Annotated in this window: 40 protein-coding genes, 1 tRNA gene and 3 pseudogenes (2 of these 44 cut by a window edge); 34 read left to right on the top strand and 10 right to left on the bottom strand. The window is 46.1% G+C overall.

Annotated elements, in window-relative coordinates; all coding sequences use genetic code 11:
• The 3 genes from V513_RS11915 to disA form a co-directional block, all read left to right on the top strand.
• Positions 1-1,806 carry the 3' portion of an ATP-dependent Clp protease ATP-binding subunit gene (locus V513_RS11915; protein ID WP_099772901.1) on the top strand. Its footprint begins 684 nt before the window's first position, so the window shows 1,806 of its 2,490 coding nt (coding positions 685-2,490); its start codon lies beyond the left edge, outside the window; its stop codon occupies positions 1,804-1,806.
• A gap of 95 nt (positions 1,807-1,901) precedes the next feature.
• Positions 1,902-3,227, top strand: a complete 1,326-nt coding sequence (gene radA / locus V513_RS11910) for a DNA repair protein RadA (protein ID WP_099772900.1) — start codon at positions 1,902-1,904, stop codon at positions 3,225-3,227.
• The gene (gene disA, locus V513_RS11905; protein WP_099772899.1) at positions 3,214-4,293 is read left to right on the top strand and encodes a DNA integrity scanning diadenylate cyclase DisA; all 1,080 of its coding nucleotides are present in this window, start codon (positions 3,214-3,216) and stop codon (positions 4,291-4,293) included. Before radA ends, disA begins: the two co-directional genes overlap by 14 nt.
• On the opposite strand, the gene V513_RS11900 is transcribed toward disA, so the two are convergent.
• The 4 genes from V513_RS11900 to V513_RS11885 all read right to left on the bottom strand — a co-directional run bounded on the left by V513_RS11900 (position 4,274) and on the right by V513_RS11885 (position 7,265).
• Positions 4,274-5,560, bottom strand: a complete 1,287-nt coding sequence (locus V513_RS11900) for an amidohydrolase (protein WP_099772898.1) — start codon at positions 5,558-5,560, stop codon at positions 4,274-4,276. The genes disA and V513_RS11900 overlap by 20 nt on opposite strands.
• Complete coding sequence (locus V513_RS11895; protein WP_099772897.1) at positions 5,557-6,297, bottom strand: WecB/TagA/CpsF family glycosyltransferase; 741 nt, start codon at positions 6,295-6,297, stop codon at positions 5,557-5,559. Before V513_RS11895 ends, V513_RS11900 begins: the two co-directional genes overlap by 4 nt.
• 74 nt (positions 6,298-6,371) lie before the next feature.
• Positions 6,372-6,461: transfer RNA gene (locus V513_RS11890), tRNA-Leu, on the bottom strand.
• Between the two features lie 102 nt (positions 6,462-6,563).
• Positions 6,564-7,265, bottom strand: coding sequence for a DUF3298 and DUF4163 domain-containing protein (locus tag V513_RS11885; protein ID WP_099772896.1), 702 nt, complete (start codon positions 7,263-7,265; stop codon positions 6,564-6,566).
• A 295-nt stretch (positions 7,266-7,560) separates the two neighbouring features.
• On the opposite strand from V513_RS11885, the gene glpX reads away from it, so the two are divergent.
• The 9 genes from glpX to V513_RS11835 all read left to right on the top strand — a co-directional run bounded on the left by glpX (position 7,561) and on the right by V513_RS11835 (position 17,686).
• Positions 7,561-8,574 carry a class II fructose-bisphosphatase gene (gene glpX / locus V513_RS11880; RefSeq protein WP_099772895.1) on the top strand — a complete coding sequence of 338 codons (1,014 nt, stop codon included), beginning with the start codon at positions 7,561-7,563 and terminating at the stop codon, positions 8,572-8,574.
• Between the two features lie 461 nt (positions 8,575-9,035).
• Positions 9,036-9,629 carry a type 1 glutamine amidotransferase gene (locus tag V513_RS11870; protein WP_099772893.1) on the top strand — a complete coding sequence of 198 codons (594 nt, stop codon included), beginning with the start codon at positions 9,036-9,038 and terminating at the stop codon, positions 9,627-9,629.
• Positions 9,630-9,643: 14 nt separating this feature from the next.
• Positions 9,644-10,474, top strand: a complete 831-nt coding sequence (gene proC / locus V513_RS11865) for a pyrroline-5-carboxylate reductase (protein ID WP_180274893.1) — start codon at positions 9,644-9,646, stop codon at positions 10,472-10,474.
• Positions 10,458-11,699, top strand: coding sequence for a glutamate-5-semialdehyde dehydrogenase (locus V513_RS11860; protein ID WP_099772891.1), 1,242 nt, complete (start codon positions 10,458-10,460; stop codon positions 11,697-11,699). The genes proC and V513_RS11860 overlap by 17 nt, the downstream gene beginning before the upstream one ends.
• Positions 11,699-12,760 carry a glutamate 5-kinase gene (gene proB / locus V513_RS11855; protein WP_099772890.1) on the top strand — a complete coding sequence of 354 codons (1,062 nt, stop codon included), beginning with the start codon at positions 11,699-11,701 and terminating at the stop codon, positions 12,758-12,760. The genes V513_RS11860 and proB overlap by 1 nt, the downstream gene beginning before the upstream one ends.
• 229 nt (positions 12,761-12,989) lie before the next feature.
• On the top strand, positions 12,990-14,330 hold the full coding sequence (locus V513_RS11850; RefSeq protein WP_099772889.1) for a TldD/PmbA family protein: 1,341 nt from the start codon (positions 12,990-12,992) through the stop codon (positions 14,328-14,330).
• Positions 14,331-14,342: 12 nt separating this feature from the next.
• Positions 14,343-15,578 carry a metallopeptidase TldD-related protein gene (locus V513_RS11845; RefSeq protein WP_099772888.1) on the top strand — a complete coding sequence of 412 codons (1,236 nt, stop codon included), beginning with the start codon at positions 14,343-14,345 and terminating at the stop codon, positions 15,576-15,578.
• Positions 15,579-15,659: 81 nt separating this feature from the next.
• Positions 15,660-16,241 (top strand): Gfo/Idh/MocA family protein, encoded by a 582-nt coding sequence (locus tag V513_RS11840; protein WP_306556638.1) that lies wholly within the window; start codon positions 15,660-15,662, stop codon positions 16,239-16,241.
• A gap of 1,169 nt (positions 16,242-17,410) precedes the next feature.
• Positions 17,411-17,686 carry a hypothetical protein gene (locus tag V513_RS11835; protein ID WP_099772887.1) on the top strand — a complete coding sequence of 92 codons (276 nt, stop codon included), beginning with the start codon at positions 17,411-17,413 and terminating at the stop codon, positions 17,684-17,686.
• Between the two features lie 532 nt (positions 17,687-18,218).
• On the opposite strand, the gene V513_RS11830 is transcribed toward V513_RS11835, so the two are convergent.
• From V513_RS11830 to V513_RS11820, 3 genes are all read right to left on the bottom strand, one after another.
• Positions 18,219-18,584: a protein-export chaperone SecB gene (locus V513_RS11830; RefSeq protein WP_099772886.1), complete on the bottom strand. Its 366-nt coding sequence runs from the start codon at positions 18,582-18,584 to the stop codon at positions 18,219-18,221.
• Between the two features lie 79 nt (positions 18,585-18,663).
• The gene (locus V513_RS11825; protein ID WP_099772885.1) at positions 18,664-19,095 is read right to left on the bottom strand and encodes a helix-turn-helix transcriptional regulator; all 432 of its coding nucleotides are present in this window, start codon (positions 19,093-19,095) and stop codon (positions 18,664-18,666) included.
• 15 nt (positions 19,096-19,110) lie between these two features.
• Complete coding sequence (locus V513_RS11820; protein ID WP_099772884.1) at positions 19,111-19,536, bottom strand: hypothetical protein; 426 nt, start codon at positions 19,534-19,536, stop codon at positions 19,111-19,113.
• A gap of 166 nt (positions 19,537-19,702) precedes the next feature.
• On the opposite strand from V513_RS11820, the gene V513_RS14280 reads away from it, so the two are divergent.
• Together V513_RS14280 and V513_RS11810 are read left to right on the top strand one after the other, a co-directional pair.
• On the top strand, positions 19,703-19,855 hold the full coding sequence (locus tag V513_RS14280) for a hypothetical protein (protein ID WP_257212103.1): 153 nt from the start codon (positions 19,703-19,705) through the stop codon (positions 19,853-19,855).
• A 247-nt stretch (positions 19,856-20,102) separates the two neighbouring features.
• Entirely contained in the window at positions 20,103-23,702 is a 3,600-nt protein-coding gene (locus V513_RS11810) for an SIR2 family protein (RefSeq protein WP_099772883.1), read from the top strand.
• A gap of 187 nt (positions 23,703-23,889) precedes the next feature.
• Here V513_RS11810 and V513_RS14370 read toward each other — a convergent pair.
• Positions 23,890-24,218: pseudogene (locus V513_RS14370) on the bottom strand (M48 metallopeptidase family protein).
• Between the two features lie 420 nt (positions 24,219-24,638).
• Here V513_RS14370 and V513_RS11795 point away from each other — a divergent pair.
• From V513_RS11795 to V513_RS11755, 8 genes are all read left to right on the top strand, one after another.
• Positions 24,639-26,267, top strand: a complete 1,629-nt coding sequence (locus V513_RS11795; RefSeq protein WP_099772881.1) for a type I restriction-modification system subunit M — start codon at positions 24,639-24,641, stop codon at positions 26,265-26,267.
• Positions 26,257-27,372, top strand: a complete 1,116-nt coding sequence (locus tag V513_RS11790; protein WP_099772880.1) for a PDDEXK nuclease domain-containing protein — start codon at positions 26,257-26,259, stop codon at positions 27,370-27,372. The genes V513_RS11795 and V513_RS11790 overlap by 11 nt, the downstream gene beginning before the upstream one ends.
• Positions 27,373-27,456: 84 nt before the next feature.
• Positions 27,457-28,659, top strand: a complete 1,203-nt coding sequence (locus V513_RS11785; RefSeq protein WP_180274892.1) for a restriction endonuclease subunit S — start codon at positions 27,457-27,459, stop codon at positions 28,657-28,659.
• Positions 28,660-28,732: 73 nt separating this feature from the next.
• Positions 28,733-31,924, top strand: coding sequence for a type I restriction endonuclease subunit R (locus V513_RS11780; RefSeq protein WP_373561619.1), 3,192 nt, complete (start codon positions 28,733-28,735; stop codon positions 31,922-31,924).
• A gap of 119 nt (positions 31,925-32,043) precedes the next feature.
• Positions 32,044-32,433: a hypothetical protein gene (locus V513_RS11775; protein ID WP_099772877.1), complete on the top strand. Its 390-nt coding sequence runs from the start codon at positions 32,044-32,046 to the stop codon at positions 32,431-32,433.
• Complete coding sequence (locus V513_RS11770) at positions 32,427-34,673, top strand: hypothetical protein (protein WP_099772876.1); 2,247 nt, start codon at positions 32,427-32,429, stop codon at positions 34,671-34,673. Before V513_RS11775 ends, V513_RS11770 begins: the two co-directional genes overlap by 7 nt.
• A gap of 1,203 nt (positions 34,674-35,876) precedes the next feature.
• A complete protein-coding gene (locus tag V513_RS11760) occupies positions 35,877-37,292 on the top strand; it encodes a DUF1254 domain-containing protein (protein ID WP_257212102.1) in 1,416 nt (471 codons plus the stop codon).
• Between the two features lie 917 nt (positions 37,293-38,209).
• Positions 38,210-38,431 (top strand): hypothetical protein, encoded by a 222-nt coding sequence (locus tag V513_RS11755; RefSeq protein WP_099772873.1) that lies wholly within the window; start codon positions 38,210-38,212, stop codon positions 38,429-38,431.
• Between the two features lie 1,633 nt (positions 38,432-40,064).
• On the opposite strand, the gene V513_RS11750 is transcribed toward V513_RS11755, so the two are convergent.
• A complete protein-coding gene (locus V513_RS11750; protein WP_099772872.1) occupies positions 40,065-41,432 on the bottom strand; it encodes an ATP-binding protein in 1,368 nt (455 codons plus the stop codon).
• Positions 41,433-42,827: 1,395 nt separating this feature from the next.
• On the opposite strand from V513_RS11750, the gene V513_RS11745 reads away from it, so the two are divergent.
• From V513_RS11745 to feoB, 4 genes are all read left to right on the top strand, one after another.
• The gene (locus V513_RS11745; protein WP_099772871.1) at positions 42,828-43,298 is read left to right on the top strand and encodes a nucleoside recognition domain-containing protein; all 471 of its coding nucleotides are present in this window, start codon (positions 42,828-42,830) and stop codon (positions 43,296-43,298) included.
• Positions 43,299-43,950: 652 nt separating this feature from the next.
• On the top strand, positions 43,951-44,607 hold the full coding sequence (locus V513_RS11740) for a metal-dependent transcriptional regulator (protein WP_099772870.1): 657 nt from the start codon (positions 43,951-43,953) through the stop codon (positions 44,605-44,607).
• Entirely contained in the window at positions 44,588-44,926 is a 339-nt protein-coding gene (locus V513_RS11735; RefSeq protein ID WP_099772869.1) for a FeoA family protein, read from the top strand. Before V513_RS11740 ends, V513_RS11735 begins: the two co-directional genes overlap by 20 nt.
• On the top strand, positions 44,868-46,886 hold the full coding sequence (gene feoB, locus V513_RS11730) for a ferrous iron transport protein B (RefSeq protein WP_257212101.1): 2,019 nt from the start codon (positions 44,868-44,870) through the stop codon (positions 46,884-46,886). Before V513_RS11735 ends, feoB begins: the two co-directional genes overlap by 59 nt.
• Positions 46,887-47,144: 258 nt before the next feature.
• Here the strand turns inward: feoB and V513_RS11725 are convergent, their stop codons facing one another.
• Complete coding sequence (locus V513_RS11725) at positions 47,145-47,501, bottom strand: helix-turn-helix domain-containing protein (protein ID WP_099772867.1); 357 nt, start codon at positions 47,499-47,501, stop codon at positions 47,145-47,147.
• Positions 47,502-48,943: 1,442 nt separating this feature from the next.
• Here V513_RS11725 and V513_RS11720 point away from each other — a divergent pair.
• The 8 genes and pseudogenes from V513_RS11720 to V513_RS11685 all read left to right on the top strand — a co-directional run.
• Positions 48,944-50,356 carry a DUF1254 domain-containing protein gene (locus V513_RS11720; RefSeq protein WP_099772866.1) on the top strand — a complete coding sequence of 471 codons (1,413 nt, stop codon included), beginning with the start codon at positions 48,944-48,946 and terminating at the stop codon, positions 50,354-50,356.
• Positions 50,357-50,569: 213 nt separating this feature from the next.
• On the top strand, positions 50,570-51,742 hold the full coding sequence (locus V513_RS11715; RefSeq protein ID WP_099772865.1) for an MFS transporter: 1,173 nt from the start codon (positions 50,570-50,572) through the stop codon (positions 51,740-51,742).
• 218 nt (positions 51,743-51,960) lie between these two features.
• On the top strand, positions 51,961-52,425 hold the full coding sequence (locus tag V513_RS11710; RefSeq protein WP_218962716.1) for a hypothetical protein: 465 nt from the start codon (positions 51,961-51,963) through the stop codon (positions 52,423-52,425).
• A gap of 121 nt (positions 52,426-52,546) precedes the next feature.
• Positions 52,547-53,114, top strand: a pseudogene (locus V513_RS14365) (DUF4256 domain-containing protein).
• 443 nt (positions 53,115-53,557) lie between these two features.
• Positions 53,558-54,657, top strand: a pseudogene (locus tag V513_RS14360) (MFS transporter).
• Positions 54,658-54,682: 25 nt separating this feature from the next.
• Positions 54,683-55,528: an ADP-ribosylglycohydrolase family protein gene (locus V513_RS11695; protein ID WP_099772864.1), complete on the top strand. Its 846-nt coding sequence runs from the start codon at positions 54,683-54,685 to the stop codon at positions 55,526-55,528.
• A 307-nt stretch (positions 55,529-55,835) separates the two neighbouring features.
• Complete coding sequence (locus V513_RS11690; protein ID WP_099772863.1) at positions 55,836-57,485, top strand: ABC transporter substrate-binding protein; 1,650 nt, start codon at positions 55,836-55,838, stop codon at positions 57,483-57,485.
• Between the two features lie 111 nt (positions 57,486-57,596).
• On the top strand, positions 57,597-57,671 hold the beginning of the coding sequence (locus V513_RS11685; RefSeq protein ID WP_099772862.1) for an ABC transporter permease. It continues 906 nt past the right edge of the window; the window shows 75 of its 981 coding nt (coding positions 1-75); its start codon is at positions 57,597-57,599; its stop codon lies off the right edge, out of view.

Genomic DNA, 57,671 nt, shown 5'->3' with positions numbered 1-57,671 from the left:
GAAGGCCTGGCGCAGATGATCGTAGATGAAGAGGTTCCTGAAACACTTAAGAATAAGGTAATATTCGCGCTTGACGTTGCCTCTCTCATAGCCGGAACTAAGTATAGAGGTGAATTTGAGAAGAGACTGAAGAAACTGATTCACGTGGTCAAGACAAATGGAAACATAATTCTCTTTATCGATGAGGTTCACACGATTGTTGGAGCAGGCTCTGCAGAAGGTGCGGTAGACGCTGCTAATATTCTGAAACCGGCTCTTGCGAGCGGAGAAATAAGGTGCATAGGTTCAACCACTCCCGATGAATACAGAAAGTACATAGAAAAAGATGCCGCACTGGAGAGAAGATTTCAGAAGATATATGTGACGGAACCTACTCCAGAAGAGTCTGTGGAGATTCTGAAAGGGATTAGACATAAATATGAGCTCCACCACAAAGTGCACTATACGGAAAAGGGTTTAGAGGCAGCGGTGACTCTATCGCACAGATATGTGTCTGATAGATTCCTGCCGGACAAGGCCATTGATATCATTGATGAGGCCGGCTCCAGAGCTCGGTTGAAGAAGCTCACTATACCGGATGAGCTTAAGAAAATGCAGGGTGACATTGAGTCTCTCAAAATCAAGAGAGAAACTGCCGCAGCCGATCAGGAGTATGAAAAGGCCGCTCAACTCAAAGAAAAGGAGCGTTTAATACAGCAAAAGTATAGAGATGGGTATAACGATTGGAGGAACAGAGTAGACTCTGAGATCGTCACGCTCGATGATGATGAAGTTGCCGAAATAGTTTCCAACTGGACCGGAATTCCGCTTAGGAAGCTAGAGGAAACTGACAGCGAAAAGCTCCTTACTCTTGAGAACGCTCTTCATCAAAGAATTGTATCTCAAGATGAGGCCATCTCCGCAGTTGCTAAGTCGATAAGGCGTGCAAGAAGCGGGCTAAAGGATCCCCGTAGACCGATTGGTGCCTTTTTGTTCCTCGGACCGATGGGAGTCGGAAAGACCGAGTTGGCGAAGGCCCTCGCGGAATATCTCTTTGGCGATGATAAGGCTCTCGTGAGATTTGATATGTCGGAATACATGGAGAGATTCTCGGTCTCCAGATTAATTGGAGCTCCGCCAGGCTATGTCGGTTACGATGAAGGCGGTACGTTGACTGAGAGAATCAGGAAGAGACCGTTTTCAGTAATCCTGTTCGATGAGATTGAAAAGGCTCATCCTGATATCTTCAACATTTTGCTTCAGATAATGGACGACGGACGGCTCACCGATTCCCAGGGGAGACAGGTAGACTTCAGAAACACCATAGTCATAATGACGAGCAACCTGGGCGGGGAGTTCATAAACAAGACAAAGTCATCGATCGGATTTGTAGAGTCGAGTCACGAAGAAAAAGAATACGAAGCGATGAAAACCTCCGTTCTAGAAGAGGTAAAACGTACTTTCAGGCCGGAATTTCTGAACAGGCTCGATGAAGTTGTGGTTTTCCATCAGCTCACGAAGGATCAAATAAAGACTATCATCGATATTCTTATGAACGACATGAGAAAGAGACTGAATGAGAAGCATCTGAAGTTGGTACTTTCAGAGGCAGCCCAGGAGTTCCTCGTTGAAGAAGGATTCAACCCCGTGTATGGTGCCCGGCCTCTAAAAAGAGCCATACAGAAGTATGTTGAAGACCCTCTTTCCGAAGAACTGCTTAGAGGGAGATTTCAGGACGGTGATCTGATTACGGCCGAAGTTGACAATAGGGTTCTGATCTTCAAGAAGAAAAAAGATGAGAAGACTGAAGTGAAGGCTATCACCTAGATTCATTGATTGGCGAGGTTTCGGGGGGCACTAGTGGCCCCCTTTTTTAAAATACTAACGGAGGTGTATCTCCGTATACTACGGAGTCGTTCTAGATGAAGAAGAAAAGAAGCTATGTCTGCGATGTGTGCGGCTATGAATCGCCCGCTTGGTTTGGTCGTTGCCCTTCATGCCATGAGTGGAACACTGCCATATCGTTTGTTAGCGAAGGAGATAAGGACGAAAACACTTCTGTTGCAGATATAGAAGTAAGACCGCTTTCGCAAATTGACACGACCGAATCATCTAGAGTTGACACGAAAATTGAAGAACTCAATAGATCACTTGGAGGTGGAGTCGTTCCGGGAAGCGCGGTTCTTATCAGCGGAGAACCTGGTATAGGCAAATCGACACTCATGCTCCAGCTCTCGGCGCTGATCGCCGGAGAAAGGCCCGTCCTGTATATATCGGCAGAGGAATCTGCGCGTCAGCTAAGATTGAGAGCGGAGAGGCTCAAAATCCAAAGCAAGGAACAGATAGAAGTAGTATCGGCTACCGAGATAGACTTTCTGGGATCTTTGGCCATTGAAAAGTACGGCATGATTGTCGTCGACTCGCTGCAGACAATAAAGATGTCTTCTGTACCTTCTTTGCCTGGTTCTGTAGTGCAGGTCAGGGAGTGCGCTAACATGTTGGTTTCTCTTGCAAAATCCTCTGACATTCCCGTCCTGATTGTGTCACACATTACAAAGGGAGGTCAAATCGCTGGCCCAAAACTTGTGGAGCATCTTGTAGATACGGTGTTGTACTTCGAATCTAGTAAAACCGGCTTCAGATTCTTGAGAACCATTAAGAACAGATTTGGGCCTTCAGACGAAATTGCTGTTTTCGAAATGACTTCGGAAGGCCTCAAAGAAGTTCCCGACATCAGCAGTCTGTTTGTTGAGGACTACATTAGCGCCCCCGGAAATGTCGTTTCAGCAATCTATGAGGGTTCCCGAGCTATGTTGATAGAGGTACAGGCGCTGGTTTCAAAACCTGTTTATGGTACACCAAGGAGACTCGCCTCGGGGATACCTCTTGAAAGGCTTCTTCTTGTGACCGCGGTGTTGACAAAAAGAGCGGGAATTCCTCTTGACAGCCTAGATCTCTATATGAACGTGGCGGGAGGACTGCAGATAGAAGATACTGGCGTCGATCTGGCGATCGCAGCTGCTTTGATTTCATCTTATACAGATACTTCAATACCCGAAGGTGTAGTTTTCTTCGGTGAGATTGGTCTTGATGGTACCGTGCGCTCGGTTTCTTCTACGGAGAAAAGAATCGAGAGGGCGAAAAAATCATCCTTCATGAGTATAGTTGCACCGGAAGGAAGAAATGGTATAAAAGATGTAAAGCAACTCTTAAAATTCATCGGAGGTATGAAGAGTGGAAAGGAGTGAACTGATAGAAAAAATCAAGAAAATTGCCCCGGGAACGCCCCTCCGTCACGCTCTTGATGATATTCAGGATGCCAACGTCGGCGGATTGCTGTTTTTTGTTGACGACTACAAGAAATACAGTCATTTAATGCAGATAGGATTCCTTCTAAACTGTCAGTTCAATCCGAACAAACTCTATGAACTGGCAAAGATGGACGGGGCCATTGTCGTCGATGACGACCTTACTACAATCGTTGGCGCAAATGTCCAGTTGATACCCGATCACACGATTCCTACAAATCAGACTGGGATGAGACACCGGGCTGCAGAGAGGATGGCTAAAGAAACAGGTAGGATGCTTGTTGCAATTTCGAAGAGAAGAAATACGATGACGATCTTTCTGGGGGACTTCGCCTACACTCTGAACAATGTGGAGACTCTCACTTCTAAGATCACTCAGACGATAAGAACGGCCGAGAAGTACAAAGAGGCATTCATCGAGGCTTTACAGGGTATAGAGTTCATGGAACGGGCCGGGTCTCTTACTCTTTACGACGTTGTGAAGACAATCCAGAAAGGACTCATGGTTGCTCTTATCTGTGAGGAAGCGGAATTCACGATAGCCGAGCTGGGCAACCACGGAAGATTTCCTTCAATGCAGCTTGCGGAGATCCTCGTCAATGTTAATGAGGAGATCGAGAGCCTAATCCTAGACTTCTACGAAGAGTTACTGGATCAAGATAGCCTGGAGGAAATCTTCGACAAGATGAGGAGTCTCGGAGAGAAGGAGATAAGCAGTTTCGGAGTGATATTGAGAAATCTGGGTTACGATATAAATACCGCTTCTCAAGCGGTTGAATACTTCATCCGGTCGAGGGGTATACGTTTTGCCAGACACATTCCCAGAATTCCTTTGCAGGTTGCCATCAATTTGGGCAAGGAGTTTGGCACATTTTCGAATCTCCTTGAAAGCAGCGAAGACGAGCTCAAAGATGTCGACGGAATCGGCGAAAAACGGGCCTCAGCAATAAGACATGCTATAGATGTCTACAAAAAATCGGGAGAAATCACAGTTCCAGGCTTCTAAGCTGCTTCGATATTTCCCTAAGCTCCTTCCTCGAGATCCGTTGAGGCACTCCCTTGTCAAAAATCAACTCTCCGGAATTCCAGACTTTCTCAAACGATGTATCGAAAGAGGACTTGAGAACCAGCTGAAGGGTTATCGGCAAATTCATATCGAACTTCTCTAAATCAAGCGATGATTTCGCCAGAACAAGATCTGCTGAGTAACCCTCTTTGAGTACTCCAGAATGTTTCCCAAAAAACCTCTGAAAGAGTTTGTAATTATTGTCAAATAGCGTCTTCCTTATCTCGTAGTCGATAACTGAATTGCCAAAACCTCTATGGCAACGTTCAGTGAGAATTATCTCTTTTGCTTCCCCAAGGATGTCCGGCCCGAGAAATCCCGTGCCGAGGCAGACCTGCATACCTCGACCTAGCAAATCTGAGATATTCGGCTGAAAGGTCCCGGCATACATTTCCGATCTCAAAGACTTTGTGACGAAGATTCTTCGAGAAGAGATTATGTCCATATCTGTCTCACTGAGGTTTCCACCGTAGACAACACCACATTCGGGGATCAATATTCCATGCTTCATAAGCCTTTCTACGAGGCTTTCTCCCCACCTGAAGAGACAAACTTCATTCTCCCGCTTCATGTCGAAGATGAGCAGATTCAGATTCATCCCCTTCTCATAAAGACCTCGTAGCTTGTGAATAGATTCCTCTCCAAAGGTTGCAAGATTGCTAACATAAAGCATCGGACAGAACGAGGAGTCTCTGGTGACGTTTTCCCAACGACCACCGATCTCGTCCAGCGTGTCTTCAGTCAGAACCGGTCCGACCGCAAGATAGACACCGTACTTCGCAGCAATCTCCCTATATAGCTCCGGATCTACATCGGGATGATCAACAACCGGACCGCTCATGGCAACTGAACCGCTTCTAATTGCCTTCATTACGGCTAACTCAGCCGAAAGTCGAACCAGTTCGGAATTCACCTCTTTCCTTCCCGAATCAAGTAAGCCACCGAAAAAATCGATCTCAGTTCTCTCGCCTTTCAGGACTCTGACTGGGTATGGGGAAATGCTGGAATAGATACTGTAATGAGCATTGAAAAATGAGGGCAACAGAATGCCTTTTTCGCCATCGACTATCTCTTCATCTTCCTGGATGCTGTATTCTCTTCTTGGGCCAACGAAAGTGATTTCCCCGTCCTCAAATCTAACCAAAGCATCATCCACAAGAGGGTTCTTTAGATCATTTGTGAATGCCAAAACGTTAGTTACGATCATCTGGAACCACCTCTTCTTGATTCTAAATAAGATCTGATAACGTAAGTCTCGAAACTAAAGAGCTTGGGAATAATTTTGAGCCGCTTTCCAGGTTCTCGAACCACTCTGTAAAGCCATTCAAGGCCGGCTCGTTGCATCCATAAAGGAGCCCTCTTAAGATTGCCAGAAACGACGTCAAAAGACCCGCCGACACCCATCAATATCTTTGCCTGGAGTCTCTCAGCATTCTCTGCAATCCAAAGTTCCTGTCTTGGAACACCCATGCCGACAAACAAAATATCTGCAGATGAAGCGTTTATTTTCGAAACGATTGTATCATTTTCTTCTTGCGTGAAGAAGCCACTGTGATACCCGACGATGTCAATTAGTGGAAATCTTTGTTTTAGTTTTTCGGTTGTCTTTGTTACAACAGTCTCTTTAGATCCCAGAAGAAATATGCTCAATCCCTTTTCAGCGGAGAGTTCACAGAGCTTAAGCATCAAATCGATGCCCGGAACTCTTTCAAGGTTCCTTTTGGAAATTAGCTTAATTGCTTTCAGTACACCGCTTCCGTCAGGAACGACGTAATTCACTTTGTGTAGAGCCCTGCAATACTCCTCGTTGTGTATGTATTCGTAAGCAATCAAAGCGTTTATAGTAAGGACGTGTGATCTAACTCCCGATTGTGTTCGCTGAATGAGTTCATTTGCTACAGAAACTAGATCCTTCTCTTCCAGTTCGAAATCTAAGAATCTCAAACGAACACCTCCACATTTCATTAAAACACGAAGAGCCACATTTTCAACGAAAAGAGGAAGGCTTAGCCTTCCTCTGGTGCCGAGGGCGGGAATCGAACCCGCACGGGGCTCTCAACCCCAGCGGATTTTGAGTCCGCCGCGTCTGCCAGTTCCACCACCTCGGCCAGCAATAAAACTTTACCATCAAAGGTTATCAGTGTCAACGAGTTTCTTTCGGATATGCCACCAGTCAGAACGGTCGGCTTTACAGCAGCCAGAACGCTTTCCTATTGTTTCAACAATTCGCCCAGCGAGAAACAAAACTCCGGCATTCCTGCTGCCCAAGGACCTATCTCGTATGGCTGGAAGTATACGCATAGTCTTCCTGCCTTCAGGTAGAAACCCTGGTCAGTTGTGACCCCCTTGAAATATTCCGGCCACAGGTCTTCTCGCTTTCCAATCTCTCCTGTTATTAGTTCATTCAGTCTGTCTTCAGCGGCCCCACTGTCCAAAACACTGTGAAGGGCAACAAGGCGGCATCTGTCAACAGAGATGTTATAAGTTCTTCTGGAAGCCCCCGGGTGGGCCCCGCCTGTGTACTCGCTGAAGATCATGTCGATGCTAAGAATGCCATCGCTGAGATAAGCCTCATATAAGACATATATGCTGAATTTTCGGAATGGCCATTCGGAAGTTTTCGATTCTTCGTAAGCGGCCTGGGCCATTTCTTCGATCTGAGTTCTATAATCCGTAATCTCAGACTCAATAGTTGCGTTAAGATAGTCTTCAAAAGGCTTGTCTTTCAAACCGCTTATTGAAGGAATCTGAATATTTATTTCGCACATTTCAGAGTCTTCGACAATGTTTTTCCCAAGAACGGATATCATGTTTCCATTGGAAAGAAAGATCTGTTCAGGAAGATCCTCGGTATAAGAAAACGCAACGGCAAGAGCGAACACCAAGTAGACTGCAATCAACAATCTTCGCATAGAAACCCCTCCTTTTAACGTTCATTCATATTGTAAATACTACAAAGGACAGAATAAGCATCTTCATAGAAGAATAATACCACCGAGCTGCCGCTGGGTGAGCCAAAAAAGATTGTGCAATTCTTTCTCTGATACTAATCACATCATTTTACTCAAAATGAATCAAGTAAATGGGTCTTGTGCGATTCTGTCATTGATTTCAGAGGTTCGCCATTTTCAGAGCGACTGGGTTGTTTGGAGAAGTAAGGCAGAAAAACGGTATGCCGGTGATATGATTTGTCAGGGGGTGATAGATTTGATTCCAGAGATAACCCTGGACATGGTTAGGGTAACCGAAGCGGCGGCCCTGTTTTCGAGTGTCTTCCTGGGGCGAGGTAACAAAGAAGCTGTGGATCAAAGAGCCGTTGATGCCATGAGAGGAATTCTTGATCTGCTGGACATGAAGGGTACAGTCGTTATCGGAGAGGGAGAAAAGGATCAGGCTCCGATGTTGGCTGCGGGAGAGCACGTGGGTAAGTGGAACGAAGATGATCCCGAGGTTCTTATCGCTGTCGATCCAGTCGATGGGACCAGACTAGTTGCAAATGGCCGATCGAACGCGTTGAGCGTTATTGCTGCGACTGAAGACGGAAAGATCGCTCCTCTCCCAACTTACTACGTAGACAAACTGGCCGTCGGGAAAGAACTTGCAGGGAATCTGGATATTGAAGCTACCCCGCGGGAAAACCTTCGTATTGCAGCCGCCATTCTTGGTGTTAATGTATCGGAGCTCACAGTAACGATACTAGACCGAGAGAGAAACCATCCGCTCGTGGAAGCAGTTAGAACGGTTGGTGCCAGAATCAGGCTTATAAACGACGGGGATATTGCTGCCGCTATCGCTACCGCTCTTCCGGATGGAGGAACAGAAATCTACATGGGAATAGGAGGATCGCCTGAAGCAGTTCTTGCAGCCGCCGCACTTCAGTGCATGGGAGGCGAAATTCAGGTGAAGTGCTGGCCAAGAGACAAAGACGAAATTGAAAAAGTAGAAAAATCCTCTTTTGAACTCCACAGAGTTTACGGGACAAAGGATCTCATAGATGGCGAAGAAGTAGTTTTCAGTGCGACCGGGATCACTGATGGCTCTTTCCTGAAGGGAGTCCGGTTCACTCACAGTCAAGCAATTACTGATTCAATAGCAATGAGATCGAGCACGAGAACAGTAAGAAGGATAAGGGCTTATCATGAGATAGCCTACAAAACCATAACGACGAAGTCTGGGGGAGAGGTCTCCATATTTAACAGCCTGCTTGGGAAGAGAGCATGAAAGGCTGACAAATAAAACCCTTGATGATTTGGGATTTTTGACTAATAGATCCCACAGCGCTTTGAAAGCTCTAGATTCATTGCTGTCACTGGAAGTGCCTGATTAAGAAAGCCACGCCGTTTATTCCGGGGCGTTATCAGGCTAAGAAAATGTGCGGCAGGAGAAGCATGGAGTTCCAACTTTTCATCAATTAAGTGTCTTTCAGCGTATCGAAATTGAATCATGCACGTTTCCACCCAAAAATCTTACCGGAAACTGCAAAGAGCGGATATCGGATCCCGAAAAGTGAGCGAGAGGTTCTTATCCATATATTTGAATAGTCAATCCTAAAAAACCTGATCTTTTAGAGCTTCCAATAAAAGTCATAATTGAAGATCTTTTGCCACAAATGTTGTTGCTCTTCCGATAAGGTCTACTGCTTTTCAGGTGCTATAATAAGCCAAAACAACGGAGGCATTTCTGTGATCTGCATTCTGCAAAACGACAGTGATTTTTACAAAGAAATCTCCCCTGTTGAAAAGGCCCTGGATAACACGGGGTATGAGTCTTCGACATGGAGAACCTTTCTTGACGGGTTTCCTGAAGACGAGTTGAGCTGTGACGGATTGGTAATAACTGGTGGTTTCTCTATGAGCAACTACTTCGAAGGAAAAACTCTATCTCCTGGAGGAAACTTCGTTCATAGGTTTGGGGGGCCAATTCTGGGTATTTGCCTGGGAATGCAGATTCTGGCCAGGATCGGTGGTGAGTCACTGGTCGTATCTAAAGAGCTGGGAGTTTCAAAGATAAGACTGGACGCTTCACATGAACTTTTTTCGGGAATTGAAAGTGAAGTTAGCACCTATCAGAGACACAATTATGGTCTGCCTTATGTACCTTATGGCTACAGGCAGATTGCATGGGGAGATGAAACTTTCATTCAAGGAATATCTTCTACAGATGGTTTGAGATTCGGTATACAGTTTCATCCAGAGGAAATTGAGCTTGGTTCTGACGAGCAGCTGCAAAGAATCTTTGCCAATTTTTGCCGGATCGTCAGCTTTCACAAGCGATGACTCAGGAGGGGAATATGAGAGTAGGGATTATCGGTGTAGGAAACATAGGTGGAATCTTCGCCGACAGGCTTCTCGGAGAGCTTGAGGGTCTCGAGAAGCTGTACTTGATGGACAGAAATCAGGAAAGGCTTTCAAATTATTCTGGCGAAACTGAGAGAGTGGTTATCGCGAAGACTCCCGGTGAAGTCCTGGAGAATTGCACCCACGTAATAATTTCGGTGAAACCTCAGGACTGTATGGAGTTATTTGCGGAAGTCATAAACGGTAAGAACTCCTCTCCAGTCATTATCAGCACAATTACTGGAATTGAGATAGCTTTGATTTCGAGGAAGACGGGCTTGGAAAAGATTGCCCGAATTATGCCAAACGTTCCAAGCGCAATAGGACGGGGCGTCACGGGATTCGTTTGCTCAAGTTCACTTACAGGAAGTGAGAAAAAAGAAGTCGAGAGAATCCTTCGCACAATGGGTGAGATTGTGGAAGTCAGGGAGAAAGACCTCTCTGCTGTTACCGCTCTAAGTGGTAGTGGCCCGGCCTTCGTGTTTGTGATTGTTGAGTCATTGATTGATGTGGGCCTAAAAATGGGTCTCTCTTATGACGTTGCCAGAGAGCTTATTCTCGGCACTCTTGGAGGTTCGGTCGAGTTGCTTAAGGTGAAGGGAAATCACCCTGGCGAGTTCCGTCATCTCGTAACCTCACCCGGAGGCACGACTATCGAAGGAATCTATTCTTTGGAGAGAGAAGGATTGAGAGGCACGATAATGAAGGCTCTCTTTGACACCTATTTGAGAGCTGAAGAGATCAACTCCGAGCTGGAGGTGACACATAATGGATCTTCTGAATAAGGGAGAGAGAGTTAAGACCGCTTCGAGAAAGCTCAGGTTGCTGAGCACCAATGAGAAGAATGAAGCGATCATGTTGATCTCCGGAGAACTCGAAGCTCAGAAAGGAGAGATCCTTCGGGCCAATTCCATTGACGTTGAAAACTCGAGAAAGAAGGGAATGAAGGAGTCTCTCATTGACAGACTAGCTCTTTCCGAAGAACGAATTGCTATGATGGTTAAATCATGCGAGAATGTTGCCTCTCTGCCTGATCCGGTTGGCGAAATAGAAAGCGCTTGGATTCAGAAAGACGGGCTGCTTATTTCCAAAGAGAGAGTTCCGATTGGGGCAATCGGTATGATATATGAGTCGAGGCCGAATGTCACCGTCGACGCTTCCATACTCGCCATAAAATCCGGCAATTCGGTCCTTCTAAAAGGAGGGAGCGACGCTATTAACTCCAACAAGGCAATAGTTTCCGCAATTAAGACTGCCCTAGCTTTGGCCGGTCTTCCCGATAGTTCGGTGGAACTCGTTGAAGATACTTCTCATGAAGCTGTGCAAGAGATGCTGAAAATGAATCAATATCTATCTTTGATAATACCCAGGGGCGGCGCGGGACTGATAAAGTTCGTGGTCAACAATTCAAGAATACCCGTAATAGAGACTGGAACTGGTAACTGCCACATCTTCGTGGACTACAATGCAGATCTTAATAAAGCGGTGGAAATAGTTGACAATGCGAAGACACAGAGACCAGGAACGTGCAACGCCGTTGAAACATTGCTTGTTCACAGGGACATAGCTGCAGAGTTCATTCCAAGAGTCTCCGAAGTTCTCTCTAAAAAAGGAGTGGAGCTGAGGGGCTGTGATGAATCAACCAAATACTGGAAGATGATTTCTGCCACCGATGAGGATTTCGCCACTGAGTTTCTTGATCTGGTGCTTGCCATAAAGGTAGTTAAAGACGTGGATGAAGCGATTATGCATATTGAGAAATACTCATCGGGGCACTCCGAAGCAATCTTGACCAATGACTACGCTAATTCCAGAAAATTCTTGAAAGACGTGGATTCCGCAGCCGTTTACGTTAACGCTTCAACAAGGTTTACCGATGGCGGAGAATTTGGTTTTGGCAGTGAAATAGGCATAAGCACACAGAAGCTGCACGCAAGAGGACCTTTTGGTCTTAAGGAGCTAACAAGTTACAAGTATACGATACTTGGGAATAATCAGGTGAGAAAGTGATGTCTAGAGTGGTCCTGAAAGCTGGTTCCAACTTGCTTGTAAAGAGTAACGGAGAAATCGATAAGAAATATGTGACTGAGCTTGCGAGAGAGATCTCTTTGCTGAAATCGTCAGGCAGCCAGGTTGTCTTAGTGTCTTCGGGAGCCAGAGCGGCTGGCTTTGGTTATCTGGAGGGAAAAAAGTCGAATGGCGATCTTTACATGAAGCAAGCCCTTTGCGCCGCAGGGCAGGTCCAGCTGATGAAGCTGTATGAGACGGTTTTCGATCTCTTTGGAGAGAGAATCGCACAGATTCTAGTTAACAGAGACGATTTTGGAGACAGAAAGAGATTTCTCAATCTCAGAAATACTCTTATAGGGCTTCTTGAACTCGGTCTTGTTCCTATAGTGAACGAAAACGACACAACCTCCACCGAAGAGATCATGTTCGGGGACAACGACATTCTCGCTTCAATGTTTGCTATCGGATGGCAGGCTAACCTGTTGATACTCATGTCAACTATAGATGGAATCGTCGATGAGGAAGGAAAAGTGATTCGGGAATTTGACCCATCGAAGAGACTCAAGAACATAGAGAATAATTCCTGGGGTACAGGCGGAATAGATACAAAGATAAGGGCTGCACGCGCCGCGTCTGCAAGTGGCATTAGAAGTTGTATTTGTAATGGAAGGGATTTCCGAAAGATAGAGGAATTTGTTCAGGGAAAGGATGTCGGAACAATCTTCTCCCCAATAGAATCTCCCGGCGCCCGCAAGACGTGGATTGGCTTTCTTTCAACTCCGAGAGGAAAGATCACAGTAAATCGAGGAGCCGAAGGGGCTATTGCTCGAGGGAAAAGTCTTTTGGCGGTAGGCGTAGAAGATGTTTCTGGAGAGTTCTCTGAAGGTGATGTAGTAAGTATTTGCTCAGTCGAGGGAAAGGAAGTCGCGAGGGGAATCTCTAATTTCAGTGCTTCAGAAGTCCAGAAAATCAAGGGAGTGAGGAGCGATAGGATTTCCTCTGTCCTGGGCCATGATTGTGCAAAGGTAGTGGTTCACATCGATAATTCCTATCGTATTTAACACGTTAATAAAAGACCTCGCTTCGTAAGATGTCGAATCGTCAAATACTACATGAAATTTGTGGAATTGCGAACGCAGCCACAATTTAGCAGAGACTATGGATAAGAACCAGGTCAAACGAGATCTGAATTGTGTCTTCCTTAGTTAAAGCCTACCACGGTAATCTCCGCCCTGATGTCTAAAGATCTCGTAGTATACTTTTCGAAGGAGGACACGTTGGAGGTGAAATATGTATAGTTTCCCGGACCTTTTGTACTCGGATGTCAGAATCGAGGATGTTTCGAAAAGCGATATTGTGGTGACACTTGGAAGAACAGACAATATGAAAGAGCAGAGGTACTCGGCGGCTTTCATCAGGGTGTTTGATGGAGAGAGATGGTACTTCAGCGCGACGACAGATCTTGATTCAATTCAGGACGAACTTGACAGGTTGGCTTCTCTTGCAAAGAAGAATCGCTCCATTGAAGAACATGGAGTGGTACGGAAACTCCAGGCAAACAAAGGGTCGTACTTGAGATTCGATGGAGACTCAAACGTTTTTAAAGCCTCTCTCAATGAGAAATACGATATTCTTTCAAGTTACTTCCCCCATGTCGAAAAGAGCGAACTCGTGAAGTTCTGGAGAGGTCAGTATATAGATCAGAGAGTTGGCAAGAGGTTCTTTTCGAGCAAGGGGGCGAATCTGGAATTCGATTACCAACGAGTAGGTTTCAGACTGCTTTTCCAGATGGCCAAAGATGAAGAGCAGTTCATGGAAAGATATGATCTTGCCGGTAACGAGCTTGATTCTATAAAGGGACTTCATGAAGAAGTGAGAAAGACTGTTGAGACCTCTGAAGATTTCATAAGAAATGCAAGACCGGTTGTTTCGGGCAGTTATCCGGTTATTCTCTCTCCAGAAGCTGCCGGTGTCTTTGCGCATGAGAGTTTTGGACACAAGAGCGAGGCGGATTTCATGATCGGAGACAAGACAATGATGGAAGAATGGAAAATTGGCAGAAGAGTGGGAAGCGAAATTCTTTCTATTGTCGACGATGGGAATAAGCCAGGTGTCGGGAATGTCATTTTTGATGACGAGGGAACAAAGGCAGAAGAAACCTATTTGGTGAGAGAGGGTCTTCTATCTGGACGGTTGCACAGTGCAGAAACTGCGGCAGCTTTAGGCGAAGAACTGACGGGAAATGCCAGAGCTGTGAATTTCGAGTATGAACCAATTGTGAGAATGACCACCACTTTTGTTACGCCTGGTGAATTATCCTTTGATGAGCTTCTTTCCGGCATAAAAGAAGGCGTCTACGTTGATTCTCTCAACCACGGCTCCGGGATGTCGACCTTCACGCTCGCTCCATGCAGAGCATACATGATCAGAAACGGAAAGATTGCAGAGCCGGTCAAGATCTCTGTGGTGACGGGAAGTGTTTTCCAAACCCTTAACGAGATCGAGGGACTGACCGAGGAGTTCAAGCTTCTATCGTTTGCGCTTGGAGGGTGTGGGAAGATGGAGCAATATGCCCTTCCCGTTGGATTCGGGGGACCATACGTCCGTGTCCGCTCGTTGAGTGTTCACTAGGAGGTGCTGGATATGACGAAAGAAAGATATGTCGTTCATTATACAGAAAATGCAGTAAAGATAGTTCAAACACAGGTCAGTTCTGTAAGGAAGAAAGACATTCTTCGCACGTCGATTCGACTTTACGATGGCAAGTCAATGGGGGTTGCCGGTGCGCTTGGAGAGTGTAATGAAGAAGAACTCGTGGCAAAGGCAAAAGAATCGTTGAAGCTTGCGATTCCTTATCCCTACGAGGCTTCTAGAGAGCTCGTGAGAGAAGAACGCCACCAGTCAGATCTCCAGGGTGAAGAAGAATTGCTGGAAGCTACAGAAGAAATTCTCGAGAAACTGAGAAGAGACCAACCTCATTTTAGTTTTAGCCACTTGTTCAAATCTGCGAGAGTCGAGTCTTCCATGCAGAACGATCTCGGTCTTGACTTGAAATCATCTCGCGAATCCATAAGTCTCGAACTAGTAATAAAGGACAAGAAATCATCGAACATCATCGATGCGATGACGGGATACGAAGGAAGGAAGTTCCATAAAGACTCCTTTATCGAGTTGACTAATATGATTTGTGATGCATACATGAACCAGCTGCCTGAATTAGAAGAAGGAGTTTATCCGGTGGTCTTTGGGTCGAATGATGTGACGTACTACAAGAAACTCTACGAGTCTCTAAACGGTATGCTTTTCGGCTCGGGTGGATCCCTTCTTTCGGGGAAGATCGGCAAAAAAGTCTTCTCCGACAAAGTCACTCTTTTCCAGACGCGCAATGTGGAAGATGGTTTCTTCGAGCCGTTCTTCGATAAGGAAGGAACCGTGAACGACTCCGATAGATTTGCGTTAATAGAGGACGGAGTAGTAATCTCTCCATATACAGATAAGAAAACCGCTGCCACTTTCAATCTTACCCATACCGGTTCTGCAGGAGGAGAGTACGATGGCCTGCCTGAGTTAGGGATGCCGATGCTCAAATTCGCAGAATCGCACAAGACCGCAAAGCAACTTCTTGACGGTCAGAAGGCCATATTCATTTTAATTGCGAGCGGAGGTGACTTCACTCAGGACGGTCGATTCGCGACCCCAGCTCAATTGGCCTTTCTCTTTGATGGAGACAGATTTATTGGAAGGCTTCCCGAACTGAGCATAAGTTCACACATCTTCGACATGCTGGGCAAGGACTTCCGTGGCGTTTCAAGTGAAGACTTTCTTGGAATTGAGAACACGAAGCTTACGATCATGGACATGAATGTGGAGAAGCTCTAGATTTCCGTTCCACGAATACCATGAACCTGTATTCTTCAAACAACTGGCTTGACATCTTGACATAACGGAAAATCCCGGGAGATACGGTGTGCACTCTATAGCGATACTTGGAGCGGGGATGATGGGAAAGTCCAAGCGGGGGGCCACTGGGCCATCGATAAAAGAAATCCCCTCTGGATAGTCGATCCAATCGAAAGCAGGGCGAAAGCGATCTCCGAAAAATACGGAGCAACCGTCGCCAGCTTTGAGGAGATTCTGGAAAACAGCAGTGTAGACATTGTAGATATCTGCACCCCGACATTCACGCACAGGGAACTTGCCGTCAGGGCGCTCAAGGCCGGCAAGCACGTCTTCTGCGAAAAGCCCGTGGCGCTAACTCTTGAAGACGCAAGGGCAATGGACAGGGCGGCCAAAAAGAACGGGAGGAAATTCATGGTGGGCCACGTCGTACGCTTCTTTCAGCAGTATATAAGAGTGAAGGAACTAGCTGCCGCCGGAGACGTGGGTGAAATCGTCATGGCAAGGCTTTACAGGGGAGGTTCATTTCCCTCTCACGGTATAGACAACTGGTTCGCCGATATTACAAAGAGCGGGGGCGTCTTCGTAGATCTCTCCATACACGATTTCGACTTTCTTAGAAAACGCCGCTTTTGGTCATGCTGAATTTGTTTCAGCATCTCGCTCCTAAGAACCGCTGTACGCTTAGGAACAAGAATCCGCTGTATGCCGATGAAAACCGCGTTGCTCGTCAACGGTCCACGGTCCTCCGAGAGGATCAAAACCTAGATCCCGAAACAAGTTCGGGATGACACAGTGAGAAACTTCCCAAAGCCGATGTCGGGATAACTTCCTCAGTTGCATTGAAACCCTGAATTGATTGCCGGTTCTCTTCACGAGATCCCATACCCTGTAATCGATACCCTGCCCTTCGCGTCATGCTGAACTCGTTTCAGCATCTCGACCTAAGAACCGCTGTACGCTAAAGAACGAAGACCCGCTGTACGCCGTGAAAAACCGCGTTGTCCGTCAACGGTCCACGGTCCTCCGAGAGGATCAAAACCTAGATCCCGAAACAAGTTCGGGATGACACAGTGAGAAACTTCCCAAAGCCTATGTCGGGATAACTTCCCCAGTTGCATTGAAACCCTGAATTGATTGCCGGTTCTGTTCACGAGACCCTATAGCCTGTAATCGATACCCTGCCCTTCGCGTCATGCTCGTTTCAGCACCTCGCTCTAAGAACCGCTGCGCGCTTAGGAACAAGAATCCCCTGATCGCCAATGAGATTACAGCGTAGGGTTATTTTCAAAACGCCGCATCCCGTCTGAACTTGTTTCAGCATCTCGCGCTAAGAACCGCTGTGCGCTGAAAGATCAAAAACGGATCCCGAAACAAGTTCGGGATGACACAGTGAGAAACTTCCCAAAGCCTATGTCGGGATAACTTCCTCAGTTGCATTGAAACCCTGAATTGATAGCCGGTTCTCTTCACGAGATCCCATACCCTGTAATCGATACCAGCCCTTCGCGTCATCTGAACTTGTTTCAGCATCTCGCTCCTAAAAACCGCTGTGCGTTTAGGAACAAGAATCCCCTAATCGCTGGAGGAGCCGCTTCGTAGGAACCGCTTTTTGCTGGCCGCTGTGAAGTACGTTCTCACTTCGTCACTGAAGTGCTCCTGTTCAGGGATCCCGCTCTTGCCAGACTCTAGATTCCACAACCCAAGACCCGGCTCTTCAAATCTCTAAGCAATCTCTAAGCGGCTTTTAAGCGGGCTCCAAGAAACGGGCCGTAGACTGAGAATGTACCAAAAATCATGTGGAGGTGTAAGAGATGAAAAAGATAGTGTTAATTACGATAACGGTTCTTCTGATCGGTGGAATGACATTGGCAGTAGGCTACGGAACGAAGACGATGCAGAGAGTTCAGGACCCTACAACCTGTGAGAACTTCGTAGATGCAGACGGCGACGGAATAAATGACAACTGCCCGAATGACGGTGTAAGAGAACTGAAGAATGCCCAGGACGGAACAGGCTACAGGCACGGAGCCTCTGGCGAAAAGGGACCGGGACTCGGCAAAGGATTCGGAAAAGCAGCACAGCTGTAAGAGATAAAACCCCTACTCAATCAAGTCAAGGGCCCAAAAGGGCCCTTGTTCTTATAATGAATACAGTCAACTTTGACAGCACGAATCCTGAAACGCGCTAAAGAAGAGCAAAATTGAAAGTAAATCCAGACGTACCACCGCATTTCAAATGACAACGTGCTTAATCCGTCAAATATCTTTATGATCCCAGACGCGAATCAGGCTTTTCTTTTGCGGACCCTGTTTATTGTTCTCTCTTTAGAAAACAAAATTCCTCCGAAAAGAGAATTTTTTGCGGAGGTGCCTCGGGCGCCGGGGGTTGATTTTCAATGTCCATTTGTTCTGTTGAAAGACGGTCTCAAGAAGTCGAATCCCGTAATTACAGCAATTGTCATAGGATTTCTACGCTGATTTCGAGCGGTTTTCTCCGGGAAGCCTCGCGTAAGCGGCCGCTTTCTTCAAAACAAATATCCTCTGGCCATATCATATGATCACTCGAGATGTTCGATGAAAGTGAGGTAAACAATGTGATCTCAAAAGAGCTCTAATCAGACTATTCGCTGTTCTTTTCTCTTTTCTCTGACAAGGCGGTCTTTGAGAGTGACTGAGGCACGTTGATCAAAGGTATTCTGATAGGAGGATTCATTCCAGCCTGTGAAGTGAAAGAGATAATCGCGGCCCTAAGAAGAGGGATCAGAGTGGCGGTCCCGCTAATCATGCAGAAGTCTTCGAATGTTTTATCTTCCATATTCCCTGGAGCTTCAAACCTGCCCTTGATTGTTGCATCAAGCTTCAAAGCCATCTTTCTTCCGCTCCGACCCCTGACTTTGACTGAGAGAGACAACAGACCAAGGAGACAACCGTTATCGGCACGCCAATATTCAAGCTCTGGATCATCCAGGTCCAGCGAAACTGACATGTTTTTGATTCCCTCCTGGAGAGTAAACGAAAAATCAGAAATTCTGTGTGCCAAGAAACGAAACTCAGCATACACTGGCTCAGGCACTATTCTTCATCCCTTTGATGCTTTGATTGCCAACGTACTCCCATATTGAGACTCGCCCTTCTGAAGAATCTGTAACCGAAGTACCGTCTTTGAAGTCAATCTCAAAAGATACACGACCTCCGAGTTTATTGACAACGTCAAAAAGCTTTCTTAATGTGAAGTTATAGTCGCCACTTTCGATTTTCGAGACCATTGCCTGGCTGCACTCTAGTTTTTCTGCCAGCTCCTTTTGTGAAAGGGAGTTATCCGCCCGATAGTTAATAAGAGCTGCAGAAATATCCGTCATGACTCCAATCAATTTCAATTCAAATCTCGTATCATCGTCTGCCGACTCTAACAGCAGTTCGCTATCTCTCTTGAATGGAGGCTCTGGATTTTCAGTAACCATCCTTTTATTACCGTCGCCTACGCCCCATGAAAACATAAGTATCTACACCTCCTAAAACTTGCATACATTAAATCCCCGCCCGGTCCATTTACAAATCCTCGACTTCAGTCTCTCGATCGCCTTCTCATACTTTTCATCGGACTCATCGAAGAAGACAAGATAAACGATAACCTTCTTATCATTGAAGAAGCAGAAAAGAATCCTTGCGTTTTCCGGATCATTCCTCTTTGTCTCTGTAAGATGAAGAGAATATATCGAATAATTGGTCTTCGTACGTCTTAAAATCTCCAGGCGGGAAGATCTTCGCGATTTTGCAAGTTCCGTTTTCACATAATTCTCCCCCGCCTTTTCCAGCAGCTCGGTGAACAAAAACCTTTTCTTTATTAGATCCTTCTTTCTGGAGGGATTCTTTTCTACGTACTTGTCAAATTCCCTCTGCATTTTTTCGTCGGATAAGACATCGATCTTTCTCTCCATCTTACCTCCATTTATAACTTATAAGTTATATTATTGTAAGAACGATCCGTAACGATTATTACGAAGGAGTGATAATATGTCGTGAATAAAAGAGTTACTATCCCTAATCACAATCTTCGCAAGTTATGTCGAATCTCCCGGCAACGGACCAGAGAAGAAAGAGAAAGTGAAGCAGATGATAAAGGACGCGCTTCCAGATGAACAATGGAAGATCGATCCCGAATTCTTCGACTTCATCCTGGATGTCCTGATAGACCTCGTCGTCATGTTCCTGAACAGAGGCCTTTGGAAGACAGCGACGAAGGTGCTGGTTAAGTAATAGCTATTTGCAGATAGCGATTGAGAAACACAATGTTTCTAGGCGACTCGAAAACAAACAAACCCAGTGTATCTCACCTTCTTTTTTGGCCCGGCTTCAGAGCCGGGTCTTTTTTAAACAATCGAAAAAAAGCGCTTAATTTTGTTTTCAATGTAAACTCTTCTATAATCATTTTGGATCAGCCATTTTCTGATTGCAGACAATAGGGCTAATCGTAGCAAAGGACATTCGATGTGGGAAGGGCAGTATGTATATTACTAGACACGTGAATATTCCTGACGAAATTTTGCGCGCTCGCGAAGATGGAAAGCTTGTTGTCTTTGCTGGAGCCGGAGTGTCAATGGGTCCCCCATCGTGTCTTCCCAATTTTCCACAACTAGTTAAGCAAATTGCTGAACAGTGTGCCGAGGTTTTCAACGAGAGAAAACATCCAGCTTTTGATGAATACCTAGGTGAACTGGACATCAAATACGGTAAGGTGAATGAAAGAGTAAGAGCCATAATCGGTCGACCAGATTCGTCTCCCAATATCCTTCATAGAGACATTTCACAGTTATTCACAGCTGACAATCTAAGAATAGTGACAACGAATTTTGACAGGCACTTTTCAACCGCAATTGAAAAACTGAAAGCAGAAGGCCATTTTGACATGTTGCCCAATGAATTCTCCGCTCCTGCACTGCCTAGGGGCAACAAATTCAAGGGGGTGGTCTACCTGCACGGAAATATCGCCCAGGATGCGGAAGAACTTATCGTAACTGACACTGACTTCGGAAGAGCATATCTTTCAGAGGGGTGGGCCTCTGATTTTGTTCGTACTCTATACGGCTCTGATTACACCATCTTGTTTATAGGCTATTCTCATTCAGACCCAATGCTAAAGTACCTTGCAAGGGGTCTGAGGATTCGGAAAAACAACAAATTTTCATTCGTGTCTGGCAAAGAGATTAGGAAAGGTAAAGATGCATTTTGGAGCAGCCTCGGGGTTGGAGTTATTTCTTTCCCTACGTCAAAGAAGAAGAACAAGGGCGAATTCTTCAGGTTGGAAGAAGCAGTCTCCGAGCTGGCAAGGCAGTTCAACATGGGTTTCCTTGACCACACTAACAGGATACAGTCCATCGCTAAAGCTAAGCCTCCTATCAGAAATGAGGAAAGCGACTATATTCAGTATATCCTGACTAGAGTGGATCTCGCTAAGCAGTTCTGCAGCGAAGCACTCAGCTATGATTGGCTTGAATGGGCAAGTATAAATGGAATTCTTGACAGCCTATTCTCGTCAAAGAGCACTGAATTGACTGAGATCGAGAGAGCACTTTCAAACTGGCTTGCAGAGATTGCTTCTCAAGACACTTCTCTGAAGACGATTAAGCTTATTGCCTCGCAAAGGAAGGATATTCATCCTGAAGTAGTTTACTATCTCGTTCGGGCTCTTGTCCACAAAGAAATGCCGAAGAATGCTGAGAACGACTGTATACTTTCAGAATGGCTGATGCTTATCCTTGATAACAGCAGGTCGAGAATTGTCTACCCTCTAGAGTGGGTAATTGATATGCTAGAGAAAAAGTTCAGTGCTTTGAACAAATCACTCGTGCTTACTGTCGCGGACTTCCTGTTTCGTTTTGTTGATAATAGACAGTCGTCAGTATTCGAAAATCTTGTTCTCCACGACGTGAAACCATTGGCAGACGAGAATACGATTAAAGAATTCTGGCAACGCATACTTAAACCAAGACTGGCGGAGCTATCTGGCGATTTGCTAGAACTACTTACTCATAAATTCGTTAGCATCTTCAAGAAGCTGAAAGCCACCGGGAGCGCAGACGAGAACTGGGATCACTTCAGCGTAATGAGAAGCAGTATCGAAAAACAAGAGAGTGTTAGAGAAGAGTCGATCGATCTTCTCATAGACATTTTAAGAGAAGCAATTGACTTTCAGATAATGGACTCCGATTCCGATCGTTTGTTACACTATAACAATTGGAAGCACTCTAAAATGCCTTTGCTTGAAAGGTTATTCCTATACTGCGTTAAGAAGGACGATTATTACTCAAACGATGAAAAGGTAAACATCATTCTTAAGAGTGATTGGCTATTTAAGAGTTTTCTGGAAGTAGAAGTGCAAGCAATTTTAACTGAGAGTTCCGAGTTATCGCACAACACCGTACTGAGCCTGGAAGCATGCTTTGCTGACAAAGAGAAAGAGATTAGAGCCCTGGATGATGGGGAGAAGAAGAGAGTATTCTATCGTGAACTCTACAATCGCCTACTATGGACAAAAGAATCTAAGAATAGCACGGATTATGTGAATAACACCGTAACGCGTATTGAAGAACAATATGGCTTCAAGCCTTCGACAGAAGTTCTAAAACGGGGTGTTAGAAGCTATCCTGTTACCTTCGTATCGCCCAAGTCAGTAGATGAGCTGAGAAGAATGCCTTTTCCTGAACTTATAGAGCTTATGAACAGATTCGCAGCACCTGTTCATAAGCAAGAAGAAGATAGAGTACTCGAATACAGTAACTACGCAATCCTAAATCAAGTAACAGAAATTGTTTCGACAGACTGGAAATATGCTGAATCATTGCTAGAGTATCTGAATCAATCAGAGCTAAACAAGTCCTTGTGGCACGCGCTTTCGTATGGGCTAACAAAAGCAAAGAAAGAGTCTGTCCACTGGGATTCTGTTATAGAGCAGCTATCGTCGACACGAGACAAGGATGAAATAATTGCTGAGATTGCTATGATACTTGAATCCTTTCCTAGAGAAGACCTGACTATCAGCTCTTCACTTCTGCAAAAGGGTATAGATCTTGCCATCTACTGCTTCAAGAGGTTGAGAAATAATGAAAAGTCAGTACTTCTAACAGAAGAGAAAAAGCCCGAATGGCTTATGCGGGCAATAAATCAACCTTCAGGAAGACTGGCAATGTTCATGATAATTGTTCTTTATAATGCTGTGAAAAGTAATTATAAAGATAAAGAACTTCGATACAAGATTATTGAGTTTCTGGAGCTCATTCTTTCCGGAAAGACATTCAGCGATGGAATAGGGAGGACCATTATCGCAAGCCAGTTGCATGTTTTATTCTATATTGATCAGGATTGGTGCAAGAGGAAAGTGGTGACTGCATTCGATTGGAATAAACCGAAACGAGCATTACAAGCGTGGTGTGGCTTTTTAGGCTGGTGCAACTATAATATACCCATACTTGGGGGGATTCTGAAGTACATAAAACAAACTATAGAGAAGATCGATTTAATTAATGAAAGATATACTCCGAGGTTCTATGCCCTCTTGTCAGATGTATTGTTTTTCTTGCTCGATGGAGAAGATAGAAATAGCTTTCTGAGGTTCGTTATAGCCGCAGGAAACCAAGCGCTGCTGGAAGGGGTTCACAGGAGTATTAAGGCCAGAATGAAGGATCTCGGAGAAGAGAAAGCACTCGAAGCATGGAGTAACTGGATTAGGGAGTACGTGAGAGATAGGGCAAATGGAGAATATGCCAAGAATTTTTCCTTTGAAGAAGCTAGCATAACCATTGATATGCTTTCAGAGCACAAAGATTTGTTCATAGAAGGCGCCGGGTACTTAGCGGAAGCGTTAGGGACGAAGGGCAATCAAGACAACTGGTGGATGCCCAAATTCTTGAATAATAATGAGCTATGTGAAAAAAACGCCGATCTATGTGCCGAGCTACTATCAAAATGGCTAAAGACAAAAAAACAAGTCTACTTAACACAGAATTGCAGAGCTTCTGTCGATAGCGTAATAGAAAGATGTAAAGACGAGGGTCTGAAAAGGTCTTTGATAGAAGAGTGTATCAGGCTGAGAATTCGCGATTATTAGGTCTAGCAATACCAAGAAACGGGACTATACTGAGGCCGGGAAACACATCCGGGGTTGGTAGCCTACTACTACTCGGGTGTCAACTAGTTTTTCTTCTAGCATTGATGATGTGTCACAAAACACAGAATTTCTCATACATGAAGGGAGTGTTGTTTGTGCAGTGTTTTTTGCTAAACAATTCTGAGATCTACCAAGTTTCATTACTTAGTCGCATTACTGACGTATTTGCCCCGATTGTAGCTAGTTGGCTCCCGACTTGAGTATAGTTCTCTCGATCTCCCAGAACAACCTCATAGTCAAGGATTCTCTTTCGCTCTTTCCAGCTAGGCATATGTGTGCTGAAGAAGTCGTAGAATTCTCTACTGTGCCCCGCGTAGATGAAGTGCACAGGTTCATGGAGTATACGAATTCTATACAGGGCTGGTTGGCTTTGTGGAGGCAGTAGTTCAGCGCAATGATTCCCTTCTTTCTGTTGCAGCTTCCCCATAGTGCTTTCGTCTTTCTAACCTTTATCAACTAGACCATGGAACCTAGAAAACTGATTTCTGCATCCATACTACCAACTCACGAGTGTTTTGTGAGCGTCTCACCACTTCTGGAGCAGGAATTAGCGTGTTCCCTTCAGCGAAAGCTACTTGGAACGAAAGACGCGTCAGAATACCCTAAAGAAAGAATGCGTAAGACCTTTCTGTATGGCAGAAGTCTCCATCTATCCCTGCTAGAATGTAAAGTTGCATTTGGTTTTCTTTGTAACAATGAATATAATAGTGAACAGACGCTATCTGATCAGCTCTGCAACTCTGTGCTCAATCTTCTGGCAGTTACGTCCATTATTCATTATCGCAAGAAGCAGCCGAATAGACATACTTTATAAATATTGAAAAGACTCAGATGGCCACAGAGAAGACCTACTACAGCTCAGGGAGAGATGAAGGCATGGCAAAGAAGAACGAAAACGGAGCAAATCTCGGTTTTGAAGAAAAACTCTGGCAGGCAGCCGACAAGCTGAGAGGCAACATGGACGCGGCGGAATACAAACATGTGGTGCTCGGCCTTATATTCCTCAAATACATCTCCGATGCTTTTGAAGAAAAGTATGCCGACCTCAAAGCGAGAGAAGAAACGGACTTCACCGACCCCGAAGACCCCGACGAGTACCTTGCCGATAACATCTTCTGGGTGCCTGCGAAGGCCAGATGGTCAAATATAAAGACCTCGGCCAAGAAGCCCGAGATAGGAAGGATTATCGACGAAGCGATGGAGGCTCTCGAGAAGGAGAACGATACGCTGGCCGGAGTCCTGACGAAGGATTACTCCAGGGAATCGCTCGACAAAAGGCGGCTCGGCGAACTAATAGACCTAATAAGCACGATAGGTTTGGGTGACAAAGAGAGCCAGAGCAAAGACGTGCTCGGGCGGGTATATGAATACTTCCTCGGGAAATTCGCCGATGCCGAAGGAAAGAACGGCGGGCAGTTTTACACTGCAAAGTGCATTGTCGAACTCCTTGTTGAAATGATCGAACCGTATAAGGGCAGAATCCTCGACCCGTGCTGCGGCTCTGGCGGAATGTTCGTGCAGAGCGAGAAATTCATACAATCACATGGAGGGAGAAGAACCGACGTCTCTATATACGGTCAGGAGTCGAACAGCACGACCGTTAAGCTTGCAAAGATGAACATGGCGATCAGACAGATAGACGCTAAAATCGAATATGGCGACTCCTTCCACAACGACAAGTTCAAAGATCTACGCGTAGATTACCTTCTGGCTAATCCTCCCTTCAACGACAGCGACTGGGGCGGCAACTCTCTTAGGGACGACGCCAGATGGAAGTTTGGCATCCCCCCTGCGGGAAATGCCAACTACGCCTGGATACAACATTTCATAAGCCATCTCGCACCAAACGGAATCGCGGGCTTCGTAATGGCTAACGGCTCGCTGTCTTCAAATCAATCAGGAGAAGGCGAGATAAGAAAAAACATAATCGAAGCAGATCTCGTTGACTGCATAGTTGCCCTTCCCAGCCAACTTTTCTACAACACGATGATCCCCGTTTGCCTCTGGTTCGTCTCCCGGGACAGACAGAACAACAAGTTCAGAGATAGAAGGGGAGAGACGCTCTTCATAGATGCAAGAAAGCTTGGCGTAATGATTGATCGTAAACATAAGACGTTGACGGAAGAGGATATAAAGAGAATCGCGGACACCTATCACACCTGGCGCGGGGAGATGGCTTCGATGGAGACCGGCCAGACGCTTCTTGCCGCCGAGCAATCGACGATAGAGAACTACCTGAAGGAATCCGGCGAGAGAGAAGAGTCTGAAGGTTACGAAGACATCCCCGGCTTCTGTAAAACGGCAATGATTGATGAGATAAGAAAGAACGGCTATATCCTGACCCCTGGCCGTTACGTAGGCATGGAAGAGATCGAGGACGATGGCATTCCGTTTGAGGAAAAGATGGCCGAACTTTCAGCCACCCTCTACGAGCAGTTCGCCGAAGCTGCCCGGCTCGAAGCCGCTATCAAAAAGAACCTGGAGGGCTTGGGCTATGGCCAATAACCACGAAGGCTTCAACTTCAGCACCCTGGTCACTGCTATTCACCAGGTAGACGAAAACATGGCTGCGCAGGCCGGGCGGGCGGTCAATGTCAGCCTGACCCTTCGAAACTGGATGATCGGCGCCTATATTGACAAATATGAACTGAACGGTTCGGACCGGGCGGATTACGGTGATAAACTCCTTTCAGAACTGGCAAAGCGGCTGACAGGCATCAATGTGAGTAATTGCAATCGCCGCCAGCTCTATCGTTACCTACGTTTTTACCGGCTTTATCCTCAAATTGTGGGGACACTGTCCGCACAATTGAAAACTTTGCTGCCTGCGGACTTACATGGAATTGAAAAAGTGGGGACACCGTCCCCACAATTGAAAATCCCACCGGAAAAACTCGTATATCGGCTTTCATACAGCCATCTGGAATTGATCGTGGATCTTGACGATCCTCTCAAACGGACCTTTTACGAGATCGAGTGCATCCGGGGAAACTGGTCGGTGCGGGAGCTCAAACGGCAGATCGGCAGCCTCTACTATGAGCGTTCCGGGTTATCGGAAAACAAAGAAAAACTGGCAGAACTGGTCCAATCAGGGACGGAAAAGAGCGAACCGAAACTGGCTGTCCGCGATCCCTATGTTTTTGAGTTTCTCGGGATAAAGTCCTGTGAGGCCATGAAGGAGTCCGATCTGGAGGATCAGCTCCTGAATAAACTACAGGATTTCCTTTTGGAGCTTGGCCACGGATTCTGCTTTGAAGCCCGCCAGAAGCGGATCCTGATCGGTGATACACACGGTTTCGTTGACCTGGTTTTCTACCACCGCATCCTTAAATGCCATGTGCTGGTGGAGTTGAAGGTCGAGTCCTTTAACCACGAAAATCTCGGACAGCTCAACACCTATGTGAGCTGGTACCGGAAAAACATGATGGCCGACGGAGACAAGCCGCCCGTGGGCATTCTGCTCTGCACGCAAAAAGACCATGCCCTGGTGGAATACGCCCTGGCAGGTATGGACAACCACCTGTTCGTCTCCAAGTACCAGCTCGAACTGCCCCGCAAGGAAGAAATACAGAAATTTCTGGAAGAGAAGATGCGGGAGGTGGGGGAATGAAAAGAGCAGACACGCTCTACGAGCAGTTAACCGATGCCGACCGGCTCGAAGCTGTCATCAAAAAGAATTTGGAGGCCCTGGGCTATGGGGGCTGAGTGGAGAGAAACAACCGTAGGAGAGTTTTCCCCTTTTGCTTACGGGAAGAATCTTCCTGAGAAAAAGAGAGAGAATGGTCCCTATCGCGTTTATGGTTCAAACGGTCCCGTTGGTTTCCACAATAAACCTTTGGTCGAAGAGTCTGGAATTGTAATTGGCCGAAAAGGTACCGTTGGAGCCGTCCATTATACGGCACAACCTTTCTGGCCGATTGATACGACATTTTATGTCAGCAGGGCAAACCACAGGGATTTACGATACACTTATTACTTGCTTAAGTCCCTTGGACTTGAAAACATGAATTCAGACAGTGCAGTACCTGGTTTAAGCAGGGATGCTGCACATGCACGGAAGATACTTGTTCCTGAACTGCACGAACAACGTGCCATAGCCCATATTCTCGGGTCGCTGGACGACAAGATCGAATTGAACCACCGGATGAACCAGACGCTGGAGGCGATGGCCCGGGCCATCTTCAAGCACTGGTTTATAGACTTCGAATTCCCTAATGACAACGGCGAGCCTTACAAATCCTCGGGCGGCGAAATGATTGACTCCCCCCTCGGCCCTATTCCTAAAGGATGGAGAATTGTCAAAATTAAGTCACTTGGGAATATCGTTTGCGGCAAGACACCCCCGAAGAAGCAAAGAGTATTCTATGAGAATGCCAGTATTCCTTTCATTAAGATTCCCGATATGCACAATCAGGTATTTGCTGTCAATAGCAACGATACGCTGTCTTGCGAAGCTATCAACATTATGAGAAAGAAGCTACTACCTGCCAATTCCATCTGCGTTAGTTGCATCGCTACAGTTGGTGAAGTAGTAATCACTTCAAGAGAATCTTTTACGAATCAGCAGATTAACAGTATTGTTCCGAGGAAAAAATACCTAGTTTACTACACATATTTCATGATGAAAGAACTTCAGAATACTCTGGTTCAAATGGCAAGCGGTGGCTCAGCCACACTGAATTTGAACACCAAGGAGTTTTCAAATACTAGCATCATTTTTCCTTCGGAGTCGACAATTTTTAGATTCCATGAAACGGTTGAATGCCTTTTTCAGAGAATCCTTCTTAATCAGACTGAGATAAACGCATTGGCTTCATTAAGAGATATTCTCCTCCCGAAACTCATGTCAGGAGAAATCAGAGTTCCTGTCTCCGAGAAAGAAGACGATCAATTGTAGAGGCGGAAAGTCATTCGCCGATGTGAGAAGCGGTAATAGCGAAGGATATGGGGTGATTCCAGTGCCAAAGGCAATGACTGAATCGGAAATTGAAGAGATAGCTCTGGATATCCTGACGGAGATCGGGTATGAAAGGATCTCCGGACCGGATATTTCACCAGACGGTGACTCTCCCGAACGTAGCACATACAGGGATGTCGTTCTGATCGAGCGCCTCCGCAGATCTCTAGCTAGAGTCAATCCCCACATACCCCTGGACGGCATAGATAAAGCCGCTAGAAAGATTGTTGCACAAGAGAGTCCGGATGTCGTCGAGAACAACAAGATCTTTCACAAATATCTGACTGATGGCGTGGATGTCGAATATCGTAGAAAGGACGGAAAGACCACTTGGGGCAAGGTCTGGCTTTTCGATTTCGAAGATCCACTGAACAACGAATTCCTCGCCGTAAACCAGTACACGGTAATGGGCATGAAGGAGCGGAGGCCGGACATCATTCTCTTCGTCAACGGGCTTCCGATAGTCGTTATCGAGCTGAAGAACCTCGCCGACGAGAACGCCTCGATCTGGTCGGCCTTTAACCAACTGGAGACCTACAAGTCTCAGATTCCTTATCTTTTTAGATTCAATGAAGCGCTGATTATCTCCGACGGGATAGAAGCAAGGGCCGGCACATTGACATCTGACAGAGAGCGTTTCATGCCCTGGAAGACGCTTGACGGGAAAGAGGTTATCGAGCTGAGTCCCGAGCTTCAGAAGATAGAGGAGTTACACAAGTACAGCCTGGATAACGGACCGGTGTTCTCTCTGAACGAAGAGACAGCTCTGGTCGAAGAGCTCGAGCTCAAACCATGGCTTTCGAAGGATATTCCCGTCCAGAAGCGCCCGCAGATGGAGGTCCTCCTCAAGGGAATGCTGAACAAAAAGGTCCTTCTTGATCTGATCAGGCACTTCATCGTCTTCGAGACTTCCGAACATAAAACTTTGAAGAAGATGGCGGCGTATCATCAGTATCATGCCGTGAACAAGGCTGTGGAATCGACCTTGAAGGCAACTTCTTCGATCGGCGACAGGCGATGCGGAGTCATCTGGCATACTCAGGGCAGCGGCAAGAGCCTTTCGATGGTTTTCTATACCGGGAAGCTGGTCGTCCAGATGGATAACCCGACCATAGTAGTGATCACAGACAGGAACGATCTTGACGATCAGCTCTTCAATACATTTTCGGGAGGGGTCGAGCTTCTGCGACAGACCCCGGTTCAGGCAGAATCTAGAGAAGACCTCAAGGAAAAGCTCAAAGTAGCCTCAGGAGGTATTGTTTTCACTACCATACAGAAATTTCTGCCTGATACAGGACAAGAGCCATACCCTATGCTTTCAGACAGGAGCAATATCGTAGTGATTGCGGATGAAGCACACAGAAGCCAGTATGACTTCATTGATGGATTTGCCAGGCACATGAGAGATGCCCTTCCAAACGCTTCGTTTATCGGATTCACGGGAACTCCTATAAGCCTCTCTGACAGGGACACGAGAAACGTATTCGGTGACTACATCGATGTCTATGATATTGAGCAATCCGTAAAGGACGGAGCGACAGTGAAGATCTACTACGAAAGCAGGATCGCACAGCTCGATCTAGATGAAAACGAGATGCCTCACATAGACAGGGATATCGAGGAAGTTACTGAAGGTAAAGAGCAGTCTGAGAAAGAGAGATTAAAATCAAAATGGGCCGCTCTGGAGGCCGTGGCCGGAACTGAGAAAAGACTTGGCAGAATCGCGGCCGATCTGGTCGATCATTTCGAGAAGAGACAGGAAGTCAATATTGGAAAGGGAATGATCGTCTGCATGAGCAGGCGGATCTGTGTCGATCTCTACAACGAGATAATCAAGCTGAGGCCACACTGGCACAGTGAAGACGATAAGAAGGGCGCGATCAAGATCGTCATGTCAGGTTCTGCCAGCGACGATCCTGGCTGGCAGCAGCATATAAGAACGAGAAAGCAGCGGGAAGAAATCGCTAAACGTTTCAAGGATCCGGAGGACCTCCTTCAGCTGGTAATCGTCAGGGATATGTGGTTGACCGGCTTCGACGTCCCATGTCTCCATACGATGTATATTGATAAGCCGATGCACGGACATACCCTGATGCAGGCCATCGCAAGGGTCAATAGAGTCTTCAGAGATAAGCCGGGCGGGCTTGTCGTCGATTATATCGGGATAGCGGAGGATCTGAGAGAGGCTCTTGCAGATTATACGGGAAGTGGTGGAAAGGGAAAGATCAAAGTCGATCAGAGCGAAGCCGTTGCAGTTATGCTCGAGAAATTCGATGTTCTCACAGCTATGTTCCACGGATTCGAATACAAGAGATTTTTCTCGATCGACAAGAGTGAAAAGCTAGCTTTTGTCATGTGGACTGCCGATCACATACTCGGGCTGGAGAATGGAAAAGAAAGGTTTGTCAAGTATGTGACAGAGCTCTCGAAGGCTTTCGCGCTGGCCGTTCCCGCACAGGAAGCTATGGCTATTACGGACGATGTCGCCTTCTTCCAGATGGTGAAAGCATCAATACTAAAGAAATCTCCAGAGAATGGAACGAAACCGATAGATTACAATGCCGCGATAAAACAGATCGTCTCTAAAGCAATTGTTTCCGAAGGGGTTGTGGACCTATTTCAGTCAATCGGGGTCGAGAAACCGGAGATCTCGATACTCTCAGAGAAGTTTCTAGCTCAGTTGAGAGAAATTCCTCAGAAGAATTTGGCGGTAGAAATGCTTAAAAAGCTGCTTAACGATGAGATCAAGAGCTTCTCGAGAACGAATCTAATACAATCTCGCGCTTTTTCCGAGATGCTGAGAAAGAGCATAATCAAATACAAGAACAGGCAACTTGAAACGGCCAAGATCATTGAGGAATTGATAGAACTGGCTAAGATGATGCAACAGGCTCGAAATCGAGGTGAAGAGCTTGGACTATCTGATGACGAACTTGCATTTTACGATGCGCTATCTGAGAACAAAAGCGCAGTTGACATCATGGGAGACCAGCAGCTCAAAGTAATAGCGGTAAATCTCGTAGATACGATGAGGAAGAGCATATCCATTGACTGGACCCTTAGAGAGAATGTCAAAGCAAGACTGAGAACCCAGATCAAGCGCATTCTCAAGAAGTTCGGTTACCCGCCCGACCTGCAACAGCAGGCAGTCAAAACGGTGCTCGAACAGGCCGAATACATATGCCGCGACTGGACAGATAAATAATGAACTCTATTCACAAAAAAGCTTGGAGCCGTGTTGGCAGAATAGCCTAGCAGTGAGCAAATTGATAATCTAATAGCACATTTGTGGGTAATATCTGATCAAGAAAAGGAGGTTGAAGATTGCGCTTTACAGAGGTTCTGGCATCAGTATTCTTAGGTATCTTTCTCCTTGTTCTGTTTGCCCCCAAGTGCCCGTACATTTCGCCATTAAATATGAGAGGTATTTGGGAAATATCCTACAATGAAGACGCCAGAAATGCACCTACTGAATTCGTAATTTCTAACGATATGACTGACGGTAAGTTCATCGGGCATGCAGAATACAAAGGTATATTAGTTACTATTGAGGGCTACACAGCTCCCGGAAGAAAGGTTTTCATATATCTGAAATCCGAGAATGAGCTAGTGGGGCAATATTGTGGCACGATGGACAGTATGGGAAGAATCAACGGCTTCTTTTTATTGAACGATGAAATCCTATTGAGGGAGTGGAATGCAAAAAGATGGTAAAGGACCTAAGGGAGCTGTTAGGTGCGATCAAGACAGCCGGAAAAGTCCTCATTGTACTTCTCCCGTTTTTTCTTCTTCTGACGTCACTTGTTTCTCAAATTCATGATCCTCTGATTTATGACCGCTGTCTTCTTTCTCGACCTGATCTTGATCAGTACTCCGTTGTTCAGTCTGGAAACACTGTTGGTTTTGTTGACCGCGAAGGTGCCCTTAACCTAATAAGAGTGTCTAAGAATTACTCAACTGAGCAAAGAAAATTCGTTGTTGAGGGGCAAGTAGAGTTACTAGACTTCTTAAACATACATAACAGAGAGACGATCATTATTATCACCAGAACTGATAATCAGACTCTAGTTGTTCAGGAGTTTAACGATCTACAAAAGACGGGAGAGTACACGGTCAACTGCGTAGAAGACGTCATTGGTCTGTTTGAAACAGAATCAGCAGATTATGTTGCTACTTCTGAGGGATTCATAGACTTTCGCAAGAGTCTTTGCTATTCGTGTTCACCCTTCAATGAGAACTGGGTTCCCTATTCTTTTGAGACTGTTGAATTACCAGACAAATCCTGCGTAGGCCTGAAGGCTTACACAAATGGAATGGTCCAGATTTTTACTCCCGAATTAAGCGAACTGACTGTTTTCGGAATTGATGAGATCAATAGTGTCTTTTTGAAGCGTGAAGAGTCTGGCTGTCTCTCGGTCGATTCACCCGTCGATTACTTCACTATGATTAATGATTCTGGTGAAAGCGAAGTCTTGGTGGTCACTAGGTGGGGTTTGTATACCTACAATCTAGAAAGGGATTCCGTAACCGAGACTCACGAGATGCGTGACGACTTTAATCTCTTCGCGCTAGACAATGTCTTCGTATTGACAACTGAAGATAGTTCTTTCACCCTAATTGCGCAACTAGATGAGATAAATGGTCTCAATGATTTCGCTGATAACTCTCAGATGTGGACGATTGATCCCGTTGGAAGCCTTCTGGGAGTTTTCCGAGTATCTCGTGAATGGCTGGAACTCCTCGTAGTTGATTCTTATGGTCTAGGCATTATTCGGCTTCAATATGACCCCAATTTTAAAGAGCTTGGAATGATTCTGAGTGCCTCTTTCAGTAGTTGGTTCGTCCTTATAGACTACTTCTTGCTCTTCCTTTGGCTAATCATAGTCTGGTCTTTGATTGAGTCTAGGGAAGAGAGTTCAGGTAGCTTCATCCAAATTCCATTCACGCGGAAATTGGCATTTTGTTTGATAGTATCGATAATGACTGCCGAGTCCTCCTTGATCCTAAACTATTTTCTTGCGTCTACTTGCTCCGCAAGTTTCGATTGTATAGAATTAGCTTCTGTATTAATTATGATGATCGCTGTCGTGTTCATACCTTTGCTTATGAGACATAATCTCATCATGTGTTGCAATCCGCGAAAATGGCGTCTACCACTATTTATTATCGCTCCGATGGCTCTGCAATTACTGCTTGAGTTTTTTCCAATTGTGACAGAGCAAGCAGTTCGACTTGAAGTAATAATGCTTGACTCCAATAGACCAGGCTATACAGAATACGAAAGCGTAGACCGTGTTTCATTTGATTTCTTAGAAGAATCTTTTGTTACCCTAAGCATTACAGATTACTGCCCGAAATGGGTGTTAATAAGAGCTGTATCAAGAAACACTGACCTAGAACTGGATTCGATTCGCCCCGGGTTCCCTCTTGAAGAGTGTTTTAGCGAACTGGAGTCTTCTGTGATTGCTCTGACAACTGCAGATGGCCTCCTAGTAAGGATGCCAGAGAACATATCTAGAGAAAAGTACATGACCCCTCTGGAATTCAGATTCAGAATGAAGAAACTCAGAATTCTCGAGCTTCCAATGATTCCCAAAAAAGTGACGAGCGAATTCTTTGTATCAGTAAAGAAAGGGATTGTTGACGATAATATGATTCTGTATAGCGGGTTACAAAGCTTTTCCCCTTTCGACGCTTTTGCTTCAGGATATTCCGTGAGTGAGAAGAGCATCAGCGAAAAAACAATCCTAAATGTGTCTTCCACTGGCAGAATTTCGAGTCTTTCACTCGTGACTGAGGAAAACTGGGTCACACTTCCTCCAGAAGAAGTTGACACAGTGGTAGCTCTGCCGATTAACTTAAAAATCTCCATAGAACACAGATCATTCGTATTCTCTCTTATAAGCATGTTTACTAATCTAATGAGCGCCGAAAGGGATTCCTCTCGATATTAGGATGGATGAGCTGGATCGGCGAAAACCGACTACCGAGGGAGATAATAGAATCAAGTTCGAATAGAATTTGAAATTGAAGGAACTACTCGATAAGCAGAAGCCTTTTGAAGAATTCGGTTAATAGAGCTGATGCAAATACCTTCTTGGACTACCCATGAGGCATTGGAACACAATCAATACATATATGATATACTTCTACAAAGCATCAAGGCTACCTATGAGGAATTGAAACAACAGACCCAATGCTCTTATAAGCTTTGGCACCGCTTCCAGGTTACCTATAAGGAACTGAAACGAATTAGCATCACAAGAAAGCCCCCGAGGGCGGTGCGCTTTCAAACTACCTATGAGGAATTCAAACGCGAAATGTTTCACCTGGATTTGCTTCTTGTTTACCGTTTCTAAGAGTACCTATGAGGAATTGAAACAACACCTCGGCGACATCTAGATTCAGAGAAAAGCTTGTTCTAAGAGTACCTATGAGGAATTGAAACTCGCAAACGATGATGGGGGTAGCGGGTCGGTGGTTGGAAAGAACAGAAGATCAGTTCCAAGTTCCAAGTTGTGAGTTGCAAGTAAAAAAGCCAAACGAAACGGGTCTCGGGTCTCGGAAGATCAAAACAAAGCGGTTCTCCATTCGCCGAGGAGAACCGTGAAGCAATAGTATCAGGATTCCGACCAGGAGCTTTGTCGGAAGAACGGAATTGGGCGTTTTCGGAGTAACCATACGCTGTCATCCCGGACTTGATCCGGGATCTGTTCCAAGAACGAACAACCTGGACGCGCAGCGTCGGAACGAAGAACCAGTCTTCCCGAAGGACGGATTCATGGTTTTGGACGAAGGACCAAGGACGGCTCTTCCTAGCGTTCAGCGGGTCCTTGGTTTTAAGTGTAGAGCGGTTTCTAATGAGAGATCCCGTGCAGGTCCCCCAAACTGGACCATTTTGGGGCAGGCTCTACGGGATGACTGGTGACGGCTCTATTTCTTGCCTTCTAGTCGAGGCGGAATTTGAGAGCAGAAGAATGCTGGGGAGTAACCACTTCCCGACGAGAGTTCTTCTGTCAGGAGTCTGCCTTTTTCCTTGGATTCTGAATCGTTCTACAGTATAATCGGCTGTGTGCCTTCAAACCTAAAGCCTCGCCTTTTCTCTTCTGCCAAAGCCCTTTTGTATGATATTTGGAGCGCACAAGGGGGTGCGGAAAGTGCTACAATGCAAGCATCTGATCGCGCTTGCCATTCTCTGTCTCTTCCTGTTTTCTTCTCCAATTGCAAACGCAACGGAACTGACAACAAATTTCGATGAAGCAAAAGAAATCGCTAAGCAAGCATACATCTTTGCTTATCCGATGTTGGAGAATTTCAAGACCATGATAATCCAGGCGGTCGATCCCGGGCTATTCAGCATGTTCTATCACAAAAGGAGCCTTCGCGGTCCTGATTACAGAGAAGTTGTCCGGCCAAATAACGACAGCATCTATTCTAGGCTCTGGCTTGACCTGAGATCGGAGCCTGTAGTGGTGAGTGTGCCGGCAGTAGAGGACCGTTATTACTCCTTCGAGATGATCGACATGTACACACACAACTTCGCTTATGTTGGCACAAGAGCTACCGGAACTGGGGCACGAACCTTCGTAATTTCCGGCCCTTTCTGGCAGGGCAGCACGCCTTCCGGAGTCGATGACGTCTTCCGTAGCGAGGGGAATTTTGTCCTGTGCCTGGTTCGGATTGCGGTCGACATGGAGGTCGAAGGCGATCTTGAGAAGGTTCTAGCAATACAGGATGAACATGAGATTCAATCCCTCAGTTCATATCTTGGAGAAGAGGCTCCGCCGGCCGCAGATCCCACTATTTTCCCGACCTATGACAAGACAAAAGCCGAATCCGCGGAGTTTATCTCGTATTTCAATTTTCTTCTGGGGCAGCTTCAAATACACCCAAGTGAGAAGGATCTGACAGAGCAGTTCGGAAAGATAGGCATTGGTCCGAACCTCCCTTTCGACGTCAATGCAATGCCGCCGGGCATAAGAGAGGCGCTGGAGGAAGGAATCCAGGAAGCTCTGGAGATAATTGAGAGCCCGGGAGAAATCGTGGGAATCTCGAAAAACGGCTGGAATCTGAGTGTCTTCGGGAATCGAGAAGAAATGCAGGGAGAGTACGAACTGCGGGCTGTGGCTGCTTATCGTAGCTTGTACGGGAACAGCCTTGAAGAAGCGTATTGCCCGAACGGTCTAGTAGATGCAGACGGGGATGCTTTTGATGGATCGAGATTCAATTACGTTCTCTCTTTCAATAGTGATGAGGTTCCGGCAGTTGAACCAAAGGGATTCTGGTCAATCACGATGTACGGTGAAGATCAGTTCCTGGTTGCCAATGAGATAAATCGCTATTCGATAGGCGATCGTACTGATATTAAATATGAAGAGGACGGTTCACTGGTTATCTATATTCAGCATGAATCACCTGGCGTTGACAAGGAATCTAACTGGCTACCCGCACCAGATGGAATCTTCTCACTCACCATGAGATTATATCTTCCTTCACGAGAAGTGCTGGATTCTCTTTCTTGTTTGGTTCCAGTGAGGAAATCTGAAACTGTGGATAATGTCGGCAAACCTTGAGGAGTCCGAGATTGAGTCTGGCTCTGGAATATTGAATTCAATCCGTGACAGATTCGCTCTTTTGCAGAGCCGCAATTGGTGGCATCAAGATCTGAAGTGATACTTGGAAGAGCATCCCGGGAAGTGATACCCTTATAGAACATTGGACGCAATGCCGGCAAAGATCGTGCCGGGATGCAATGCACTGAGGAGCATCAGTGGACGCAGGGCTGGCAAAGATCATGCCAGGACGCAATGCCCGCTTCGCGCGGAAAAAGCAGTTGCAAAATGAAAGACGCATTGCTGTTTGTGGGGCACGAGTTAGCAAAGCGGTTTCAAAGAGCACACACCCTACCGCAAGTGGTCCCCCCGCTCGAGCGGGGATGTAGAAGCCGGACTTGAAAAGAACTTACCAAGATGCAAGGATGCCCCCCGGCGGAAGTGAGGCTGCTTCGCAGAAAGCCAAAAGAAAAAAGAGAAGTCCCACGAGATACGGAGACAGGGCGAAACGGTTCTCTCGTCTTCTCGTGAGCGCAGCGAACTCTCGTAAATGCTCTTTCTCGGCTCTTCACAACGATCACCGGTTTTTTGTTCTAAGCGTGCAGGGTTCTTTGACTCACGGTTGGCTTGTGAGTACTTTGGAATTACACGTTTAATGTACAATTCTTCCTGAGTTCTTTGCCTTTTCAAGATTAACTCACAAATTTGCTTAGTGGAGTATCAAATCTCCCTTCTATATCGTTCGAAGATCATAATTCTAGGAAATAAATGTGCTTCACTAGAGACATCGCAAAGTATCCTTTCTCAAGGTTAACAGGATATAATATATATATAAGCAAATTGTAAAAGAGGTAAGGAGTACTTTAACCAAATAAAGCGCTTTTGTAATGTTGGTGCATCTCAACGGTTTTTAAGAACAAGGAAGTGGAGGGGATTAAATGAATGTAGTTAAGATTATCGGAATTGTGCTCATCGTGGCCGGCGTTTTGGGCTTAGTGTACGGAGCGGTTACATACACCAAGGATACTCACACTGTCGATCTCGGTGGTGCAGAGATAAGTGTGAAGGAAAAAGAAACGGTACAGATTCCAATTTGGGCAGGTGTTATCTCAATAGCGGTTGGCTGTGTGTTACTATTCATACCGCGTAAGAAGGGCTAGTCGACTTGAGCTGACGGCTGACGGAACCCACGAAATCGACCTTTATCCTATAACTTCTCACCACTCAACTTCTCAATCACTCAAATCATGCACTTCGCTTAAGGGTCTTCTTCGGAACAGACATCATTTATAGCAACATGTAAAGATTTGTTTGGAATCATAACTTGGCGCCAGTTATGGCCGGCGCAAGGGTGTTGCTAAGTGAATGCGAATCCGTACTGGCCTTAGCAACCAAAACCGGCCTTACTTTGGAAAGGGACAGACTCGATTTTTTGGATTAGGTTTACGCAAGTCTTCCAGATAATCCACGAATCTTTCCGAAGCTTATTTTCTTCTCCGCTATATTGATCATTTGAGGAAGAGCAATAATGCAGGACAAGATCCCGTGCAGAACCATAACGGGATGACAAAGCGAGTGGATTTAGGGGCAGGCTTTACGTGATGACGCGCGGGGATATTACGGAATGATACAACATGTTTTTGGGGCATGACACTCTCCCCTTAGGTCATCCTGAAAAGCTCCTGTTCAGGATCTGGGCTTAGAAATAAACGAGGTTAGAGGTCAGTGTTCAGAGGTTGCAAGAGCAAGAGATTGGTCACCACTTGTGAGGAGAACCGTGAAGCAATAGTATCAGGATTCCGACCAGTAGCTTTGTCGGAATGACGGAATCTAGCCTTTTCGGAATAACCGTTAATTGTCATCCCGAACTTGTTTCGGGATCCGGTTTTGATTCTCTCTAAGCACGGTGGACCGTTGACGGACAACGTTGTCTTCACTGCATTCAGCGGGTTTTCGTTCTTTAGCGCAGAGCGGTTCTTAGAACGGGATGCTGAAACGAGTTCAGCATGACTGGATGGGTGGTTTTCGGAATAACCAACACCCTCAAGCCGTCATGATTTTTCAGAAGTCCCCCCATTGTCATCCCGAACTTGTTTCGGGATCTGCACTTTTGAAGACCGTGATTGGGGGTCGGAAGACCAAGAGAAACTGGTTGACCGTTGAGCGGTTCTCCGTTCGCCGAGGAGAGCCATGAAGCAATAGTATCGAGATTCCGACCAGTAGCTTTGTCGGAATGACGACATTTGACGCATTTTCCTCGGGACTTCAGCTTGAACTTGGAACAATTAACATGCATTTGCTCTTCGAAGGACGGATTCATGGTTTTGGACGAAGGACCAAGGACGGCTCTTCCTAGCGTTCAGCGGGTCCTTGGTTTTAAGCGTAGAGCGGTTTCTATTGAGAGATCCCGTACAGGAGCACTACGGGATGACTGAAGAAGAGCCCTGAACAGGACCCCAAACAGGATCATATTGGGGCAGGCTAATCAGGGCAGGCTCTACGGGATAACAGTCCTTCGCGTCATCCTGAAATGCTTCTGTTCAGGATCTGAGCTGTGATCCTTTCGGTGGACGGGTCATGCTCTTGGACGGTCAACGGAGGACGGCACTTCCCAGCACTCAGCGGGTCTTATTGAACTCGTCAGTCCCCATTTTCACTTTCCGACGAAGTCCTGACTCGCCACCGAAGGTTACTGGCTTCTCGATTTCTATTCCTCTCATCAGAAGATTACTAAACTCTCGAAGAGGTTTCTTCCTGACAGATTTTTCAAAAGTGGTGTGCTTATCACAGGATCTAGACTATTCTCTTGTCCCCGTGAAAAAGCATTAGAGATCGATCGGACTTAGCCTCGTCAACTAGAGCTTTGGTGAAGCCAGATCTGCTGAAGATAGCGTACTCCTTCTCTTTGAATTCATCCCATCGCGGCAGATTTCCCCTTTCACGCAATGCTGCTAGAATATCAGTGCCGACGGGCCTTTCACTCCACTTAACTTCTCCCAATAATATCCGTTTCTCTTCTCTGCTCATGCCCACCAGATCGATTTCAGCGTTTCTATCCCACCAGCGACCGATTTCGAAGTAATTCGATCCGCTAATCCACATGATGGCACTGCGCGCGAAATCCTCATATGTGAGCGAGAAGAACTGGTTTTCCGTATCTTTCAGGATGCTCAACAGTCTTTCCCTCTGATCGGTGAGTATTAGATCTTTGTAATAGAAAACATAACGGAAGTAGAATCTGAAGAAGTTGTCTGCTATTCTGTATAGTCCCTTCTTGCTTTTAAGCGGATCTTCACCCACTGGTACTTCTTTCTCGACTATGCCAAGAAGATTGAGAATGGAGATATATTTCATGATGCTACTTTTGTCGATACCAGTTTCGTTTATTATCTCGCCCAGTTTTCTCTTTCCGAGCGAGATTGCCCTCAAAATGGCGAAGTAGTTTCTCGGTTCTCTGAGCTCCTCATTCAGAAGAAACTCGGCTTCGGCAAACAACACCTCGTTCTGGTTGTATATCTTCTCCATGACATTTCCGTAATAGTCAAGATCGCTGTCAAACTGCTCAAGATAGAACGGTACTCCACCAAGAGTGCCCCATATCTTGAGTAAATCGTCAAATTCGTATTTCTTCTCGAAGAACGCGCCGATTTCATTGAAGGGAAACTGGTTTAGAAGAAGCTGTCCAGTTCGTCTGCCGTATAGAGGGCTCTTATAGCTCAAGACACTGTTCTCCATTAACGAGACGCTCGAACCCGTGAGAACGAGAAAGACATTCGAGTTTGACAAGTATTCGTCCCAGCCCTTTTGAAAAGCCGAGATAATGTACGGTTCTCTTTCTATAAGGTAAGGAAATTCATCTATCACGAGTATGTATCGATCGTGCTTGGAGGCAAGGTACTTGAAGAGCATCTCCCAGTTGGAGAATTTGGTTATTATGTCCTCGTGGAAGAATTCAATAACCTTCTCGGAGAGCTTCTTCAGTTGAAGATTCTCAGGCAGTTTCTCTGCCAGGTAATAGATCCCCCGCTTCTTCCTCAAGAATTCCTTTGTGAGTTCTGTCTTTCCAACTCTCCTTCTGCCGTATAGAATAAGCAGTTCCGGTTTTCCCCTTTCGAATCTCTCCTCGAGATAGGCTAACTCCCTCTTTCTGCCAACAAACACAGCAATCACCTACTTATTATACTTTACAGTATTATACTATATAGTATATTGATAGCAAATCATCTTCATACCTCTCTTCCTTTCTAGTTTCCAATTAATTTCTCTGAAAAGGACTCGGTTTTTTTGTATTATATATACATAAGTCTTCCAGGTAATTCATGAATCTTTCCGACGATAATTTTCTTCTACGCTATATTGATCAATTGAGGAAGAGCAATACTGTAGAACAAGATCCTGTACAGGAGCATTACGGGATGAAGCGCGGGGATATTACGGGATGATACAACATGTTTCGGGGCATGATATTCTCCCCTTAGAGTATTGTCAAAAGAGAGAGGGTATAGAATGAGGGTAGAGGGCGTAGCCAGTGGTCATCCTGAAATGCTCCTGTTCAGGATCTGGGCTTAGGTCTTGACGAAAGGCGGATCCATGCTCTTGGACGGGACAACGAAGGACGGCTCTTCCAAGCGTTCAGCGGGTCCTTGGTTTTAAGCGTAGAGCGGTTTCTAATGCGAGATCCCGTACAGGAGCACAACGGGATGACTGAAGAAAAGCCTCAAACAGAAGCCCTGAATAGGAGACCCCAAACAGAATCCCTGAACAAGATCATTTCAGGGCAGGCTCATTGGGGCAGGCTTTCAGGGCAGGCTCATTGGGGCAGGTTCTATAGGATGACGTAATGAGGGTTTAAAAAACGGGGTCAGAATTCGGTTTGTACGTATCAGCAAGTAAAGACTCTCACTTAGCTTAACGAAATAAGGGCCGTACAGGAGCGAATGAAACCCGCGTGTTCTTTCATCGACAGAGATGAAATAACAAGGCCAAATAACTAACAGGCAAAGAGCGTAAATTCTTTTACAGATTAGAGCCTTAAACGCCTGAGACTTTCTTCGAAATCCTGCTAAGAGCCTAGTAATACGCTCGCAATCTGCACAAGCCTAGAATCCTTTCAGGGTAATTAATTCATGCGCTGTATCTGTCTGTGTGGTATCGGACCCGAGTGTATGAGGTTTTATGTCTTTTCCGGATAGAAACGCTTCCTTTCACTTCTTTCTTTACGGTATTTCCTCAAGCCGTGTTTGCTTCGCATGAAGAATTGCCGGGCTCACTGGATACTTCAAACTCCTGAAAAAGCTTCCGATGTCTTGACAACGGTGGAGTATAACAATATACTATTAGTAGAGTAGATATGTCTACATTGGCTTCATATGTAAAGGAGTGGTTTCAGAGTGACTATTTCAGAGAGCCTGGAGGATTATCTGAAGTCTGTGTATCAGATACAGACCGAGAAGGACTTTGCACGTGTGAAAGATGTGGTTTAGATCCTCGGAGTGAAAACTTCCCCAGTTTTGGCAGGTGATATGGCGGGCGCTTTGGGACCGGGTGGCCCTCACCATGTGGCGGGCGGTCGAGTTCGCGGCACCGGCCACACTGCTCATCTGGGTCCTGGGCAATATCCCCCGTGGCGTCCCCTTTGAGCAGACGGCCATCGGCTGGCTAGTGCATGGACTGGCACCGCTGGGCCGGCCGTGGGGGCTCTCCGGTGCAATGCTAACTGCCCTGCTCTTCGCCCTGCCGGCCAAAGAGATCATTGTGCCCGCTCTGGCCATGACCTATGGCCTTCAAACCAGCCTGGCGGAGTCGGAGCAGGTGCTGGCTTACCTGCCCCAAGTGTGGACGCCGTTGACCTCCTACTCGTTCCTAGTGTTTTTTATGCTTTATCTGCCCTGCCTGGTCACCGTATGGGCCACCTGGAAGGAGACTCGCAGCCTTAAGTGGACGCTGATGGGATTGGCCGTGCCGATGGTCATGGCCAGCCTGATCACATTTTTCGTCTATCAGGGTGGACGGTTGCTGGGCTTTTGATGGTTGAAGTCCCCTGAAGGTTCTGAACTTAGGGAGCAGGTTGAGAAAAAGTAGAAAAGGGAAGAGCAAATGCCAAGCGACTTTTGGAATAGTCCAGTGTTATGGGTTAGCTTCGACTTCGTCTGGGTCATCCTCGCGGTGCTCATGTATCACCTGCCCACCGCAAAAGAGAGGGCTTGTAACGTGATATCTCAAAAGTAGATGTTACCGAAGCCGGTGACGCTGCCTCAAAATTTTTTTACTCATATAGCCTCCAAAGTTTCTTGAGATTCACGCTGATCCGGAGAGAGTCGCCGACCACTCGGAGAAGTTCGTGGTGATTATTTACGGTGGTTTTCGTGTACCATAAACCAAACAATGTTGCTTAAGGAGGGGCAGCGCTACCAAATCAACGTAGTAGGACAGGCTCCCAGCCTGTTCGTAGTGTCGGGCGTCCCTGCCCGACGTTACACGGGCCCCTTCGAACTTCGCTAACCCAGTCGATGAGGAGCCGATGCCCCCTTTGATAACGGTTTCAACGAGGTGATTCTTCCCCCGTAATGCACGATAATTAAATCTACTCGATGTCTTGACAACGATGGAGTATAACAATATACTATAAGTAGAGTAGATATGTCTACATTATCTTCATATGTAAAGGAGTGGTTTCAGAGTGACTATTTCAGAGAGCCTGGAGGATTATCTGAAGTCTGTGTATCAGATACAGATCGAAAAGGACTTTGCACGTGTGAAAGATGTGGTTGAGATCCTCGGGGTGAAAACTTCCTCGGTGATTTCTGCATTGAAGAAGCTCAGCAAAAATGGACTCGTCGACTACGAAAAGTACAGTTACATCAAACTCACTCAGGCAGGACTGATGCAGGCCAGTCTATTGTTCGAGAAGCACAACTCTCTCAAGACTTTTCTCGAAGAAGTTCTGTATATCGAGAGTAGCAAAGCAGGCGAACTTGCACATGGTCTCGAGCATCATCTAAATCAGGAATTGCTGACGAAAATGGAAGCCGTAACGAGGTTCTTCGCCGAAAACCCTGAGCTCCTCAAAAAGATGCAGACTTACGTTGACGATTATGAAAAGGACTCACAAGGAACTCTGGACAAACAAAAAAGCGGAAAGGTCTACAGGGTCGAAGCCGTCAGGGGCGATCCCGAGTTGAAGAGACGTCTCTTGAGCATGGGAGTGCTTCCTGGAACAGAGATCTCGCTTGAGGCTATCGCTCCTCTGGGTGATCCTATCGAGATAAAGGTGCGGGGATACAGACTCAGTCTTCGTAAGGAGGAGGCGAGGGCCGTTGTCGTCGAGAGTATCTGAGAGATTCTTTCTCAGCAACGTGCGACGGGGCCGCTGCAGAATAGTTGATCTTTCAAGATGCGAAACGCAGAGATCGAAACTGCGAAGCATTGGTCTTATCGAAAACGCTGTTGTTGAAGTTATGAGGGGCTCGGCTGAGGGAATGTTGATTCTTCTAATAGGGGAGTCTCGGATGGGTCTGAGCAATTCTCTCGCAAGCAGGATAGTAGTTGAACCAGTGGACGAAAGAGTCCGCTTTGTAGATGGAGGGGAGGAGAACAATGCCGTCAAAGGGCGTTTTGGTAGAAGAAGACGTTATCGATATCGCACTGGCTGGTAATCCCAATGTGGGAAAGACAGCGGTGTTCAATGCTCTGACAGGGATGCACCAAAAGATAGGAAATTGGCCAGGAGTTACGATAGAGAAGAAGGAAGGAGTATTTTCCTTCGGCGGAATCAAGGCAAGAGTAGTCGATTTACCGGGGATATACGGCTTGAATGCCTTTTCGATAGATGAACGAATCTCCCGTGACTATCTGGTGACCAGCAGGCCCGATCTGGTCTTGTCGATAATCGACAGTACGAATCTGCAAAGAAACCTTTATCTCACTCTTGAACTGATAGAAATGGGTATGAACGTCATTGTGGTTCTAAATATGCAGGACGAGCTGGAGGCCCAGGGGATCTCAATTGACACGGAAGGCGTGGCCAGAGAGCTCGGGGTGCCGGTCGTCATGATATCGGCGCTGAAACGCACCGGCATTAAGGATCTTAAGGACAAGATTTTAGAATATGTGGGGAAGGTCTCGTCGAGAACAGAGAGAAAGTTCCACGACCAGAGAATCGAAGAGGCAATCAGGAAGATAGAGTCACTGGTATTGCACTCCGATATTTCCAATGAGCTTGACCCAAGATGGTTGTCCATAAAGCTCATTGAAAAAGACCCAGAGTACAGAACGTTACTCGAAAGAGCTTCAAGCGGTATAAAGGACGCAGTCGATCAAATCGTTTCAGACCTCGAAAAGTCTGTTGGAGACGCTTCTATAGCAATGGCCCAGGAGAGGTACAGATCGATTCAGGAGATTTACACGAACTTTGTGAAGAAAAACACCGGTCGGGTCGATTTCACAGATAAACTTGACAGGATACTCACCAATAGATGGCTTGGAATTCCGATATTCTTCTTTCTAATGTGGCTGACCTTTGAGGTAACCTTTACCATCGGGAATTTCTTTCTTGAACAGATAGAGATTGGGTTCGAATGGCTATCTGAATCTGCAGTTTCCCTGCTTGCCGGGAACGTCCCGGAAATAGTCGTTTCTCTTGTTTCGGATGGAATTATCAGTGGTGTGGGAAGCGTTATGGTCTTCGTTCCTAACATCTTCTTCTTGTTTCTCATGATCGGGGTTCTCGAATCCTCAGGGTACATGTCCAGGGCTGCATTTGTCATGGACAGGCTGATGCACAAGATCGGGCTCCACGGCAAATCTTTCATACCTATGATAATCGGATTTGGATGCACAGTTCCTGCAATTATGGCTACGAGGACCCTTGAATCGAGAAAGGACCGGCTGATCACTATGCTTGTTTCTCCTTTCATGTCATGCAGCGCAAGATTGCCGATCTATCTTACCTTCACCGGTATATTCTTCTCAAAACACCAGAGCACCGTCGTGTTCAGCATCTATGTGATCGGAATAGTGGCCGCCATTGGAATGGCGATGTTATTCAAGAGTACGATCCTCAAGGGGGAAAGCTCGCCTTTTGTGCTTGAACTTCCGCCGTACAGGCCGCCAATGGTTAAAGAGACTCTGAGATTTGCGGGAAGCAAGAGCCTTATGTTCCTCAAGAGGGCCGGCACCATTATCTTTATAGTTGTCCTGGTAATCTGGGCTCTGGCAACCTTCCCCGCCGGAGTGGAGTATGGCTCCAAAGAAAGCTATGCAGGCGTAATTGGTTCAGCTGTAGCTCCCCTAATGAAGCCCATGGGAATTGATCACTGGGAGAGCGGGGTTGCAGTCTTAATGGGAGCTCTCGCAAAGGAAGTCGTGGTCGGGACTTATCAGACGCTGGTAGGGGAAGGAAACCTCGAACTGACCTTGAGTGAGTATTTCACACCACTCTCGGCGTATGCTTTCATGCTCTTCACATTGCTATACATGCCATGCGTAGCGGTATTTGGCGCAATCTGGGAGGAAGCTGGAGTCAAATGGGCTCTCTTTACAGCTGTTTACACAACCGTATTCGCGTTCATTGTTGCTTCTCTCGTATTTCAAATTGGTAGTTTGTTTCTCACTTAAGTAGGCATATTACATTCATTTGCTCGATCAGAAATTGCTTTGGCGCAATGCAGCGTATACGGTGATGATTCCCAAAAGCTTAGTTGGCTTCAGCAAAGCAAAACGCTTTCTACTCATTTTTATAAGCAATGTGCTGCTTGCGATTCACGGAAGAAGCAAATTACCCTTGGTGCCAAACCGGTAAGTCAAAATCCGTTGATGTTTTCCGCATGAGCGCGAAAAAAGATCCTGAACCATTCTCTAGCCATTCTTTTGCTATTAGTCTCTTATCAGGGTTCCGATCCGGAACCCTTCTTCATTGAAGACTGCATACCTTCCCTCGGAAAGTTTCTCAAATCTAACCGTCTGCAATCCGGATTCAACAACTTCACGGCTTTCTGACTTTTTCTTTGTTTCTCTTACGGTCGAGAATTTCTCTTCATCGCCGCCCTTTGCATTCCAGTCAAGTTTCTTCTGGATTGTCCATTCGTCGACCAGATACCTCTTGCCGATTCTAGTTGCCTTGAGCGTGCCTTCGTTTATCCATTTTCTTACAGTCCACGGCGTACAATTAAAGATCCCCGCCACTTCTTTTGTTTCATAATACTTCCTTCCATCCATAACAACCATTTTCATTCCGCGCCTTCCACTATTTTCCGCTATATTCTAATATAATCTAACATAATCATTCCAAATTTGACTGTTATCCCTAAAACACGGGCAAAAACCGTCTTGACGAAGATGTTTGTTTGTAGAGTGTTTATTGAGGCTATCAAACATTTCCGGGCATCACTCTGGGTAATGGTTTCGAGGCCAGTTTGTCAACAAATTCTTCGCGGTAGACCAATCTGTTGCAACCACTTCTTGTTTCCAGTTCGAAAATCGGTCAAGTGGAGAGGAACTACGATGTAAGAAATAGGTGGAGCTCTCTAGACCCCGCCCATTTTGACATAGCTATGTGCGAAACTCGTTGTGACAAGAGAAATAGCAAGAACAATGCTCTCATTTTCTAAGGCAAAAAGAACCGATATCCATTTAGTGATTTCATTCAGTGACTGGCTTCAGATTTGCTCTAAACGATTTGTCATTCCAGGCCGTCAATCTTCACCATCGAGTAATCGATCTGTCCTTTGTTATGCGATACATCTCTATCATTTGATACTGTCTGGCCGACAATTACTGCTCCCCCGTCAGAACAGTATTTGCCTCATTGGCGTCTTCAGAGTAGCTCCCGCCGAGGCATTTCTACCAGTGGAAATTGACGGCAACATCCACTCCTACTATCCAGCAAACACAAGCTCCTACCGATTGATTATCCAAGACATTTGCGCATTTGACATTGTTTGGCCAGCAATAACGTAATCCCCGCAGGATGTCTGAAGAACAGAAGTAGCTTTTTCGTATCCGCTTCCTCCAAAGCACTTCTGCCGTTTGATATTGCCGCTTGCATCCAGTTTCACGATCCAGAAGCCGCTAGATTTAAGGTTACCGAAGACATCCCCATCAGTTGAGTTTCAGTATCCAGCCACGATATATTAACCATCGGAAGTCCGATGAACTGGAAACGGCATATCACAACTACTGCCGAGCTTTCACCTTTGGCTTTGGAGAGTATTTACAAACCCAGAAGATTATGGAACCTAACTATATTCATTCAGACGTTTTGAAGTGTGTGTGCAGCATTAGTTTCTTGGAATAACTTTCATGCATTTCTTTAGTGAAGTTCAAGGGAAGAAAGTCCGGGACTGGGTTTTGCTAATTGATTGACCGGGGCGATGGAAAAACTTTACATTCCTGGTTTTCTGAACAGGAGATTTCAGATGGCCAAAGCGTTAGGAGAGTGAATTCCACTTCTAGCTAAAAAACGAAATAAGTTCTGCAAAAATAGCAAGGTTCTTTGGTCAAGAAGCTGTTGACTATTACTGTAATGATTATGAATACTCTCTTTCAAATGCATACGAATTTACCACTGAAAACATTATGCTATTCAAGTACGGTTTATAGCCTAGAAAGAATCAGGTCTTAGGTTCTTTTTCAGTATGAAACATCGCTGCTAAAGGCAGAGAGGGGGCTTTTACATGATTTCGAATAGGCTGTTATTTGTTTGTCTACCTTTCCTGATGTTGTTTTCAGTTGTTTTCTCCAATCAGCAGGAACTCACCACGGACCCTTCCGAAGCAAACTCATTGGCCAAAGACGCATACATTTTCGCTTACCCTATGCTAGAGAATTACAGAACGATGTATGTAGAGGCCGTGAGTTCGGGAAGATTCAACACATTTACCAGGATCAAGACTCTTTTCGGACCGGATAGCAAGACAGTTGTACGGCCCAACAACGATACTATTTACTCAACGGCCTGGCTAGATTTGAGGGCTGAACCGATTGTGGTAGGCATTCCGGGAGTTCAAGACAGGTACTTCTCTCTGCAGCTTGTAGATATGTACACTCACAATTTCGCGTATGCGGGCTCTAGGACCACTGGGACAGACGCTGTGACCGTAATGGTGGCAGGGCCTTACTGGGAAGGCGAGATCCCTTCGGGAATAGATGATGTCTTCTACAGCGAGGGAAATTATGTTTATTGCGTAGTAAGGACTGCTGTCAATAGCGAAAAGCCAGGAGATTTGCAGAGTGTCATTGAGATTCAGCAGCAGTGTTCACTGCATACTATGAGTGAATATTCCGGGGCTCCTTCTCCCGAAGCGTTTCAAATGGAGAGTTTTCCTCCTTTTGACCAGACCGTCGCCGATTCGGCAGGTTTCATAGGCTACTTCAATTTTCTTCTCGGCCAGCTACAAATTCATCCTTCCGAAGAAGCCCTCATCCAGAGTTTCTCAAAGATAGGGGTTGGCCCGGGCAAAACATTCGATGAGTCAAAACTTTCCGAACCCGTTCGAGAGGCAATAGAATCGGCGATAGCCGAAGCACGGCAGGCGATTTATCATCCAGGCACAACAATGGGAAGTATCACAAATGGCTGGTCTTTACCGGGAAGAATATTCGGGAACAGAGAGAGGATGCAGGGGCACTATCTGATAAGAGCTTCGGCGGCTCATATGGGATTGTATGGAAACGATCTCGAAGAGGCTTACTATCCTAGCTGTTTCTTTGACAGTGACGGAGAGCCACTAGATGCTTCTAAGCACAACTACGTGATTTCCTTCAGCAAGGAGGAGTTGCCTCCAGTTGATCCCAAGGGCTTCTGGTCAATTACAATGTACGACGAAAATCAATTCATGGTCGATAACCCACTCAACAGATACTCTATAGGCGACAGGTCCGACCTCAAATATGCTGAAGACGGTTCATTGATTCTGTACCTGCAGCATGACTCACCAGGCGCAGACAAAGAATCTAACTGGCTTCCAGCACCCGACGAAAAATTCACCATGACGTTGCGAATCTATATACCGGCACCGGAAGGACTGGATCCTCTCTACTGTCCGCCTGTTGTAAGAAAGGCATCACCTGTTAATCAGAATTGGTAATTCTAACAGATACGCCTTGTAGCTAATAGCAACCTTGATTATCATTTCATTTGCCAGTTTCGGGCATACTAGGCAAACGGAAAAAGCCATGCGGTTTACATGTACTCAGCTGCCTTATTCATTAGTTTACCGGCAAGTGTGCTACACTCTTCGCAGTCGGGAAACTTAGACTGATTTTGTTTGATTACGACTTCCCCGTTACCGGAGGCATTTATGAAGTTGACATCGATCTTCATCGTAGTTGCGTCGCTGTTCTACTTTATGATGGGGTTTGCTACCCAATCCATTAACAGTGCCTTACCCGCGATTGCAGTGGAACTCGGGATGAGCCACAGCATGACAGGTCTTGTTCTTGGTCTCCCATCCCTTCTCTATCAGGTAGCCGTTATTGTTGCCGCAGCTCTCTCAAGAAAGTCTGGACCATTTCTTTCAGCTTCGCTCGGCATCTCCTGTATAACTTTCTCAGTGATCTTCATGGCGCTTTCACGGACCTACTATACTTTTCTGATAGGAAGACTGTTGTTTGGTTTCGGATTGGGTGCAACGGAGATATCCATTGCGCTCGGCGTTTCGCAGTTAGCTTTCAAGCGAACTGGGGGTGTACTGAATTCAGTCTACTCTTTCTTTGCACTGGGGAGCATCGTGGCTCCTTTGGTAGTTTCTGCCGTCTTAACCGAAACAAGTATGTGGAATGTTCCCATCCTTATTGCTGCAGTGCTGTTTCTTGTAGTGGCCTTTCTTTCATGGACTGTATGGAAAAAAGCTGCGAAAGAGTCGCTTTCAGATGTCGAGAAGCGAAGGATCACTTTGCCGAGAGATTCGATGTTCTGGCTCGTGGCTATTGGAGGGCTTCTGTATGTTGGTTATGAGGTGGGTCTCTTTTCATGGCTCTCGAGTTTCGCTTACGAGGAGAAGCTCCTGCCGTTAAGAATGGCCAGTCTCACAACATCTATTCTTGCATTCGGTCTGTTCGTCGGCAGAATAGTGACTGGAGTTGTTGTCGACAAATTCGGACTCCAGAGAACTCTCGTAGTTCTCGGAACGATATCTCTGGAAGGATTTTCTATAGCTTTTTTTGCGGGGAATTCTATTCTTCTTTCACTGGGAGTCTTCATAACAGGTCTGGGGTTTTCGGGAACATTTCCAACGCTGCAAGCGATAATCGTATCCGGCTACAGACAGAACCGCGAAGCGGTCTTGGCAATCTTTGCAGCTGCGGGCTCTGTCGGGGCTGTTACGACGAATATTCTAGTTGGAGGAGTCAGCGACAGAACAAACCTTGCTTATGGAATGTCAGTTATCGGAGTTCAGATAGCGGCCGCCCTCCTCATCTTCATTTCTATGTACCTTATTCAGCGAAAGAGAAAGAAGCTTGCAACTCCATGAATATAGCAAGTGAGACTGCTTTTTTCAGAACGAGCGTAGATCGAGTCGTATGAAATTCAAGAGCTGGACTCATTTCTCAAGCGCGGATTTAGAATGATTCACCAAAAGAGCAGCATCACAACATCTCTTTCGAAGAAAAGAGAACTCACTCTTGTATTATCATCATATTTAGAAGCACTCATTCTGAGACTACTACTTCACTCCGGGAGCTGATTATTATGGGCATCGGTATAATTATTCGATGCAAGGAATGCGACTATTCGAAGAATCTCCAGATTGGTGTCGGAATGATGTACGCTCCACACAACATCTTGAATCTTGAATCGAAGTCGCCCATCCTGAAATCACTCATTCCTTCGAAAAAGACCATCGAGAAGATAAAGATGCTTATAGAAAGCAAGAACGCAGTTCTTGCCGATGACTACGGTCATTACATCTACAGATGTCCAGGATGCAACGAGCTATTCGACAGATTCTTCATTCACCTTGACTATGACAATGGAAGTTTTGAACCCAGTTACCGTTGTGGTAAGTGTAGATCAACGCTCGAGAGAATCGATCATAACCCCGATGAAAGCTCAATCGAAGAGAGAATCGGCAAGATCCTGACATCCTTTCCCTGCCCGAAGTGTGGCAGCCGTTCCCTCTACGTCGATTCTGACTGCACACTCATGTGGGATTGATTCTTTCTTAAAGCCGATCTCTTCTATCTGCTATACTGTTAGTAGATACCAGTCTGTGGTTGCCCGTATTGGCAGTTGTTCTAAACCTATACAAAGCACTGGAAGCGAGGAGAGATAAACTGTGAAAGAGAAAGATCGCAAAGATCCGTCTCTTGAAGGACAAGGGAAACTGATCGAGACATTGAGATTGCGATTTGAGAGTAATTCGAATCGTCACAGGGCAATCGACTGGGCCCATGTCCGGAAAAGACTGGAGGCAAATCCCGAGAAGCTTTGGTCGTTAAACGAGATCGAGATTACCGGAGGAGAACCCGTCGTCGTTGGGTATGACAAGGATACGGGAGAGTTCGTCTTCTATGACTGCTCACCCGAGAGCCCCACAGGCGAAGAAGCCTTTGCACGACCGGCAGGCCCTGGAGTCGAGGAAAAGAAACAAGCCGTCCGATAGCGCCATCGATATGGCCGAGAAAATGGGCATCGAGATTCTGACGGAAGCTCAGTATAGGGAGCTGCAGAGCTTCGGGAGCTTTGATACAAAGACATCCAGCCGGGTGAAGACTCCGGAGAGCATAAGAAAACTGGGCGGCGCTCTTTTCTGTGACCGAAGATATGGCACCGTCTTCGTCTATCATAATGGCACCGATTCATACTACAGTATCAGAGGCTTCAGGGGTTCACTGAAGGTATAGGAAAGACAATCATTTCATTCTGCGGTGAGAATTCTCCGGATTCTTCAAGCTTCGAAGCGAAAGAAAATGCTATCTAAGGGACGTAATGCATCATAATTGAATCTACTCAAGTTGATGCATCAAAATAAATCTACTTGAAGTCGAGATGAGGGAGATCGAGAACACCTACCTTTGAGTTAGATTTGGATTTGATTATCTGTCTGTCAACCAGCGATTTTTGAGAAGGAAGGATGACAGTCGAAGATGAAATAAGCTATAATCAACTCGAAACTTATACTTGCATTTAGAACATCTGGAAAGTCTCCTTTCTTTATTTTTTCTGTTCGAAACGTTTGAGTATTTGCTCCATAAAATGACAGGATTCAAAGCTCCCTCGAAAGAGTAGTTTACTGAAGAAGCGAAGTGAGAGAAGACTTTTCCCGATCTAGTCCGAAAGGAAGCATATGTTCTCTTTTTTACTCGTCATTATTTACGTAGCCTTTGTCAGTCTGGGCTTACCGGATTCTCTGCCGGGCTCTGCCTGGCCAGTGATGGGGGAAGTGTTCGCAGTTCCTCTATCTTTTGCAGGCATTGTTTCAATGATCATTGCCGGCGGAACGATCCTTTCAAGCCTCCTGTCAGATCGGTTGAATCGAAAACTTGGCACGGGCCTCGTAACATCGAACAGCATGGGTATGACGGCAGTTGCTCTCATTGGATTCTCGGTTGCGAATTCCTTTGTAATTATCTGTTTGTAGGCTATACCCTTCGGCCTTGGTGCCGGTGACGTCGATGCCACACTGAACAATTACGTTGTCCTGCACTATGCCTCCAGGCAGAGGTACGCGCTTGGAACCCGCCTGAAATGGCGTGGAGGATATGGAGCGGTGTCTGTTATCCAGATTGTGTTGACCTTGGTTCTGTTCAGTGGCCTTTGCCTCTGGAGAAAAGGTAAGAGTGAAAGAAATGGAGAAAGTAAACCTCTTCGAAGCCTCTGAGCGTTGGCAAAGCGCTTAGAATGAGAGGTGTTCCGTTTGTTCTCATTGCATTTTTTTGGATACTGCGGACTAGAAACAACTACTGGACTATGTGCGAGCAGTTATCTAGTAGAGCACAGAGGAGTGAATATGGAAACAGCAGCATGTTTGCATCGCTCTTCAATCCGGGAATTACTGTCGGCAGGTTCTTGAATGGTTTCATCGTCGAGAGGTTCGGGGATAGAAGACTGATTCGCTATGGGATCTCAACATTGACTATGGGAGTTATTCTTGTGGGCATTCCCTTCAAGTCCGAGATCTTCGCCTTGGCGGGCTTGATTGTAATAGGACTGAGTTACGCCAATCTGTCAGTAATTCACGCGACCCCATCGAACTTTGGAAGGGAGAACTCGCAGGCAATTATTGAAATTCAGAAAGTCAGCACTTATGTCGGCACAACTTTCATGCCCCCTCTGTTTGGCCTGATTGCAAACGGCGTGAACATTGGGCTGTATCCCTTATATCTTGGGATTCTTGCAGTCTTGATGCCGACCATTACCGAAACCCTTAACCTTGCCATTGGGTAGTAATGAATGGCTTACGAGGTGTACAATGCTTGGAGCGATTACCGGGGATGTAGTTGGATCGAGATTTGAATTCAATAACCACCGCGACAAGAATTTCGAACTCTTTACAGAAGATTGCTTTGCAACAGATGACAGCATAATAACCCTAGCCGTCGCAAAGGCAATAATAGAGACCGAAAAGAGTATAAACAAATCGGAGATAAAAAGTAGGACAGACAGCGATTATCTCTCGCTGCTGCGAATGCTGGCCGTCAAATACATGCAGGAAATAGGCAGAGATTACCCGAACTGCGGTTACGGTGGAATGTTTGGCAGATGGGTCTTTAACGATTTTCCAGAACCATATAACAGTTTTGGAAATGGGGCTGCTATGCGGATCAGTCCAGTCGGTTTCGTTGCAGAGACAGAGGAAGAGGTTATAAGCCTCTCCAGTGCGGTAACTTCTGTCACTCATAATCACAGGGAAGGGATCAAAGGTGCCGAAGCTACAGTCATGGCCATCTTCCTTGCGCGCCATGGCCTTTCGAAGAGAGAAATTCGAAGCAGGGTATCTGAGGACTACTATCCCCTTGACTTCAAGATCGATGAAATAAGGAACACTTATAAATTCAGTGAGACCTGCCAGGAAACCGTCCCTCAGGCTATTGAATGTTTCCTTGAATCAGTCTCCTTCGAAGATGCAGTCCGGACCGCAGTATCTCTGGGTGGAGACAGCGACACCATTGCGGCAATAACCGGAGCAATAGCCCAGGCTTACTATGGCGTTCCTGACTGGATACGCCTCAAAACTCTTTCTTACCTGGACAGGAGGCTTCGTTTCATCTACGACGAATGGGAGGCCTTTCTCGATAGATTGGGCATAATTTTCTAGCTCTTCAGGCAGACATAAAGCCTTTCTATGTGATGATTTCACCTATTCTTGCCCTGCCTTGAGGCTTTCCCCTTGCATAAGAGTTACAGCGAGTAGCGGCTTCCGCCACTTTAGAAAGAATCTTCCAAAGCTTCGTCAATGAGTTTTTTGTATATATGTATTATCATAATAAAAACCACGATACCGGGGAGCTAAGGTCAATAAACGGCTTCTCCTGCTTCTTAAGAACTATATTTGACTTTGGAACCGTCTGTGAAAAACTCTATAATCATATTAATAGTCACAAACCTGTAAAGGAGGGGTGTTTATGAAAAGGGTTCTAGTAATTCTCATTGTTGTTTTCCTAGTGACATCGGCAGTCATGTTCGCAGCGGATATCAAGAGAGGGGGTACGCTCAGGATTACCTCGATGAAACAGGGGATTCTGATAGAGAACTTCAATCCCTTCTCGCCGAATTCCAATGAAATGGCGATTGGAGGTTTCTACGAAACTCTCATTTACTTCAACCCGATGACGGGAAAGATCATGAACTGGCTGGCAGAGAGCTATGAGTGGTCTGACGATCTCCTGGAGTTGACCTTCAACCTGAGAGAAGGTGTTGAATGGAATGACGGAACACCTTTTACCGAGAAGGATGTACTCTTCACCGTAAACCTTGGAAAGAATAACAAGGCACTTGACGTCTCAAGCCTGTGGTCGACAGGCGTTGTTGGAGTCCGGTCAGACAAGCCAATGACCGTTACTTTCACCTTTTCCGATGTCAACACGACTATCATTCAGAGATTCTCCAGCGTCTTCATTGTCCCCGAACACATCTGGTCGAAAGTCGATGACCCTCTGACCTGGATAGGTGAGGGAATTCCTGTGGGCACCGGACCATTCGTTCTCAAGGAAGGCTCGTTCAGCGAGCAGTCCTTCAGCGTGGTAAGAAATCCGAATTACTGGCAGATAGGGGAAGACGGAAAGCCTCTTCCCTATATCGACGAAGTCTTGACACTCACAACTACAAACGAGCAGGTCCCTCTCAGACTTGCCAGAGGCGAGTTCGACTGGGCAGGTTACTTCGTTGCAAACATAGACGAGGTCTTTGTAAAGGCCGATCCAGAGCACTTCAAGTACTGGCTGCCTGAGGGAAACCTGGTATTTCTAAACCTCAACAACCTCAAGTGGCCCTTCGACAACTACAACATGAGAGCGGCGATTGCGGCCGCGATCGATCCGGTCGAGATAACCAGAATAATGGCTAGCGGCGCCGTTCCCGCTTCTCTGGCCGGTGTTAAGGCGAGTTACCTAAGGCTCGCTGAGAAGGGTCTAAACGAATATGGAATTGAATACGACCCCGATTATGCAAGATACCTTATCGAGAAGGAAGGTTATAAGCTGAACAGGAACGGAATCTACGAGAAGGACGGTAAGTCGCTATCGTTGAATCTATACGTGCCAACGGGATGGACCGACTGGATAATGGGTGCCGAGGAAGTATCCAGGCAGCTGAAAGAGATCGGAATAGAGGCCATCGTTACTTTGGCAGCTTGGCCTTCTCCCTACAAAGACATGATGTACAACGGCAACTACGAGATGCTGTTCGGCATATCCGTGACAGGAACCAGCCCATACTACCAGTTCGACAACTGGGTTCATTCCAAACACTGGGCGCCGATCGGCGAAAATGCCGGGAACTACTACGGGATGAGATATAAGAACGAGAGAATCGACGAACTCCTGGATAGTTACAAGAGGCTTACCGATCCCGAAGCCCAGGACGCTGTAATGGAAGAAGTATTGACAATCTTCTTGAGAGATCTTCCATCCGTTCCCATGTTCTTTAATCCCGTATGGTTCGAGTACAGTACAAGGAACTTTGTCGGCTGGCCCAACGCCGAAAACCCGTACGCGGAACCGAGACCGACCGGAATGGACAAGATGCCCATTCTGCTTTCTATACATCTGCGTTAATCATCTGATATTTCCCGCAGGCTTAACTGCCTGCGGGTTTTGTTAAAAATCAAGAGAGAGGGGGTAAGAAAGGCTTTCTTTCTGCTTGGAAAGAGCTCTTTCTGAACAGCATTGGCTTACTTCGCTAGAAAAATCGGTTTGCTGCTATTTGCTTTGTTCGTGGCAGTCACCCTGAATTTCTTCATA

It is taken from the genome of Mesotoga sp. H07.pep.5.3 (assembly GCF_002752615.1).
In the GTDB taxonomy this organism is placed as follows: domain Bacteria; phylum Thermotogota; class Thermotogae; order Petrotogales; family Kosmotogaceae; genus Mesotoga; species Mesotoga prima.
This window is presented reverse-complemented; position numbering and strand designations above follow the sequence as displayed.

Coding starts and splice junctions, on each gene's coding strand:
- V513_RS11810 (WP_099772883.1), top strand. CDS start 20,103: ATGTATATTACTAGACACGTGAATATTCCTGACGAAATTTTGCGCGCT.
- V513_RS11715 (WP_099772865.1), top strand. CDS start 50,570: ATGAAGTTGACATCGATCTTCATCGTAGTTGCGTCGCTGTTCTACTTT.
- V513_RS11695 (WP_099772864.1), top strand. CDS start 54,683: ATGCTTGGAGCGATTACCGGGGATGTAGTTGGATCGAGATTTGAATTC.
- V513_RS11845 (WP_099772888.1), top strand. CDS start 14,343: ATGACGAAAGAAAGATATGTCGTTCATTATACAGAAAATGCAGTAAAG.
- V513_RS11770 (WP_099772876.1), top strand. CDS start 32,427: ATGGTAAAGGACCTAAGGGAGCTGTTAGGTGCGATCAAGACAGCCGGA.
- V513_RS11710 (WP_218962716.1), top strand. CDS start 51,961: ATGGGCATCGGTATAATTATTCGATGCAAGGAATGCGACTATTCGAAG.
- proB (WP_099772890.1), top strand. CDS start 11,699: ATGTCTAGAGTGGTCCTGAAAGCTGGTTCCAACTTGCTTGTAAAGAGT.
- V513_RS11900 (WP_099772898.1), bottom strand. CDS start 5,560: ATGATCGTAACTAACGTTTTGGCATTCACAAATGATCTAAAGAACCCT.
- feoB (WP_257212101.1), top strand. CDS start 44,868: ATGCCGTCAAAGGGCGTTTTGGTAGAAGAAGACGTTATCGATATCGCA.
- V513_RS11850 (WP_099772889.1), top strand. CDS start 12,990: ATGTATAGTTTCCCGGACCTTTTGTACTCGGATGTCAGAATCGAGGAT.
- radA (WP_099772900.1), top strand. CDS start 1,902: ATGAAGAAGAAAAGAAGCTATGTCTGCGATGTGTGCGGCTATGAATCG.
- V513_RS11780 (WP_373561619.1), top strand. CDS start 28,733: ATGACTGAATCGGAAATTGAAGAGATAGCTCTGGATATCCTGACGGAG.
- V513_RS11755 (WP_099772873.1), top strand. CDS start 38,210: ATGAATGTAGTTAAGATTATCGGAATTGTGCTCATCGTGGCCGGCGTT.
- V513_RS11835 (WP_099772887.1), top strand. CDS start 17,411: ATGAAAAAGATAGTGTTAATTACGATAACGGTTCTTCTGATCGGTGGA.
- V513_RS11720 (WP_099772866.1), top strand. CDS start 48,944: ATGATTTCGAATAGGCTGTTATTTGTTTGTCTACCTTTCCTGATGTTG.
- V513_RS11885 (WP_099772896.1), bottom strand. CDS start 7,265: ATGCGAAGATTGTTGATTGCAGTCTACTTGGTGTTCGCTCTTGCCGTT.
- proC (WP_180274893.1), top strand. CDS start 9,644: ATGAGAGTAGGGATTATCGGTGTAGGAAACATAGGTGGAATCTTCGCC.
- V513_RS11795 (WP_099772881.1), top strand. CDS start 24,639: ATGGCAAAGAAGAACGAAAACGGAGCAAATCTCGGTTTTGAAGAAAAA.
- V513_RS11825 (WP_099772885.1), bottom strand. CDS start 19,095: ATGTTTTCATGGGGCGTAGGCGACGGTAATAAAAGGATGGTTACTGAA.
- V513_RS11725 (WP_099772867.1), bottom strand. CDS start 47,501: ATGAAAATGGTTGTTATGGATGGAAGGAAGTATTATGAAACAAAAGAA.
- V513_RS11830 (WP_099772886.1), bottom strand. CDS start 18,584: ATGTCAGTTTCGCTGGACCTGGATGATCCAGAGCTTGAATATTGGCGT.
- V513_RS11820 (WP_099772884.1), bottom strand. CDS start 19,536: ATGGAGAGAAAGATCGATGTCTTATCCGACGAAAAAATGCAGAGGGAA.
- V513_RS11790 (WP_099772880.1), top strand. CDS start 26,257: ATGGCCAATAACCACGAAGGCTTCAACTTCAGCACCCTGGTCACTGCT.
- V513_RS11745 (WP_099772871.1), top strand. CDS start 42,828: ATGTGGCGGGCGGTCGAGTTCGCGGCACCGGCCACACTGCTCATCTGG.
- V513_RS11690 (WP_099772863.1), top strand. CDS start 55,836: ATGAAAAGGGTTCTAGTAATTCTCATTGTTGTTTTCCTAGTGACATCG.
- V513_RS11785 (WP_180274892.1), top strand. CDS start 27,457: ATGGGGGCTGAGTGGAGAGAAACAACCGTAGGAGAGTTTTCCCCTTTT.
- V513_RS11860 (WP_099772891.1), top strand. CDS start 10,458: ATGGATCTTCTGAATAAGGGAGAGAGAGTTAAGACCGCTTCGAGAAAG.